The organism is Micromonospora sp. SL4-19, from assembly GCF_047921475.1.
In the GTDB taxonomy this organism is placed as follows: Bacteria; Actinomycetota; Actinomycetes; order Mycobacteriales; family Micromonosporaceae; genus Micromonospora.
Genome location: NZ_JBLROB010000021.1, coordinates 57,672 through 103,407 on the forward strand (window position 1 = coordinate 57,672; position 45,736 = coordinate 103,407).

At 71.7% G+C, this 45,736-nt stretch carries 33 protein-coding genes and 1 pseudogene (1 of these 34 running past the window's edge); 15 read left to right on the top strand and 19 right to left on the bottom strand.

Translation table 11 applies throughout. The features are described 5' to 3' along the window. On the bottom strand, positions 1 to 2,324 hold the 5' portion of the coding sequence (locus tag ACNAVT_RS22355; protein ID WP_416299093.1) for a heavy metal translocating P-type ATPase. It extends 928 nt beyond the left edge of the window; the window shows 2,324 of its 3,252 coding nt (coding positions 1–2,324); the start codon lies at positions 2,322 to 2,324; its stop codon lies beyond the left edge, outside the window. A 217-nt stretch (positions 2,325 to 2,541) separates the two neighbouring features. On the opposite strand from ACNAVT_RS22355, the gene ACNAVT_RS22360 reads away from it, so the two are divergent. The 3 genes from ACNAVT_RS22360 to ACNAVT_RS22370 all read left to right on the top strand — a co-directional run bounded on the left by ACNAVT_RS22360 (position 2,542) and on the right by ACNAVT_RS22370 (position 7,053). Beyond that, a complete protein-coding gene (locus tag ACNAVT_RS22360) occupies positions 2,542 to 2,739 on the top strand; it encodes a heavy-metal-associated domain-containing protein (RefSeq protein WP_416299094.1) in 198 nt (65 codons plus the stop codon). Positions 2,740 to 2,761: 22 nt separating this feature from the next. Next, positions 2,762 to 3,841 carry a flavin-containing monooxygenase gene (locus tag ACNAVT_RS22365; RefSeq protein WP_416299095.1) on the top strand — a complete coding sequence of 360 codons (1,080 nt, stop codon included), beginning with the start codon at positions 2,762 to 2,764 and terminating at the stop codon, positions 3,839 to 3,841. A gap of 161 nt (positions 3,842 to 4,002) precedes the next feature. Further along, on the top strand, positions 4,003 to 7,053 hold the full coding sequence (locus tag ACNAVT_RS22370) for an AfsR/SARP family transcriptional regulator (protein ID WP_416299096.1): 3,051 nt from the start codon (positions 4,003 to 4,005) through the stop codon (positions 7,051 to 7,053). Here ACNAVT_RS22370 and ACNAVT_RS22375 read toward each other — a convergent pair. Beyond that, positions 7,050 to 7,307, bottom strand: a complete 258-nt coding sequence (locus ACNAVT_RS22375; protein WP_416299097.1) for a heavy-metal-associated domain-containing protein — start codon at positions 7,305 to 7,307, stop codon at positions 7,050 to 7,052. The genes ACNAVT_RS22370 and ACNAVT_RS22375 overlap by 4 nt on opposite strands. Before the next feature lie 138 nt (positions 7,308 to 7,445). On the opposite strand from ACNAVT_RS22375, the gene ACNAVT_RS22380 reads away from it, so the two are divergent. From ACNAVT_RS22380 to ACNAVT_RS22410, 7 genes are all read left to right on the top strand, one after another. Continuing rightward, positions 7,446 to 7,577 (top strand): hypothetical protein, encoded by a 132-nt coding sequence (locus tag ACNAVT_RS22380; protein ID WP_416299098.1) that lies wholly within the window; start codon positions 7,446 to 7,448, stop codon positions 7,575 to 7,577. Between the two features lie 36 nt (positions 7,578 to 7,613). Beyond that, positions 7,614 to 8,402 carry an ABC transporter ATP-binding protein gene (locus ACNAVT_RS22385; protein WP_416299099.1) on the top strand — a complete coding sequence of 263 codons (789 nt, stop codon included), beginning with the start codon at positions 7,614 to 7,616 and terminating at the stop codon, positions 8,400 to 8,402. A gap of 1 nt (position 8,403) precedes the next feature. Next, complete coding sequence (locus ACNAVT_RS22390; protein WP_416299100.1) at positions 8,404 to 10,932, top strand: FtsX-like permease family protein; 2,529 nt, start codon at positions 8,404 to 8,406, stop codon at positions 10,930 to 10,932. A gap of 62 nt (positions 10,933 to 10,994) precedes the next feature. Then, positions 10,995 to 11,495 (top strand): GNAT family N-acetyltransferase, encoded by a 501-nt coding sequence (locus ACNAVT_RS22395; RefSeq protein WP_416299101.1) that lies wholly within the window; start codon positions 10,995 to 10,997, stop codon positions 11,493 to 11,495. 116 nt (positions 11,496 to 11,611) lie between these two features. After that, positions 11,612 to 12,322 (top strand): permease-like cell division protein FtsX, encoded by a 711-nt coding sequence (locus ACNAVT_RS22400; protein WP_416299102.1) that lies wholly within the window; start codon positions 11,612 to 11,614, stop codon positions 12,320 to 12,322. Between the two features lie 218 nt (positions 12,323 to 12,540). After that, a complete protein-coding gene (locus ACNAVT_RS22405) occupies positions 12,541 to 12,741 on the top strand; it encodes a hypothetical protein (RefSeq protein WP_416299103.1) in 201 nt (66 codons plus the stop codon). A gap of 72 nt (positions 12,742 to 12,813) precedes the next feature. Further along, a complete protein-coding gene (locus ACNAVT_RS22410) occupies positions 12,814 to 13,125 on the top strand; it encodes a hypothetical protein (protein WP_416299104.1) in 312 nt (103 codons plus the stop codon). A gap of 275 nt (positions 13,126 to 13,400) precedes the next feature. On the opposite strand, the gene ACNAVT_RS22415 is transcribed toward ACNAVT_RS22410, so the two are convergent. From ACNAVT_RS22415 to ACNAVT_RS22450, 8 genes and pseudogenes are all read right to left on the bottom strand, one after another. Beyond that, on the bottom strand, positions 13,401 to 13,709 hold the full coding sequence (locus ACNAVT_RS22415; protein WP_416299105.1) for a hypothetical protein: 309 nt from the start codon (positions 13,707 to 13,709) through the stop codon (positions 13,401 to 13,403). Beyond that, positions 13,706 to 14,053 (bottom strand): annotated as a pseudogene (locus ACNAVT_RS22420) (hypothetical protein); the annotation flags it as partial. The pseudogene ACNAVT_RS22420 and the gene ACNAVT_RS22415, both read right to left, overlap by 4 nt. A 349-nt stretch (positions 14,054 to 14,402) precedes the next feature. Continuing rightward, positions 14,403 to 15,593 carry a helix-turn-helix domain-containing protein gene (locus ACNAVT_RS22425; protein WP_416299106.1) on the bottom strand — a complete coding sequence of 397 codons (1,191 nt, stop codon included), beginning with the start codon at positions 15,591 to 15,593 and terminating at the stop codon, positions 14,403 to 14,405. Positions 15,594 to 16,526: 933 nt separating this feature from the next. Beyond that, complete coding sequence (locus ACNAVT_RS22430; RefSeq protein WP_416299107.1) at positions 16,527 to 18,347, bottom strand: acyl-CoA dehydrogenase; 1,821 nt, start codon at positions 18,345 to 18,347, stop codon at positions 16,527 to 16,529. 193 nt (positions 18,348 to 18,540) lie between these two features. Beyond that, on the bottom strand, positions 18,541 to 20,361 hold the full coding sequence (locus ACNAVT_RS22435) for a CocE/NonD family hydrolase (RefSeq protein WP_416299108.1): 1,821 nt from the start codon (positions 20,359 to 20,361) through the stop codon (positions 18,541 to 18,543). Positions 20,362 to 20,462: 101 nt separating this feature from the next. Beyond that, entirely contained in the window at positions 20,463 to 21,635 is a 1,173-nt protein-coding gene (locus ACNAVT_RS22440) for an alanine--tRNA ligase-related protein (protein WP_416299109.1), read from the bottom strand. A gap of 332 nt (positions 21,636 to 21,967) precedes the next feature. After that, positions 21,968 to 23,107 carry a fatty acid desaturase family protein gene (locus ACNAVT_RS22445; RefSeq protein ID WP_416299110.1) on the bottom strand — a complete coding sequence of 380 codons (1,140 nt, stop codon included), beginning with the start codon at positions 23,105 to 23,107 and terminating at the stop codon, positions 21,968 to 21,970. A gap of 15 nt (positions 23,108 to 23,122) precedes the next feature. Beyond that, positions 23,123 to 24,214 carry a ferredoxin reductase gene (locus ACNAVT_RS22450; protein WP_416299111.1) on the bottom strand — a complete coding sequence of 364 codons (1,092 nt, stop codon included), beginning with the start codon at positions 24,212 to 24,214 and terminating at the stop codon, positions 23,123 to 23,125. An 83-nt stretch (positions 24,215 to 24,297) separates the two neighbouring features. Here ACNAVT_RS22450 and ACNAVT_RS22455 point away from each other — a divergent pair, with 83 nt between their 5' ends. The 3 genes from ACNAVT_RS22455 to ACNAVT_RS22465 all read left to right on the top strand — a co-directional run bounded on the left by ACNAVT_RS22455 (position 24,298) and on the right by ACNAVT_RS22465 (position 26,547). Next, entirely contained in the window at positions 24,298 to 25,530 is a 1,233-nt protein-coding gene (locus tag ACNAVT_RS22455) for a PucR family transcriptional regulator (protein ID WP_416299112.1), read from the top strand. 117 nt (positions 25,531 to 25,647) lie between these two features. Next, positions 25,648 to 26,091: a helix-turn-helix domain-containing protein gene (locus ACNAVT_RS22460; protein ID WP_416299113.1), complete on the top strand. Its 444-nt coding sequence runs from the start codon at positions 25,648 to 25,650 to the stop codon at positions 26,089 to 26,091. 24 nt (positions 26,092 to 26,115) lie between these two features. After that, positions 26,116 to 26,547 carry a VOC family protein gene (locus tag ACNAVT_RS22465; protein WP_416299114.1) on the top strand — a complete coding sequence of 144 codons (432 nt, stop codon included), beginning with the start codon at positions 26,116 to 26,118 and terminating at the stop codon, positions 26,545 to 26,547. 45 nt (positions 26,548 to 26,592) lie between these two features. On the opposite strand, the gene ACNAVT_RS22470 is transcribed toward ACNAVT_RS22465, so the two are convergent. From ACNAVT_RS22470 to ACNAVT_RS22485, 4 genes are all read right to left on the bottom strand, one after another. Further along, the gene (locus tag ACNAVT_RS22470; protein ID WP_416299115.1) at positions 26,593 to 27,192 is read right to left on the bottom strand and encodes a TlpA family protein disulfide reductase; all 600 of its coding nucleotides are present in this window, start codon (positions 27,190 to 27,192) and stop codon (positions 26,593 to 26,595) included. Then, complete coding sequence (locus ACNAVT_RS22475; RefSeq protein ID WP_416299116.1) at positions 27,189 to 27,620, bottom strand: hypothetical protein; 432 nt, start codon at positions 27,618 to 27,620, stop codon at positions 27,189 to 27,191. Before ACNAVT_RS22475 ends, ACNAVT_RS22470 begins: the two co-directional genes overlap by 4 nt. A gap of 76 nt (positions 27,621 to 27,696) precedes the next feature. Beyond that, positions 27,697 to 29,751 carry a M6 family metalloprotease domain-containing protein gene (locus tag ACNAVT_RS22480; protein ID WP_416299117.1) on the bottom strand — a complete coding sequence of 685 codons (2,055 nt, stop codon included), beginning with the start codon at positions 29,749 to 29,751 and terminating at the stop codon, positions 27,697 to 27,699. 217 nt (positions 29,752 to 29,968) lie between these two features. Next, complete coding sequence (locus tag ACNAVT_RS22485; protein WP_416299118.1) at positions 29,969 to 30,880, bottom strand: dihydrodipicolinate synthase family protein; 912 nt, start codon at positions 30,878 to 30,880, stop codon at positions 29,969 to 29,971. 293 nt (positions 30,881 to 31,173) lie between these two features. Here ACNAVT_RS22485 and ACNAVT_RS22490 point away from each other — a divergent pair, with 293 nt between their 5' ends. Beyond that, positions 31,174 to 32,400, top strand: coding sequence for a PucR family transcriptional regulator (locus ACNAVT_RS22490; protein ID WP_416299119.1), 1,227 nt, complete (start codon positions 31,174 to 31,176; stop codon positions 32,398 to 32,400). A gap of 75 nt (positions 32,401 to 32,475) precedes the next feature. Here ACNAVT_RS22490 and ACNAVT_RS22495 read toward each other — a convergent pair whose 3' ends face one another. Next, positions 32,476 to 34,395: a Xaa-Pro dipeptidyl-peptidase gene (locus ACNAVT_RS22495; RefSeq protein WP_416299120.1), complete on the bottom strand. Its 1,920-nt coding sequence runs from the start codon at positions 34,393 to 34,395 to the stop codon at positions 32,476 to 32,478. Positions 34,396 to 34,878: 483 nt separating this feature from the next. On the opposite strand from ACNAVT_RS22495, the gene ACNAVT_RS22500 reads away from it, so the two are divergent. Beyond that, a complete protein-coding gene (locus tag ACNAVT_RS22500; protein WP_416299121.1) occupies positions 34,879 to 37,305 on the top strand; it encodes a M14 family metallopeptidase in 2,427 nt (808 codons plus the stop codon). 162 nt (positions 37,306 to 37,467) lie between these two features. Here the strand turns inward: ACNAVT_RS22500 and ACNAVT_RS22505 are convergent, their stop codons facing one another. The 4 genes from ACNAVT_RS22505 to ACNAVT_RS22520 all read right to left on the bottom strand — a co-directional run. Continuing rightward, positions 37,468 to 41,529 (bottom strand): ThuA domain-containing protein, encoded by a 4,062-nt coding sequence (locus tag ACNAVT_RS22505; protein ID WP_416299122.1) that lies wholly within the window; start codon positions 41,527 to 41,529, stop codon positions 37,468 to 37,470. A gap of 188 nt (positions 41,530 to 41,717) precedes the next feature. Then, positions 41,718 to 42,914, bottom strand: coding sequence for a multicopper oxidase domain-containing protein (locus tag ACNAVT_RS22510; RefSeq protein ID WP_416299124.1), 1,197 nt, complete (start codon positions 42,912 to 42,914; stop codon positions 41,718 to 41,720). Then, on the bottom strand, positions 42,911 to 43,876 hold the full coding sequence (locus ACNAVT_RS22515; protein ID WP_416299126.1) for a sugar phosphate isomerase/epimerase family protein: 966 nt from the start codon (positions 43,874 to 43,876) through the stop codon (positions 42,911 to 42,913). The genes ACNAVT_RS22510 and ACNAVT_RS22515 overlap by 4 nt, the downstream gene beginning before the upstream one ends. A gap of 20 nt (positions 43,877 to 43,896) precedes the next feature. Continuing rightward, the coding region (locus ACNAVT_RS22520; protein WP_416299127.1) for an OmpL47-type beta-barrel domain-containing protein at positions 43,897 to 45,736 on the bottom strand (1,840 nt) is incomplete at its 5' end.

Consider the following 45,736-nt stretch of genomic DNA (forward strand, 5'->3'; position numbering starts at 1 on the left):
ATCCGGGCACCCAGCCGGGGCCGCAGTGCGGCGGCGGTCTCCGGCCGGCGGAAGCGACGCAGCCGCAGCGCGTTCGTGATCACGCTGACCGAGCTCATCGCCATCGCGGCGGCGGCCAGCGACGGGTCCAGCAGGATGTCCCAGGCCGGGTAGAGCACTCCGGCCGCCACCGGGATGAGCAGCACGTTGTAGCCGAACGCCCAGCCCAGTCCCTGCTTGATCGTGGTGACCGTACGCCGGGACAGCGCGATGGCCGAGACGATGCCGCGCAGATCCCCGCCGACCAGGGTGATGTCGGAGGCGGCGATCGCCACGTCGGTGCCGGTGCCGATGGCGATGCCCAGGTCCGCACGGGCCAGCGCCGGCGCGTCGTTGATGCCGTCACCGACCATCGCCACCACCGCGCCCCGCTCCTGCAGGGCGGCGACCCGGGCGGCCTTCTCCTCGGGCCGGACGTCGGCGATCACGTGCTCGATGCCGACCTCGCGGGCGACCACCTCGGCGGTGACCCGGTTGTCGCCGGTCAGCATCCACATCTCCAGGCCCAGCGCCCGCAGCTGGGCCACCGCCTCCACGGACTCGGGGCGCAGGGTGTCGGCCACGCCCACCACGCCGGCGAGCCGGCCGTCGAGGGCGACATGGACGGGGGTGCCACCGGCGGCGGCGACGGCGAGGACCTCCGTCGACAGGGCGCTGACGTCGACGTCGTGGCGGCGCATCAGCGCCAGGTTGCCGATGAGCACGCCCCGGCCGTCGACCCGCGCCTCGACGCCGTGCCCCGGCACCGCCTCGAAGGAGCCCGCCGCCGCGACGGTGAGGTCGCGGGCCCGGGCGTGCCGGATGATCGCCTCACCGAGCGGGTGCTCCGAACCCGTCTCGGCCGCCGCCGCGTACGCCAGCAGCTGGTCGGCGTCGATGCCCTCGACGGCGTGGATCACGGTGACGTCGGGACGGCCCCGGGTGAGCGTGCCGGTCTTGTCCAGCACCACCGCGGTGACCCGCCGGGCCTGCTCCAGCGCCTCGCCCCCGGAGATGAGGATGCCCAGTTCGGCGGCCTTGCCGGTGCCGACCATGATCGCGGTCGGGGTGGCCAGGCCGAGCGCACAGGGGCAGGCGATGATGAGCACCGCGATCGCGGTGCCGATGCCCAGGGTCAGCCGCCCGTCGTCGGGTCCGGCGACCGCCCAGACGGCGAAGGTGAGCAGGGCCAGCCCGATCACTGCCGGAACGAACCAGGCGGAGACCGTGTCGACCAGCCGCTGCATCGGCGCCTTGGCCCCCTGGGCCTCGCGGACCAGCCGGACGATCTGGGCGAGGGTGGTGTCCTGGCCCACCGCGGTGCCCCGGAGCACCACCGAGCCGGTCCGGTTGACCGTCGAACCGATCACGGTGTCCCCGACCGACTTCGACACCGGCATGCTCTCGCCGGTCAGCATGCTCTCGTCCACGGTGGAGGCGCCCTCGGTGACCGTTCCGTCCACCGGCACCTTCTCGCCGGGGCGGACCCGGACCAGGTCGCCGACGACGACCGACTCCACCGGCACCTCGAGCTCCACGCCGTCGCGCAGCACCCGGGCGGTCCGCGGGCGCAGGCCGAGCAACGCGCCGATCGCCGCGCCGGTCCGCCGTCGGGCCCGGGCCTCCATCCACCGCCCGGTCAGCACCAACGCGATGACCACCACGGAGATCTCGAAGTAGACGTGCAGCGGCAGGCCGAGCCGTTCGGCCGCCGCCGGCCAGAGCGTGACGAAGGCGCTGTAGGCGTACGCCACGGTGGTGCCCAGCGCCACCAGGGTGTGCATGTTGACGCCACCGTGCCGGGCCGCCGCCCAGGCAGCCCGGTAGAAGGGCCGGCCCGCCCCGAACTGCACCACGGTCGCGACCACCAGCAGCGCCGGCATCAGCCAGTCCATCGCGTCGATGGACAGCGGCAGGTACATCAGCACCATCATGCCCAGCCCGGTGGCCAGGGTGAGCTGCCAGATCCGCTTGAGCCGGGTCACCTCCCGCTCCTGTGCCCGGTCCCGCTCGGCGTCGGTGTCGGGCGCCCCAAGGGCCGGGGACTCCGGCGCGGCGGCCGGCCGGCGGGGCTCGTCGGCGTGGACGACGGCCGTGTACCCGGCGCGCTCGACCGCCGCGGTCAGCGCCGCAGGGCTCACCCGGGCCGGGTCGTAGACGACGGTCGCGACCTCGGTCGCCAGGTTGACCTCGGCCCGCTCGACGCCGTCGACCCGGCTGAGCGCCCGCTCCACCCGCCGGACGCAGGACGCACAGGTCATCCCGCCGATCTCCAGCGTGCCGGAGACGGCTGTCGGTGTCGTCATGGCACTGCTCCTCTCGTACCGGGCGTCGCAGGCGCCCTCGCTGGTCCCGCCCGCCGTCGCGGCCGGTGAGCCCAAGCTCCCGGCCCCCGCTGTCCGCCCGCTGTCCGCGACCAGTCGGCCCGTTCGGGCGTACGCGACAGGGCGCGGACAGCACCGGCCGGCACGGTTCGAGCTGCCGGGCCGCCACGGGGCGGCTCACCGGACGAAGGAGTGAACCGTGAACCAGCTCGTGCTCTCCGTGCCGAACATCAGCTGCGGCCGCTGCGTCGAGGCAATCCGGGAGGAGGTCGGGGTCGTCGCCGGCGTCCGCGCCGTGGAGGTGGATTTGGCGACCCGTACCGTCCGGGTCGACGGCGACGCCGACCGGGAGGCCGTCGTGGCCGCCATCGGCGAAGCCGGCCACCAGGTCGCCTGAGCGTGACGAGGGAGGCGGACCGATGGACCTGGACACCGTGATCATCGGCGGCGGACAGGCCGGGCTCGCGCTCGGCCAGTATCTGCGGCGCGCCGGGGTGGGATTCGAGATCCTCGACGCGCACGCCCGGGTGGGCGACGCCTGGCGGCAGCGCTGGGACTCGCTGACCCTGTTCACCCCGCGCCGCTTCGACGGGCTGCCGGGGCTGCCGTTCCCCGGCGACCCCGACGGCCACCCCGGCAAGGACGAGGTCGCCGACTACCTCGCCCGGTACGCCGCCCATTTCGACCTGCCGGTCCGGCTCGACTGCCGGGTCACCGCGGTCCGCCCCGCCGCCGCGGGTGGCTTCACGGTCGACACCTCGACCGGAACGCGGCACGCCCGGCGAGTGGTGATCGCCGCCGGCGCCTTCCACACGCCGCGGGTTCCGGACGTGGCCCGCAAGCTCGCACCACGGGTCGCGCAGCTGCACAGCAGCCGGTACCGCAACCCCGACCGGCTGCCGGGGCGCGACGTTCTGGTCGTCGGCGGCGGGAACACCGGTGTGCAGATCGCCGCCGAGCTCGCCGACCACGGCCGCCGGGTGGTGCTCGCCGCGCCGGCGCTCGGCCCGGTGCTGCCGCAACGCTGGTTGGGCCGGGACATCTTCTGGTGGTTCTCCCGGCTGGGCACCATGCGGCTCAGCAGCGAGAGCCGGCTGGGCGGCCGGATCGCGGCGCAGAACCCGGTCATCGGCTCTGACGTGGCCGGGCTGCTGCGCCGGGTCGACCGGGTCGGGCGGGTGGTGGACGCCGACGGCGACGAGGTGGTGCTGGCCGACGGGGGACGCCGACGGGTGGACGCGGTGGTCTGGGCCACCGGGTTCCGCCCGCACTATCCCTGGCTGGAGGTGCCGGTGCTGGACGCGTCCGGCGCGCCCGTGCAGCGGGAGGGCGTGACGGACTGGCCCGGCCTGTACTTTCTCGGCCTGCCGTGGCAGCGCGCCCGCGGCTCGGCGGTGCTGGGCTGGGTCGGCCGGGACGCCGAGGTGTTGGCCGCTCGGCTGGCCGAGGAACGGCGGCTGGCGGCGCCGGTCCGACCGGCGCCGGCCGTCCCGGCCTGAACCGGCTCCGAGGGGCGGACGACGCGCACCCCGCCCGGTCGGTGGGCAGCTCCCCCGTTCGGCGGGGCTGGCCGAGGCTGGTCGGGACATACCATGGGGCCCGCCCGGGCAGCCACCCGGCGATCGGAGCGGGCCCCAGGGCCGACGCGGACGGGAGTGCGATGAACCGGGACAGCGGGGCCACCACGACGGTGAGCTTCGGCGTGCTCGGCACCGTCGAACTCCAGGTGGCCGGCCGGCCCGCCACACCGCTCGCCCCGGCGGTTCGCGCGCTGCTCGCCCGGCTCGTCGTCGCCGCCGGGCGGGTGGTCTCCGCGGACGCGCTCACCGACGCGCTCTGGGGCGACCGCCCCCCGGCCGACGCCACGAACGCACTGCAACTGCGGGTGTCCAAGCTGCGCCGGGCACTGGCGACCGCCGGGGCCGGCGGCGACCTGCTGGTCACCCGCGCCCCCGGCTACCAGCTCGCCATCGCTGGGGAGGCGGTGGACGCATACCGCTTCGAACGGCTGCTGGAACGGGCCCGCACCGCGACCACCGGCGACGGACCCGCGGCGGCGCTGGCGTGCTTCGACGAGGCGCTCGGGCTGTGGCGCGGACCGGCCCTGGCCGACGTCGGCGAGGCCGGGTGGGCCCTGGCCGAGACGGCCCGCCTGGAGGAACTACGACTGGGCGCGGTGGAGGACCGGCTCGAACTGCTGCTGGCGGCCGGGCGGCAGGCCGAGGTGGTCGCCGACCTGGAACGCCTGGTCGCCGCCCACCCGCTGCGCGAGCGGCTGCACCGGCTGCTGATGCTGGCGCTCTACCGCGCCGGGCGGCAGGCGGAGGCGATCACCGCGTACCACGCGCTGCGGCACCGCCTCGCCGAGGAACTGGGCATCGACCCGGCCCCCGAACTGCAGGCGCTCGCCGAGGCGATCCTGCGGCAGCAGGTGCCCTCCCCACCGACGGCGACCGCCGCGCAACCGGCGGAGGCGATGCGGACCCCGCCGCCCGTACCTGGTCCCGCCGACCGAGGCGACCGGGCACCAGCCGGGCCGGTGCCCCCCGCGCGGACCCCCGCCACCCGGGCACCGCAGGGTAGCGATCTGCCCCGCCGGCTCTCCTCGGTTATCGGCCGCCAGGACGACGTGCACCGCGTGCTGGACCGGCTGCGGGAGGCGCGGGTGGTGACGCTGACCGGCCCGGGTGGGGTCGGCAAGACGACCCTCGCCCTGGAGGCGGTGCGCCACGTCGACGACGCCCTGGCCGACCGGGTGCACCTGGTCCGCCTGGCCGCCCTGCCCAGCGGGACCGACCTCCCCGAGGCGGTCGCCGGCCAGCTCGGCGTGGCCGCCGGCGGCCCGGGGCCGGCCGCGACCGCGGCGCTGGTCGCCTGGCTCGGCGCCGACCGGGCGCTTCTGGTGGTCGACAACTGCGAGCACGTCATCGACGAGGCGGCGGAACTGGTCGAGCAGCTCGTCGAGGCCTGCCCGGCGTTGACCGTGCTGACCACCAGCCGGGAGGCGCTGGCCGTGCCCGGTGAGACCCAGCTCGCGGTGGCGCCACTCGGCGTACCCGAGGGGGTGGCCGATGTCGCGCGACTCGGCGACAGCCCGGCGGTGGCCCTGTTCGTCGATCGCGCGCGGGCGGTACGCCCCGGGTTCGTCCTCGACGGGGCGACCGCGCCGGTGGTGGCGGACATCTGCCGCCAGCTCGACGGCATGCCGCTGGCCATCGAGCTGGCGGCCGCGCGGGTGAAGGCGTTGCCGCCGGTGGAGATCGCGGCCCGGCTGCACGACCGCTTCGCGCTGCTGACGGCCGGGACGCGGACCAGTGAGGCCCGGCACCGGACGCTGCGGGCCACCCTCGACTGGAGCCACGACCTGCTGTCCGAGGCCGAGCGGCGGCTGCTGCGCCGGCTGGCGGTGTTCCGGGGTGGCTGGGACCTGGCCGCCACCGAGCAGGTCTGCGCGTTCGACGGCCTGGCCGCGGACGAGGTCCTCGACCTGCTCTTCCGCCTGGTCGACCGCTCGCTCGTGGTGCCGGACCCGACCACCGGGCGGTTCCGGCTGCTGGTCACGATCCGGGAGTACGCCGCCGCCCGGCTCGCCGAGGCCGGTGAGTCGGAGACGGCCCGTGACCGGCACCTCGCCCACTTCACGGAGCTCGCCGAGCGGTACGGCCCGCATGTGCTGTCCGAGGCGGGCGCCTGGGACCGCATGACGGAGGAGCACGACAACTTCCGCGCCGCCGTCGACCGGTGCCTGGAACGGGCGGACGGGGTCGACGCGGGCCTGCGGCTCTCGGACGCCCTCTTCAGGTTCTGGAACTACGGGCCCCGTTACGAGGGGATCCGCGCACTGACCGCACTACTCGCCGCCGGCGGGGTCGCACCGGCCGCACGGGCCGCCGCCCTGCAGCGGATCGGCCAGCTCGGCGTCTACTACCCCACGGCACAGACCCGGGCCGCCGGGCGGGAGAGCCTGCAGGAGTTCGAACGCCTGGGCGACCCGGTCAACACCGCGATCTCGCGGCTCATCGTCGCCTGGGAGGGCCAGTACGACGGCGACGCGGACCGGTACCGGGCGATGATCGCCCAGGCCGGCCGCGAGATGGGCGACACCGACGACCCCTGGTGGAACGGGACGGTCTGCTACGTCGAAGCCCTGCTGGACCTGCGCACGGGGGCCTTCCCACGGTCCGCCGAGCAGTGGCGGCGCAGCCTCGACCACACCCGACAGGCCGGGGACCGCCTCATGCCGGCCGCGATCCTGGCCCACCTCGGCATCGCGCTGCGCGAAGCCGGCCGGCCCGACGAGGCGATCGCCACCCTGGAGGAGGCGGCGGGCGAGGCCCGGCGCAACCCCTCCCCGCACGCGCTGGCCTTCACCCTCGTACAGCTCGCGCACACCCGGCTGGATCGGGGTGAGGTCGAGGGCGTGCCGGCGATGCTCGCCGAGGCGGACGCCACCGCCCGCCGCAGCGGCAACCCGCGCTGCCAGGCCTGGTCGGCGTGGGGCCGGGCCCGGATCGCGTACGCCGACGGCGACGCGGTCACCGCGGCGGACGAGTGCCGCCGGGCCGTGGAGCTGCTGGAGGAGCGGGAGTTCCCGTGGGCCCGGCGCCGGCTCTGGGCGCTGGCCGCCGACGCGGCGGCCGCCGCCGGCCGGGGGCAGGAGGCCGATGCGGCCCGGCAGGCGGCGGCGGGCCTGGAGGCGGCCGGGCGCTAACCGAGGCGGCGGCACGTCGGGCCGGCCGGACAGACCGCCAGGCCAGCCCGACGCAGCACGGCCGGATCCACCTCCCCGCCCACGCGCAGCACACCGGCGTCGGCGTCGAACTCCAGCGACACCACCCCGGGCAGGTCGCTCACCCGCCGGCTGACCGTGCGTACGCACCGCCGGCAGATCCCGGGCGGCAGGGCCACCGTCACCACCCGCGTCGATTCCGCGGCGCGTGCCGTCGGGTCGTTCCGTTCCACCATGCCCGCCAGCCTGGCCGGTTCCGCTGGCGGCGCGCTGTCCATCCGCTGTCCGGTCCGGCCGGCCCGACGGCCAGCATCCGGACAGCACGGCCGGCGAATCTCCTCGTGTCACAGATCCGTACTGACCGAGGAGTCGACATGAACCACCTGCTCACCGCCGAGCTGATCGAGATGGAGCGCGCCGAGCTGGTACGCCGGCTGCGCCGGGACCGGCACGCCGCCACCGTGCGGGCGACCCGCTCCGGGCGGCACCGCCGGACCGCCCGCTGATCCCGCCTCCCCGACTCACCTCCCAGGAGATCCCTGATGACCACCAGCACCGCCCTGAAGCCGACCCACTCGACTCCGACCACGGTCGCCGTGCAGGCCCGGGACGTCGTGCGGACCTACGGTCGCGGCGACGCCGCCGTCCGCGCCCTGGATGGCGCCACGGTGTCCATCCCGGCCGGCCGGTTCACCGCGATCATGGGTCCGTCCGGTTCCGGCAAGTCGACGCTCATGCACGCACTGGCCGGCCTGGACACCGTCGACGCCGGGCAGATCCTGCTCGGCGGGACGGACCTCGGCCAGCTGAGCGAGCGGCAGCGCACCCTGCTGCGCCGGGACCGGATCGGCTTCGTCTTCCAGGCCTTCAACCTGGTGCCGACCCTGACCGCGCGGGAGAACATCGTCCTGCCGCTCACCCTGGCCGGTCGCCGACCCGACCCCGAGCTACTGTCCCACCTGGTCGCCACCCTTGGTCTGGCGGACCGGTTGCGGCACCGACCGGCCGAACTCTCCGGCGGGCAGCAGCAGCGGGTCGCGGTGGCCCGAGCCCTGATCACCCGTCCCGAGATCGTCTTCGCCGACGAGCCGACCGGCAACCTCGACTCGCAGGCGGCCGAGGCGCTGCTCGGCTTCCTGCGGCGGGCCGTCGACGACCTCGGACAGTCCATCGTGATGGTCACCCACGACCCGCACGCCGCCGCGTACGCCGATCGGGTGGTGTTCCTCGCCGACGGCCGGATCGACGGCGAACTCGACGAGCCGACCGCCCCGGCCATCCTGTCCCGCATGGCGCGGCTGACCGCGCCCGCAGCCACCGGAGCGAACTGACATGTGGCACCTGACCCTGCGTACCACCCTCGCCCGCCGTGCCCGGCTGGCGCTGACCCTGCTCGCGGTCGTCCTCGGCGTCACCTTCGCCACCGGCGGCCTGGTCCTCACCGACACCTCCGGCCGGCTGCTGGACGACCAGTTCCGCACCGCGACCGCGGGCGTCGACCTCACCGTGCGGGACGCCGTCGCCTTCGACTCCGCGATGGGCGTCGAGGTCGCCCGGGACCCGCTGCCGGCCGACCTGTCGGCGCGGATCGCCGCGGTGTCCGGGGTGGCCGACGCCCGGCCGCTGGTCCGCGGCCAGGGCCTGCTGGAGGTGGACGGCAAGGCCGTCGTGCCGAGCGGCGCCTCCCTGCTGGCCTCCTGGGCGCCCGGCCCGGTGGGCTCGTTCACGATCCGCAGCGGCCGGCCCCCGGCCGCCGACGACGAGGTGGTCCTCGACGAGGACACCGCGCGCGGTCAACACGTCCGGCTCGGCGACACCGTCACCGTCCGGGCGACCGACAGCGCCCGGCTCCGGGTGGTCGGACTGGCCGGGTTCGGTGACCGGGGTGGTCTGCCGAACAGCACGGTCGCCCTGGTGACCCTCCCGTCGGCGCAGCGCCTGCTCCAGCTCGGCTCCAGCATCTCCGAGGTGGCGGTCGTCGCCGCACCCGGTGTCGCCCCCGAGGAACTGCGCGGCCGGATCACCGCCGCCGTCGGCGCCGACTACGAGGTCGCCGCGAGCCGGGACATCGCGGCGGCCGGCGCGGCGGCCGCCCGCGACCAGCTGAGCTGGCTCCAGCTGGTGCTGCTCGCCCTGGCCGGCGCCGCCCTGCTGGTCGGCGCGTTCCTGATCGCCAACACCTTCTCCATCGTCGTCACCCAGCGGACCCGGGAGCTCGCCCTGCTCCGGGCCGCCGGCGCGACGGGCGGGCAGGTGCTGCGCTCGGTGCTCGGCGAGGCGCTGCTGGTCGGGCTCACCGCCTCGGCGGCCGGCCTCGTCCTGGGCGTCGCCGCCGCCACCGGCATCCGGAACCTGGCTGGGGCGTTCGGCCTACCGCTGCCGGAGGGCGGGCTGGTGCTGACCGGCCGTACCGTGCTGGTGGCCTTCGCCGTCGGCGTCCTGGTCACCGTCGGCTCGGCGGTCGGGCCGGCCCGGCGCGCGGCCGCGGTGGCGCCGGTGGCGGCGCTGCGCCAGGCGTCCGCCGCCCGCACCGGACGGATCCGGGTGGTCGCCGGCGCGCTGGCCGCCGCCGCGGGTCTGGCCGCGGCCGCGGCGGTGCTCGCCGCGGACGCTCCGGTCCCGCTGCTCGGCGCTGCCGCGCTGGGTGCCGTCGGCGGCCTCGCGCTGCTCGGGCCGGCGATCACCCCCGCCCTGGTACGCCTCGTCGGCCGGCCGCTGGCCACCGTCGGCGTGACCGGACGGCTGGCCACCGACTCGGCGGCCCGCACCCCTCGACGGACCGCGGCGACCGCCCTGGCGCTGGCCCTCGGCCTTGCCCTGATCAGCTTCATGGCCGTCCTCGGCACCTCGGTCAAGAGCTCGGTCCGGCAGTCCTACGCCGAGGTGATCACCGCCGACCACCTCGTGGAGAGCGCCCGCAACGAGATGCTCGGTGGCCTCTCCCCCGCCGTGTACGACCGGGTCAGCCGGCTGCCCGAGGTCGCGGTCGCGTCCCGGCTGCACTACGGCCACTGGCGGGACGGGGCGGCTACCCAGGCACTCACCGCCGTGGACCCGGCGACGCTGCCCCGCGTGACGTCCCTGCACTTCACCGCCGGCAACCTGCAGGCGGTGGCCGGCGGAGGGGTCGTGCTGGCCGAGCACGTGGCCCGCGACCGTGGCCTGGGCGTCGGCGACGAGCTGGCCATGACGTTCTCCCGGACGGGCACCTGCAAGCTTCCCGTCGTCGGCCTGCTGCGCGACGGCGACGCCCGGGCGCTGTCCACCGACTACATCATCTCGCTGGACACCTTCGCCCGGCTCTACAGCGAGGAGATGGACGCGAGCGTGTTGATCCGGACCGCGGACGGTACGGACCGGGCCGCCCTGGAGCGGGCGGTCAACACGGCCCTGGCCGACACTCCGACCGCGCAGCTTCGCGACCAGGCCGCCGCGGTCGCCGGCCGGACCATGATGATCGACCAGGTGCTCGGCCTGGTGACGGTGCTGCTGATGCTGGCCGTGCTGATCGCCCTGCTGGGCATCACCAACACCCTTGCCCTGTCGATCACCGAGCGCACCGCCGAGATCGGCCTGCTCCGGGCGGTGGGGATGACCCGCCGGCAGCTGGGCTGGATGATCCGGGCCGAGGCGGTCCTGGTGGCCGCGCTGGCCAGCGTCCTGGGGATCGTGCTGGGGGTCGGCTTCGCCGCCGCCACCGTCCGGGCGCTGGGCCGGGACGCCCCGACCGTGCTGTCGGTGCCGGCCGGCCGGCTGCTGGTCGTGCTGGCCGTCGCCCTCGTCGCCGGTCTGCTCGCCGGTCTGCTGCCCGCCCGCCGCGCCGCCCGGCTGGACGTCCTCGCCGCCATCGGCACGCCCTGACCCGTCACCCCCGGGTGGTGCCGGCCTCCCGCCGGCGCCACCCGTCCTGTAAGGAGTAGACCATGACTGACACCGTTACCATCCGGCCGGCCGGCCCGGCCGACGCCGGCACCGTCGACACCCTGGTCCGGGAGATCGCCGCCCACGAGGGCGACGCCGTGCACGTCACCGTCACCGTGGACGGGTGGCGCAGCCTGCTCGGCCGCAGCGACGTCATCGTCCTGCTCGCCGAGCGGGCCGGGGAGCCGCTCGGCTACGTCACCGCGCTCCGCCGCCTTCACCTGTGGTCCGGGCGCGACATCCTCGCGCTGGACGACCTCTGGGTCCGGGCGTCCGCCCGGGACGCCGGCGTGGGGCGGACGCTGATGCTCGCGCTGGCCCGTACCGCGGCCGACGACGGGCTCGTCATCCGCTGGGAGGTCAAGCCGGACAACGCCGCGGCGCAGCGGTTCTACCGGCGGCTCGGCGCGGGACTGTTCACCAAGGTGATCGCCGGCTGGCGCCCCGAGAGCTACCTGCCGCTGCTGGCGCCGGAGACCGAGCCGGCGCCTACGGCGGTGTAAGGCTGAAACCCGCGAGCGGTGCCCCAGGGTTGCGGGGCACCGCTCGCGTACGGTCACGTCAGTTCACGTTGGCGGTGGCGGCCGGATGTCCGCGATCACCTATACGATCTGGCCTCATGCGTCGTATCGGGCCGGTATTGGTTCTCGTGCTTTTGGTGGCCCTGTCCGCCTGCACCTCGGAGCCGAAGGAGAGTGGGCACACCACGTTGACGTTGACCGTGCTGCTCGACAAGGACGTGACGGCCGAGCAGAAGCGCGCGGCGGAACAGCGGCTGCGGTCGATGCCGAGCGTCGAGGGCGTCGCCTTTGAAACCCGCAAGCAAGCGTACGAGCGCCAGAAGGAACTGTTGAAGGACGCCCCGGACCTGCTGGCGAAGGTGAAGCCGGAGTATCTGCCGGAGTCGTTCCGCGCGACCGTCACCGACGTCTCGGTGGCCGAGGCGGTCTCTCTCGTGATGGGTACGGCCGATGGCGTCGAGTGGGCTGCACTCAAGATCGCGGAGAGCAAGCCCCTGCCGTCGCGGATGGGGGTGATCCTCCGGCTGCAGCCAACGGTGACAGACGTGGAGCGAGCCGCCGCAGAAAAGGCTGTCCGCGCGTTGCCGGGCACCGAGTCGGTTACGGTCGAAGGCAGCGACGCCGCGTACGAGCGCCTACGCAAACAATGCCGGGGCAAGGGCGAGCTGGCCACGCTGCTCGAACCGCACATGGCCCGCGCGTCCGTGCGGTTTCAGTTTACGCTGAAGGAAAAGGCACCCGACCTGCCCACTCTTGACAAACTCGACGGCGTCGACGCCCTGCAGATGGTGCCAGTGGCGATGCTGTAAGAATTCGGTGATCTGGCGGACATCGCCCTCGCAAGCTGACGGCCAGCGCCCGCCTTGCGTCAGCCGACGCATTGAGGACGATGGCGACGGGCTCACCGGGCGGGCTGTGGTGGTGAGTTGAACGACCCCCGGTACGACCTCCATCGCACCAGCGTGCACAATCACCGTCATTCGCCGCGAACACCGACCCACAGCTGCTGGACGGCGGGATCGTCAAGGTGGTCGGCAAGTTCACCAGCCCCAGGTGGGAGCGGGAGGTGCTGTGCCCGAGCAGCTTCCGGTTCGTCGACGTCGAGGCGCTCGACGCGTTCCTGTCCGAGGCGGGGTTAGCTGTCGTCGAGCGGTACGGACGCAGGGATCGGTCTCCGTTCACCGAGCAACTGCCCGAGATCATCACAATCGCAACGTGGACCAGATGAGAAAACTCTAGGATGAGGCGATAACCCCACCGCTTGGCCTGCGAACAGTCCTCACGGTAAGGATGAGTGGTCATGGACTCGGATCCACAGGTTAAAACTGTCAGCCCCGAGGAACGGAAAGTGCAGGAGAGACTTCTACAGACTCTCGAAAAGGTGAGCACGATCACGATGGCGCTGAACCATGTTGAGCATCTGTTGAATCCCGATAATCCATACACTCCAGCGATGAACACGCCATCAGTGAGGGCGTTGTTGAACGAGGTAGGTCCCGGCAGAAATGCCGACGAGCACCGAGACGCCATGCTCAACCTTCAGGTCAAACTGACTGCCGCCGACAAGGAGTACAAGGCGGCGCTGAAAGAGGCGGAAAAGTTTTCGGGATGATTGACCGGGCCGCCCCGGGCAGAGGCGGCCGGAGGCCCACGCCGACGAACAGCAACGCCACCCAGGTAGCAGTGACGGGCACCAGAACCGGCGCGATGTCGAGTTCGGCGGGCAGGATCAGGCCCACCGCAGCCAGGTTCTCGAGGGCCCCGATGGCCTGAGGGCGCCGGGGCTGAAGTCAAGGATCCATTGCGCGGCGTGGCCGCCTACGGACCGCGCCCAATGAACGACAGTTACCCAGGTCACAGTATGGCGCGGTGGTGCCGCCGGGCACTTCATCGGGTCTGTGGAGGCTCGTTCCAGTCGGGATTGGCTGGCACGGTTTCTGCACGCCCCTGCTCTACTGCTGGCTTCGACCGCTCGGCCTCCCTGGTCCAGCCGAGAAAGCGTCGGTGCAACACGCCGGCCGGCGTGCAGGGCATGTCCTCGGTGGCCTGGACAAGGTGGGAGCCGAGGTAGAGGGTCAGCGACACCGGAGCATCCACATACTCCGCCCGCAGCTCCTGCTTCCGCGTCGGGCACGGCCAGGGCAGGTCGCAGCCACCACAGCTCCAGATCGGCATGACCGGGCCGTGGGTGGTCACCCAACACCACCCAGGAACCGGGCGGTGATCGTCCGGGCCTGCCGGCTGGTCGCCCACTCCACCTGCCAGCACGGGTACGGAGTCAGCCGCGACCACCACGCGCGGCAGCCGACGCACATTCCGCCGAGCCCACGGACGTGCACGGCGAGGATCACCTGCTCCTGGTCGTCGCTCACCTGGTCTCCCCCTGCGGCCAGTGGCCACGGCTGATTGGAATCCGGTGGCGGGCGCGGCAGGGCAGGTCGGCTCCGCAGCGACAGACCCGCCGCCACTTCCGCCAGGACCAGACCGGCCGGTGGCGCCGGGCGAGGGTCAGCGCAACGACGAGCAGGTACTCCTCGTACGCGACCCGTCGGATGCGTGAAGCCGGAAGGTCATCACACCTGGCGCTGCTGGTGGAGCGGCGCCACCGCCGGTCCGGCACCGCCCGCTTGATCTCCTCGACCGGTAGCCGCTCCGCCTCAGCCAGGGCGAGGAGCCGCCGCTTCGCCGCCTCCCGCTCAGCCGCCTGGATCTGCTCGCCCACGCTCTGCCTGGCGGCGTCGTTCCGACCGCCCATCCCTACCTCCGCTGGTAGGGGCGCAACGGTCAGCCTGTGAGAGAACGTGGCTCCGCCGCACCCGGCCAAGGGAGGCGAGTGCCTCACCCGAACCGGACACTAGGGAGGGTCGGTGATGGTGTAATTACCGCTGGTTATGACGCCAGGTTGATGCCCAACCGGCCGGCCAGCAACCGTAGTTCGTTCGGGACGGCTCGCCGCTTCGCCCGCTGCGCCATCGCAACGACGGCGTCCTGAGCAAGGGGGTTCAGCGCGAACGGCACCGGCGCGGCCTGCTCCGCCCGCACGAACGCGGCGAGCGCTTCAGCGTCCCTGCGTTCGGACTCGGCCAACGCACGACCGAGGTCGAGCCAGTACGACATCTGGCGATTCGATGCCGCGAGCACCTGCGGCCGCACCGTCCGGGACAGCTCGATCACCCGGCCCGACTCACCCAGCTCCGCCGCGATAGCCATCTCCCAGAGCCCCACGTTCGTCGGCCCGAACCCGCAGCCGTTGAACCCGGCACCGTCCGGCGGATCCCCGAGGGTCGCCGCCTCACGGGCCGCCTCGGAGAGATGGTCGCGGGCGACATCGGGTCGACCGCTCACCGTCGAGGTCAGCGCGGCCGCAAGGTGCAGCTGACCGAGCATCTGCCGCACCCGCTCGTCTGCGGCGGCGGCCTGAAGCTCAGCCAGTGACCGGTCGGCGGCCCTGGCTGCCAGTGGCGCGGCCTCGATCGGCAGGCTCTGCGCGTACGCAAAGCGGGATGCCCCCAGCCACGCCGGCTCCTCGACGTCCTCGGCGGCGGCCACCGCGACCCGGGCGGCGTTGAGCGCCAGGTGCCGGTATCCAAGATGCCGCAGGCACGTCGAAGCCTGGTACGCCACCCGCGCGAGCACGGTCCCCCCAACCGCGGCGGCCTCCAGCAGCAGACCAGGAAGCAACCGGGCCATCGCCGGGTAGTTGGAGCTGTTGCGGAGCAGGTCGCTGCGGGCGATGTCTGCGGCCAGCTCATCCCCGGTACGGGTCAACGGTCTGCGCTCGCCGTCCTCGATCTCGATGAGAGCGGACCAGATCGCCGGCACGCACTCGGCGGCGCGCTCTCGGGCCGGGTCGCCGGGTTCCGTGCCCTGACCGAGCAGGTCGGCCACCGTGACCTGCAGTGCTGCGGCGATGGCCACCAGCGTGGAGCGACGGTCGATGGTCTTCCGGCCAGACTCGACCTGCGAGATGTACGACTGGCTGACGCCCGCGAGCCCAGCGAGGACCGCTTGGCTCATCCCGCTACGGCGCATCCTCCAGTACCGGATCCGGGCACCGATCGTGTCGGTCTTCCTAGCCATACCTTCGCCTGCTTCCCAGGTGGAGAACTGGGACAGCGAAGCCAGTGAACACCCTGGCAGCCGCCACTCGGACGGTACACCGCGGACCCCCTCGGCCGCGTCACGCACGGCGCCGGAACATCATTCCCCTGCCGTCGCGACTCGCGCAGATCACCTGGCGTTGAACTTGTTACTGGCCCATCAGCACGGACGACATAGTTCGTGCATGCTGGCCCTGAGCTGCGCGAACGCCTGGCATCGGCGGCTGATGGTGGTCACCGCTGGTCCGCCTATGACGCCCTGGCGACGGCTTGAACCTGATCCTCGTCGACCCCTTAGCTCCGAGAGATCGGCAATGCGGTCTCGTTCGGCTCGCACCGCTCATCGACGGTCTGATGGTGCTCGCCATGGTTCCGCTTGGTGTCGTCGGTTGCTGTACATCGCTGCTGTACGTGGGGGTCGTTAGTCGGCCGCCTTGCATAGATCGGCACTGTCACAGGTTGCCACTGAGAGGCATCGCCTAACATGCGGGCGTGTGCCGGTACTCCGAGACCACTTACAAGGTCCACTACGTGTGCGTGCCGTGCCGTCGTAGTCACAAGTACGCCTGGGACGGCGCGAAGCACCCATGCACGTCGTGTCGACAGCCGATGGTCTTTGCTGGGCACGACTTCGCGGCGCCCCGTCGGCGGAACGACTCCGGGTGGGCTGCGGTTGCGGCAGTTCTCGGGGCCGGGCTGCGCTACGAGGGTTTCGAGACGTGCGGCTGCTCGCGGCAGCCGAAGTTCCGACCACGAACGAGCGCCCAAGTCCGAATGCGGCGCCGGGTCGCCAGCCGCCTTGGGTTGTCGGAGGCTGAGGCACTGGCTGCCCGGGAGCCCCACGACCTTGGTTGAACACACCGAGGCACCGCGGTAGGCGACTGGGTCGAGTGCCGGGCTGGGGCAGCGACGGTCAGAACCAGGTCTCCCGGGTGTCCAGGGTGGTCCTGTCCAGGCTGTCGAGCAGATCGAACTGCGGACCCGTACGGGGCAGCTCGTAGCGGAAGAAGTACCGTGCGGCCTGCCGCTTTCCCGCCAGGAAGTCCGCATCGGGGCCGTCCGGGCTGCCCAGCGCCTCGACCGCGAGCAGCTGCTCCAGCCACATCCACGCGATCACCACGTGCCCGACCGCCTCGAGGTAGAGGCTGGCGTTGGCCAGGGCCAGCTCCGGGTCGCCGGTGTCCCAGAGCCGGCGGGTGACCCTGCCGACCCGGTCGACCGCCGCACCGAGCTCGACGGCGAGCACCGCCGCCTCCCCCTCGGCCTTCCAGGCCCGGCTCACCGTGGTCCGAACGGTCTCCAGCAGCAGCTCCAGCCCAGCTCCCCCACGCATGGTGACCTTCCGGCCGAGCAGGTCCAGCGCCTGGATGCCGTGGGTGCCCTCATGGATCGGGTTGAGCCGGTTGTCCCGCCAGTGCTGCTCGACGTCGTAGTCGCGGGTGTAGCCGGACCCGCCGTGCACCTGGATGGCCAGGTCGTTGGCGGCCAGGCACCACTGCGACGGCCAGCTCTTGGCGATCGGGGTGAGCAGGTCCAGCAGCAGGTGGGCCCGGGCACGGTCGGCCTCGGTGGGGGCGGTCTTCTCCTCGTCGAGCAGGCGGCCACAGTAGAGGATCAGGGCGAGCGCGCCCTCCACGTAGCTCTTCTGCGCCAGCAGCATCCGCCGGACGTCGGCGTGCGCCACGATCGGCACCTGCGGCACGGTCGGGTCCTTGTCGGCGACCGGCCGCCCCTGGGGGCGCTGGCGGGCGTACGCGACCGATTTGAGGTAGCCGGTGTAGCCGAGCGCGGTCGCGCCGGCGCCGACGCCGATCCGCGCCTCGTTCATCAGGTGGAACATCTGCGCCAGCCCCTGGTGCGGCTCGCCCACCAGATAGCCGACCGCCCCGGGCCGCCCGTACGGCCGGTGCACCCCCTCGCCGAAGTTGAGCAGGGTGTTCGTGGTGCCCCGGTAGCCCATCTTGTGGTTGAGGCCGACCAGCACCACGTCGTTGCGCGGGCCGAGCGTGCCGCCGGCGTCGAGCAGCACCTTCGGCACGATGAACAGCGAGATGCCCTTCACCCCGGGCGGGCCGCCGGGGATCCGGGCCAGCACCAGGTGGACGATGTTCTCGGCCAGCCCGTGCTCCCCGCCGGAGATCCACATCTTGGTCCCGACGAGCCGGTACGTCCCGTCGTCCTGCGGCTCGGCCCGAGTGGTGAGGTCGGCCAGGGAGCTGCCGGCCTGCGGCTCGGACAGGCACATGGTGCCGAAGAACCGCCCCTCGACCATCGGGCGGACCCAGGTGTCGATCTGCTCGGCGCTGCCGTGGGCGAGCAGCAGGTTGGCGTTGCCGAGCGTGAGGAACGGGTACGCCGCGGTGCTCACGTTGGCGGCCTGGAACCAGGCGAAGCAGGCGGCGGCGACCGCGTGCGGCAGCTGCATGCCGCCGATCGAGGTGTCCATGGTGGCGGCCAGCAGCCCGGTCTGGGCGAACGCATCCAGAGCGGCCTTGACCTGCGGGATGGTGTGCACCCGACGCCCGTCGAAGGTGGGCTCGGCGGCGTCGGCGGCCTTGTTGTGGGTGGCGAACTGTTCGGCGGCGACCCGGGCGGAGAGGTCGAGCACCGCGTCGAAGGTTTCCCGCGAGTGCTCGGCGTAGCGGGGCCGCTCGGTCAGCCGGGCCACGTCCAGCCAGTCGTACAGCAGGAACGCCAGGTCGCGACGGGACAGCAGGATGGACGACGACGACACGCTTGCTCCTTCCGTCGTACCGTCGTCAGCCGCGGCGCAGCACAGCGACGGCCTCTCGGAGGTCATCCTGGCTGATCGGCGCGGCCGGCGCACCTGTCGCCGCCTCCCGCTTGGCGCTCACGGCGGCAACGGGCTGCCTGGCACCCCGCTGAGCGGTGTGCCAGGCAGCCGTCGGGTCATCCCTTTGAAACGGTCATCCGTTCTTGGCGAGGCCCAGCGGGAAGCTGGGCTCGCCGACATTGGTGAGCGTGGTGGTGTTCGCCCTCAGGTACGTGTCCAGGTACGGCGAGCGGTCACCCTGGGTCGGCGAGTCGAACTGCGGGTCCTGCACCTCCAGCGCGAGGTACGCATCGGTGACCGTGATCGCCTCACCGGAGGGTACGGCCCGCCAGCCGGTCGAGCCGACGGTTCCGATCTGGACGCCCAACTGGTGCCCTGGCGGGAAGGTCCAGTCCGTCGCCTTCAGGGCGAACGAGGTCGATCCGCTGTGGTCCAACACGGCGGCGTTCTCGTTGAACATCGTCGCCTTGCCGTCCGGCGCGACGTCCCACAGCCGTACCCAGACGTTGCCCTGGCCCCTGGTCATCAGCCTGATCTCCGGGCTGCCCGTGATCCGCACCTGCTCGGAGGCGGGCGTGGACCAGCTCCAGTAGCTGTTGCTGGGCGGGTCTGCGGCGAGCAGACTCGCCTGGTCAGTCGTCAGCGAGTCGGCCTCCGGCGCGTACTCGATGTCCCAGCCGTCGGCCTGCGGCGCCATCATCGACAGGGTCCTCGGCGTCCGGCTGCCGTTGTCGACGTACTGCCCGGGCGACAGCCGCACCTTGTATGCCTTGGTGGCCATCGGCCAGGTCGACTGGGCCCGCCAGTTGCCGAGGCTGTCCTCGAGGGAGAAGGCCGGGTCGATCACCGACGGTTCGATGCCGCGCAGGTACTGGTCGTAGAACCGCAGCACCTCGTCGAACCAGCCCGCACGGCCCATCTTGAGCTGGCCCCGGGCGTTGGTCTCGTTACCCCGAACGTGTTCCCACTGGCCGATCCAGCCGCGCTGCGGACCCTGGTGGTTGGCCAGGTACTTCTGCATCTGCTCGGGCTTGGTGTTGTCCTCGATGAAGCCCGACGTGACGAACAGCGGCGTCTGGGACCCGGCGGCCCGGGAGGCGAAATCACGGGCACGCCAGAAGTCCGACTTCGGGTCGGGGTTCTGGGTGTTGGTGAGGTTGTCAGTCTCGCACTCGGGGTGAGCCTTCTCGTACGCCGCGTTCGCCTTGTAGTGGTCGCTGTCATCGCCCAGCGGCGCCATCGTCGCGATCGAGTAGTAGCTCCGCGGGGTGCTGAGCGCGTTGGACCGCGGCACCCCGTTGCTGAACAGGTAGTTGTACCTGTTCCACGTCGGTTCCTGGGAAACGATCGCCCGCAGCGGCTTGAGCCTGAGGGTGTTGGCCGCCAGCCCGGTGTTGGCGTCGTACGACTTGCCGTACATGCCCACCTTGCCGGTCGACCAGGGCTGGCTCGCGACCCACTCGACGGCCGACTTGATGTCGGCCTGCTCCCCCGGGCCGAGGAAGTCCAGGCACCCGGTGCTGCCGCCGAAGCCACGCAGGTCGACCATCACGAAGGTGTATCCACGCTCCATGAGCCGCGCGCCGTCGATGAAGTCCTGAAAGCGCGCCGACGGCCCGACCTGCTTGAACCCCGCGGGCGCGGTTTCCCCCGCGTGCGAGAAGTACGGGCCCACCGACAGGATCACCGGCGTCTTCGCATCCGCCGGCAGGTGTGCCGGGCGTAGCACGTCGGCGTGCAGCTCGACACCGTCCGTGGACGGGAAGTACTCCTCCGTCCACGCGGCACCCTCGGGAACCCGTGGGTTTTCCTCATGAGTGATCGGGGCGTCAGCTGCCGCAGACGCCGGAGCGGCCTGAGCCGCCGCGGGCAAGCTGCCCGCGGCGAGGCTCGTGATGATGGCCAGTGCACCGGCCGCCGCGACGGGCGACGCCACCCTCCTACGAAGGCTCATCCATCCTCCCCCTAGCTCCAGACGAGATCGTCCGGTCAGCCATCGAGGCTAATGATCTTTGCCGGCCCTGCACCCCCAGTTATCTTTCCGTGTCCTTCGGGTCAGCCCGCCTCGGCGAGCAGGCCGTCGACCAGGTCGCGGGGTAGCCCGTGGGTGTCGTGCAGCCAGTGGTAGTCGCGCTCGGTGAGCGGCCCGCGGCCACGGAGCCGGTCGACAACCGGGCGGCCCCGGCGCAGCAGCCCACGGAAGCGCCGCTCCTCGTCCAGCAGCACCGCGCGCAACGGCTCCACCTCCGGCCGCTGGCGGAAGCGGCGCAGCGTGTCCGCGTACGGGTCGACGGGCAGTTCGGCCAGGCCGCGGGTCGGGTCGTCCCGCCACAGCGCGGTGAGCGCCCGTCGGACGAGCCGGCGCAGCACGTAGCCGCGGCCGGTGTTGCCGGGGCGTACGCCGTCACCCAGCACGACCACCGCGGAGCGCAGGTGGTCCGCGACGATCCGCAGGTCCCTGCCGTCCAGCGGCCACCGGTCACGGACGGTGTCCACCCACGGTCGTAGCCCGTCGCCCTCGAAGACCGAACGACCGCCGCGCAGCACCATCTCGAGGCGTTCCAGCCCCATCCCGGTGTCGATGCTGGACATCGGTAGCGGGGTAAGCCGACCGTCGTCGTGCCGGTGGTGGCGCATCTGGACGTGGTTCCAGACCTCCATCCACCGCTCGTCGGTGCTCGGTGTGCCGCTGGGTGGCCCGTCCCCGGTCCACACGAAGATCTCCGAGTCGGGTCCACACGGGCCGGTCGGGCCGTTGGACCACCAGTTGTCCGCGCCGTTCGCCTCGACCGGTACGCCCAGCTCGGTCCACGTCGCCCGGGCCGTCTCGTCCGGGCCGACCTGGTCGTCGCCGCCGAAGACGGTCGCGTGCAGCCGTCCGCGGTCGATGCCGAAGCCCTCGGTGAGCAGGTCGTGGCCCCAGCGGAGGCTGGTCGCGATGTCGTAGTCGCCGAGCGACCAGGAGCCGAGCATGCCGAAGACCGTCAGGTGGGTGCGGTCGCCCACCTCGTCCAGATCGGTGGTACGTAGGCAACGTTGCCGGTTGACCAGCCGCCGGCCGCCCGGATGGGGGCGACCCAGCAGGTACGGGGTGAGCGGGTGCATGCCGGAGGTGGTGAAGAGCACCGGGTCGCCGGGCGGCGGAATCAGGGAACTCTCCGGCGCGTCCCGGTGGTCGCGGCGGTGGTAGTGGCCGAGGAACGTGTCGACGATCTGGTCGGGTGTCATGACGGGGCCTTCCGGGGTCGATGCGACCGGAAGGGTCCGCCGCGTGGGCGGTGGCGTGACACAACGACGCCGGCGGACCGTTTCCGGTCGCCGGCGAGAAGAGGGTCGGTCAGGCGGCGGCAACCGGCGAGCGGGAAGCTCGCGCGGCCGCGGCGGCGTTGCGCCTGATCTGCATCTCTCGACCATAGCCGGGCGACGACGCTGCGCCCACCGGATTTACGGTCCGTCGGGCGGCGCCACCGCTAGCGCCGGCCGACTCGTTGCCATGGTCCGCCGCGTACCGCCGAGGAGTTATCCCTCGCCCGCCCCTCGGCGACGGCGGACCGGTGCCGTCAGGCGCCCGCGGAGACCAGTGGCGCCGGCGCCGCCGGCTGCTGCCGGTCGGTGCGCCGGTTCGGCAGCGACAGCCGAATCACCTTCCACCAGGCGGAGGCCACCTGCTTGGGCATTGATCCGGTGGTGTACCGCAGCCCGTACCGGTCGAAGAGCGCCCGGACCTCGGGAGCGATCTCCCCATAGCGGTTGCTCGGCAGGTCGGGGAAGAGGTGGTGCTCGATCTGGTGCGACAGGTTGCCGGTCATGATGTGCAGCAGCCGGCTGCCGCTGATGTTGGCCGAGCCGAGCATCTGCCGCAGGTACCACTCGCCCTTGGTCTCGCCCTCGATCGAGGTCTTCTCGAAGGTCTCCACCCCGCTCGGGAAGTGGCCGCACATGATCACCGAGTGGCTCCACACGTTGCGGATCAGGTTCGCGGTGAAGGTGGCGGCCAGGGTGGTCAGGAACGACGGGCCGGACAGCAGCGGGTGCACGACGTAGTCCTTGAGCACCTGGCGGCGGATCTTGCGGCCGACGGCCCGGGCGCGGGCCCGGAACTCGGGCGTCTTGTGCCCGCCGTCGCGCAGGTTCTTCCCCAGCTCCAGGTCGTAGGCGGCGATGCCGTACTCGAAGAACAAGGCGTTGAGCAGGTTGTAGAAGGGCTGGCCCAGGTGGCCCCGGCTCCACGGCTGGTCCTCGTCGACCCGCATGATGCCGTAGCCGAGGTCGTTGTCCTTGCCGAGCACGTTGGTGTAGCGGTGGTGCAGCTCGTTGTGCGAGTGCTTCCACTGCTCGGCCGGGGTGACGTGGTCCCACTCCCAGGTGGTGGAGTGAATCTTGGGGTCACGCATCCAGTCCCACTGACCGTGCAGGACGTTGTGGCCGATCTCCATGTTCTCCAGGATCTTGGCCACCGCGAGGCCGGCGGTGCCGACGATCCAGGCCGGCGGGAACAGCGAGAACAGCAGCACGGCCCGGCTGCCCATCTCCAGCGTCCGCTGGGTCTTGACCACCCGCCGGATGTACCGGGCGTCCCGTTCACCTCGGTCGGCGATCACCCGGTCCCGGATGGCGTCCAGCTCCTTGCCGATGATCTCGATGTCCTCGGCGCTGAGGTGGGCGATCGGGTTGACGGCCTTCTTCTGGATCACGGTCACGTCCAGGGTCTCCTGTCAGAGGTCGATGTCGCAGGTACCGGCGGCCGCCGACACGCAGGTCTGGATGAGCACGCCGTCACCGGGCACGGCGGTGGTGACGTCGCCGTTGCGCAGGTCGCGGACCGCGCCCTGGCGCAGCGGCACCACGCAGCCGAAGCAGATCCCCATCCGGCAGCCCGACGGCATGAGCACCCCGGCGTTCTCGCCGGCGTCGAGGAGGGGGGTGGCCCCGTCGGCCTCGACGGTCACGCCGGCGCCGGTGAAGGTCACCGTGCCGCCCTCGCCCGGGTTGATCACGGTGGGCCGGAACCGCTCGGTGTGCAACCGGTCGGCCACGCCCCGGGACGCCCAGCGCTCCTCGACCGCGTCGAGCAGGCCGACCGGCCCGCAGGCCCAGGTCTGCCGCTCGGCGTGGTCGGGCACCAGGTCGTCCAGCTCGTGGACGCCGAGCAGGCCGTCGGTGTCGGTGTGCCGCTCGATCAGCCGCAGCGCCCCGGTCGCGGCGAGCGCCCGCAGCTCCGCGCCGAAGATGACGTCGTCCCGGGTGGGTGCGGAGTGCACCAGCACGACGTCGGCGCGGCCCGGGAGACCGGCGCGGAGCATCGCCATGACCGGGGTGACGCCGCTGCCGGCGGTGAGGAACAGGACCCGCTCGGGGGTGGCCTCCGGCAGCACGAAGTCGCCCTGCGCCTGGTCGAGCTGGACGATCGTGCCGGGCCGCACCCGGCGGACGAGGTGGTTGCTGACCTTGCCGTCCGGGATCGCCTTCACCGTGACGGTGATCAGGCCGCCCGCGCCGCCCGGCACCGAGGTGACCGAGTACGCCCGCCACTGGCGAACCCCGTCCACGTCCACGCCGAGGCGCACGTACTGCCCGGGCAGGTGGCCCCGCCAGCCGCGCCCCGGCTGGATGACCACGGTCGCCGCGTCCCGCGTCTCGGGGCGTACCTCGACGATCCGGCCGCGCAGCGCGGCGCCGGCGCGCAGCGGGGCGACCAGGTCGAGGTAGTCCGCCGGCAGCAGCGGGGTGGTGACCGTCTCGGCCAGCCGCAGCAACCTGTCCCGGAAGGAAACCTTCTGGGGGCGGTGGGGGGCAGTTGTGGTCATGTGACCAGGGTGGCTACGAGATCGCATAACATCTTGACCGGCAAAGGTGAATCGGCCGCAGGTTTTTGTTCGAGGAGAACAAGATGTCGGTGGAGTTCGGGGCGACGCGCGGCGCCGCCCACCTCGAACTGGACGAACGGGTCGCCTCCCGACTGCGCGACCTGCTCCCCGTGGTGGCCGAGCGGACGGTCAGCGCGATCACCGCCGAGGTGCCCGGCTACTCCGGAGCGCTCACCGGCTCCATGCGGGAGAAGATCGAGGCCGCGGTCCGGATCGCGCTGGGCACGTTCCTCCAGCTCATCGAGAGCGCCCGGGCCCAGTCCGCCGATCCGAGCACCCCGCTCACCCCCGCCCTGGAGGCCGCGTACGCCCTCGGCAGCGGGGAAGCCCGCTCGGGGCGGACCATGGACGCGCTGCTGGCCGCCTACCGGGTGGGGGCGCGGGTGGCGTGGCGGGAGGTCTCCACCACCACGGTACGCAGCGGACTGGGCGCCGAGACGGTGGCCGAGTTCGCCGAGCTGATGTTCGCGTACATCGACGAGCTGTCGGCGGCCAGCGCGGCCGGGCACGCCGACGAGCTGGCCAGCGTCGGGCGGGTCCGCCGCCGCAACCTGGAGCGCCTCACCCAGCAACTGCTCGCCGCGGAGCCGGAGGAGATCCTGCGCCGCAGCGCCGAGCGGGCGGACTGGCCGCCGCCCCAGACGCTCACCGTCGTGCTGCTGCCCCGCCGGAACCTGCACGCGGTGCTCGCCCTGCTCGCCCCGCACACCCTGGAGAGCGGTGAGGACCTGCCTGGGATGGACCCGGCCGAGGAGCTGGCCGTCCTGCTGGTGCCGGACATGCACGGGGGCCGGCGGCGCCAGCTCACCCGCCTGCTGCACGGTCACCGGGCGGTGCTCGGGCCGGCCCGGCCCTGGCACCGGGTCGCCACCTCTTACCAGCGGGCCACCCGGGCGCTGGCGCTCGGCCTCGGCGAGCCGGACGCCGGGCCCGTGGACACCGAGCGCCACCTCGCCGAACTGCTGCTCAGCATGGACCCGGAGGGGCTGGCCGACCTGCGCGCCCAGGCGCTGCGCCCGCTGGCGTCGCTACCCCCGGCCACCGCCCACCGGCTCGCCGAGACGCTGCGCTCCTGGCTGCTGCACCAGGGCCGCCGCGACGACGTGGCCGCCGACCTGTTCGTGCACCCACAGACCGTCCGCTACCGGATGGGCAAGCTGCGCGAGCTGTACGGCGACCAGCTCCACGACCCGGCCACCATCCTCGACCTCACCCTGGCGCTGGCCGTGCCGCCGACCCCGCCGGGGGCCGACTGAGCAGGGACGTCGTACCCGGTAGCCTCGCGCCGCCGCCCGCGCCCCGGCGTGCGCCGGCCGACGTTGTCGAGATGGAGGCCTGACGGCGGGGATGCCCGACCGCCTACCCTGGTCCTGGTGAGCGTCCCGCCCCGTCAGGCTCCCGCCGACCTGCTGGTCCACCTGCGCCGGGCCCGGGACCACATGGACCGGCACTACGCCGAGCCGCTGGACCTGGCGGCGGTCGCCGCGGTGGCCGGGGTCAGCAAATACCATTTCCAGCGGCTCTTCACCGTCACGTACGGTCTGTCCCCCGCCGCGCACCTGTCCCGGCGGCGGATCGAGCGGGCGCAGGACCTGCTGCGCGCCACCAACCTCACCGTCACCGAGGTCTGCCACGCCGTCGGGTTCGCCAGCCTCGGCTCGTTCAGCAGCCGATTCCGTGATCTCGTCGGGGACACGCCGAGCGAGTTCCAGCGCCGCTGGGCCGCGACCGGGGCGCCGCGCGTCCCGGGATGCTTCGTGCTGATGTGGGGGCTCGCCGAGCGACGCGGCTCCGCAAGCGAAGAGAAGTCCGGCTGACCAGCCATTTCCTAGTCTGGTCGCATGATTACCAACATCTCGATCATCAGCGTGCTGGTCAAGGACATCGACGTGGCCAAGGCGTTCTACCTCGACGTGCTCGGGTTCGTCGAGCACACCGACATCACCGTGGGCGACGGCGCCTACCGCTGGTGCACGATCACCCACCCGAACCAGCCGGAGCTGCAGGTGCAGCTGACCCTGCCCGGCCCGCCGTACTCGCCGGAGGTGGCCGCCACGCTGCGGCGCGCGCAGGACGAGGGCAGTCTGTTCGGCCTCGGGCTGGACGTGGACGACTGCCGCAAGACCCACGAGGAGCTGCGCTCCAAGGGCGTCGAGTTCATCCAGGAGCCGGCCGAGCGGCCGTACGGGGTGGAGGCGGTCGCCCGCGACAACTCCGGCAACTGGCTGGTCCTGGTGGAGCGCCGCGAGTTCGATCCCGCCGCGATGGGCTGATCCGCCGGTCCTGCCGGGCCGGGCGGACCAGCAGCCGAACGCCCGTTACGGGGCCAGCACGAGCTCGCGCAGCCGGTCGTCGAGGGTCGGCGCGTCGACGCCGCCCGGCCAGCCCCGCAGCAACGCCCCGCCCTTGGCGATCACCGCCACGGTCGGGGGTTCGCGGACCGCGTACGACCGCCAGATCGTGCCGTCGTCGTCGGCAACGATCGGATACTCCACCCGGTGCTCCCGCAGGTACCGCTGCAGATCGTCCGGCTTGTCCTGGGTGGCCACCCCGACGAACACGACCTTGTCCCGGTGGGTGCGGGCCAGCTCGCTCAGGGCGTCCTGGCGCTGCCCGCAGACCGTGCACCACGAGCTGAAGAAGACCAGCACGACCGGGCGGTCGGCCCACAGGTCGGCGAAGGCGACCCGGCTGCCGTCGGTGAGCCGGCCGGTGACGGCCGGTGCGGACAGCGCGCCGGACGGAGCCGGGCGCAGCGCGAGACCCGCCGGCACCGGGCCGGGCAGTGCAGTGGCCCCGCCGGCGACCGGATCCTTCCGCGCCGGCGCGTCGTCTCCGCCGGAGCAGGCGGCCGACGACAGCACGGCTCCCAACGCCAGCGCGACGGCGGCCAGGCGGACGGCGTATCCGCGGGTCATGACGGCACCACGGCGACCAGCGCCGGCCCTTCGCTGTTGTTCGGGGTGAGGTCGATCGCCGGGTGGCCGTCGACGACCAGCCGGTAGGCGTCCCGGGCGGCCAGGTTGACCGGTACGGCGAACTCGCAGTACGTGGGCACGCGCTCCACCTCCAGGTCCTCCTCGAAGGTTGCCACGGACGTGCCCGACGACAGCGAGCCCTCGGCGAGCGTCCGGCCGGCGCCGTCGATCACCTGGAACGGCGCGCGGTTGTGGAAGTGGGTGTAGGGGCCGGTGCCGGCGCAGTCGACGCCCTCCTGCCGGATGTTGATGTCCCGCACGAGCACCCGCACGGTCATCGCCGACCGGGCCTCCTCGGCCCCGCCGCACGCGGTCAGCGTGCCGACGAGCAACGACGGCAGCCACACCGCCGCCAGCAGGCGCCGCATCTGTCCTCCAGGTCGTCGGAGCGGAGCCCGGGGCGGTGGGGCACGTGGTCCCCACCGCCCCGGGCCGTTGCGTGGCTCAGCTGATCAGGGCCCGGGGTCGTTCGACCCGGCACTGGCTGGTCACGGTCTTGCTCGGGTCACTCACCGACGTGGCGGTGAGCGTCACCAGGGTGGTCGCGACCGCGTCGGCGCTGGCGCCGACCGAGACGTCGACCCCGGTGGTGGCGCCGAACTTGGCCGTGGCCAGCTCGTTCGGCAGCTCCACCTGCCAGCCCTTGCCGGGCACGGTCGCCGAGAGACGGTACACGTCGGACTGCAGGTACGCGCTGGCGTCCTCCGGGTGCTGCTGCTCGCCGGCCACGTACGTGCCCGTGTTGGTCAGGTCGAACGTGCAGAACGCGCCCTTGTTGGTCGGCTTGCCCCGGGTGATCAGGGAGCCCTTGGACAGGGCGACGCCGTGCTGGCTCGGGCCGGTGCCGTCGAGCGACTGGACCGCCACCGTGTACGACAGCACCCCGTTGCCGTCCCGGCGGAGGTTGAGCACGTAGAAGTGCAGCCGGTTGGCCTCGTCCACGTACTCGTACTCGCTGCCGGAGTTGGCGCCGGCGTGGAACAGCGCGTCGGACAGCTGCCGGTAGTCACCCATGGTGATCTTCTGCGGGGTGCCGTTCGGCTGGTAGAAGTCCACCATGTCGATGTCCTGCGGGTTGGCGTCGACCACCCACACGAACGGAGCGCTGTCGGCGTTCTTGGTCTTGCTGAGCAGCACGCCGCTGTCCGGGGTGAACGAGTCCGCGCCCATCCGGTCGACGACCTCGACGGTGTAGTTGTTGTAGTTGCCGCCGTCGCACAGCGGGTTGGTGCTGACGGTGCAGGCCGGCGAGAGGTCCCGGTTCATGGCGATGTTGAGGCCGGTCAGGCCGTCCCCGGCGTCCACCGCACGGGCGGTGACGTCGGCGACCACCAGGCCGGAGGTGGCGAGCCCTTCGCGGGACAGCCGCAGCACGTGCTCCTCACCGAGCAGCTTGATCTTCAGCTTGTCCCGCAGCACGTGCAGCGAACCCATCGAGCCGCCGTTGACCGGGGGGATCTGCCAGCGGGTGTGCGGCCCGCCCGGCCCGTTGAACGAGCCGCGCGACATCATGCTCCAGATGCCGGTGTACGCGCGGCGCAACGGGACGCCGTACGGGTTGTTGTAGTTGTCGCCGATGTTGAGCAGGTGGGTCAGCTCGTGGGCGTACGTGCCCATGCCCGAGCTCTCCGCCTGGGTCGACGAGCCACCGCCCGCGTTCGGCCAGATGGTGGCAGCCGCCTTCCAGGACGTCCAGTCGACGTACCGGGTCTTCGCCCAGTTCGGCATGTTCGGGTCCGGCGGACCCCACGCGTCCGGCACGTCCTCCTTGGTCTGGAACATCATCTGGCCGAACTCCTGCCAGGTCGAGGATTCGTCCTGGCCGGCGGAGAGGATGAAGACCAGCTCGTAGCTGTTGGCCACCGCGTCGCCGACGGCTGCGCGCCAGGCGCCCAGGCCGTCTGTGCGGATGTTCTTGTTGCACGTGTCGCCGGACGGACACATGCCCGGGTTCATGTCGTTGGTGATGCCGTACTGGTACGACTTCGACGGCATCTTGTACGGGCCGAACCCGGTGAGATCCACACCGAACCGGCCGTTGGAGTCCTGCATCCAGTACTCGTGCAGGGTGTGTCCGCGGTTCAGCTCGTTCGGCTTGTTCAGGAAGTCGCTGTAGAACTGCGGGACCTGCTCCCGCGGGACGTTCGCGGACGTCGCCTGGGGGTTGCCGAAGACCGAGGAGTGGGGCGCCCCGGTGACGACGAACGGCTGGTCCGGGTAGTCGAGCGTGACCAGCGCGATGTTGAAGTTGCGGACCGACCCGCGCACGGCGGGGTCGGCCCAGTTCTTGTTCGGCACCGGGACGAAGTCGTCCCAGGTCATCGTGTCCGGGTTCTGCCAGTTCTGTGGGTCGATCGCCTGGAACGGGGCTGGCCCGTCCGACGACACGCCCGGTGCGGCGGAGGCCGGCCCGGCGGAGCCGGTCGCGACCACCACGGTCGCGACCGCAGCGGCCAGCACCGAACGCCACACCGCACGCCTGGTGGGCAGAAGGTGCATCGAGTCACCTCTCAGATCGGGGGATCAGGGGTGGGGCGATCGGACGACGGCTCCGGGTTGCGGCGCGGCGTCAGACGCGCCGAGCCGGAGTTGTCGTAAACAGGTGCTCTCGCCGTCCCATGATCACGCCCGACCCTGAATCTAGGAGCCGGCACGCTCAGCGGTCACCATGCAGATGTCGGCAGGTGCATCAATGTCTTCCGACACGTGCAGGAGGTCACCGGGCGGCCCGGTGGGGCTGCCCGTCGGCGGCGGCCCGCACCGCCCGCCGTAGGTCTCGGCACACCCGCGCCTCCGTGTCGAACGCCAGCCCGCCGCGAGGCGGCCGGCACGGCCCGCCGTACCGGCCGCCCAGTCCCATCGCCAGCTTCACGGCCTGGACCACCTCGGGTCGGGAGTCCCAGCTGAACAGGGGGTGCAGCTGCGCGTACAGCGGCAGCGCCGCCGCCAGGTCGCGGGCGGCGCACAGCTGGTACAGGCGCAGGCAGGGCCGGGGCAGGGCGTTGGGGAAATGTCCGATCCACCCGGTCGCACCGGACACCGTCATCTCCAGCAGCACGTCGTCGGCCCCGACCAGCAGGTCGAGATGGGGGCACAGGTCGCGGACGCGGTGCAGCCGGCGTACGTCGCACTCCCGCACCGCGACGATGCCGTCGATCTCGGCAATGCGGGCGATCAGCTCAGGAGCCAAATCCACCACGGTCTCGACCGGATCGTCGGACACCACCACCGGCAGCCCGACCGCGGCCACCTCGCGGTAGTGGGCGACGATCTCGGCGGCGGTGGCCGGGTACCCGACCGGCGGTGGTGCGAGCACCGCGACCGCACCCGCGGCCTGGGCCTGCTCGGCCCAGTGCCGGGACTGCCGGCTGCCGTACCCGCCGACGCCCGGGACCACCCGGCAGCCCGGCGGTGCCGCCTCGACTGCGGCGCGGACCACGTCGGCGCGTTCGCCGTCGGACAACGACCGGTACTCCCCCAGCGAGGCGCACGGCGTCACACCCTGGCAGCCCGCGTCGGCGAGCCACCGCACGTGCTCCTGGAGCCGGTCGTAGTCGACCGAAAGGTCGGTCCGGAACGGCGTGGGGATGGCGACGATGACGCCCTGCCAGGGCCTGGTTGCGGCCACGACGGTGTTCCCTTCTCGGACACCCCGTCCGCGGGTGTACCCGGCGCGACAGGACAACCCCGTCCTCACCCCTCGGCCGGCATCCGATCACGGTAGATGGGCCGCCGGTCGCGGTCTTCCGACAGATGCCGAAACCGGCCAGGGCTGACCGAGAACGGGTGTCTGGTGCCGGCACGGGGGATTGCGCGCGAGCCAACATCATCGGAAGGTAGGCCAACGGCCCGACCAGCAAGTGCCAGCCTGGGCCGAGCGGCGCCCTCGCGGGGACCGGGCTGGCGGGGGAGCGCATGGCCATGGAACTGCAACGCATCATCGACCGAGTCGCATCGCGGGTCAAACGGCCGGCGCTGATCGAGGACCGGCGCCAGCGGGTCGTCGTCTACAGCGAGCACACGGGGGTGATCGACGGGGTACGCCGGAGTTCGATCCTGCGCCGGCACACCACGCCCGAGGTGATCGCCTGGGCGCGGGAGATCGGGATCATGGAGGCCCGGCAGCCGGTGCGTACGCCGGCCCGTCCCGAGCTGGACCTGCTCCCCCGGGTGTGCGTGCCGATCCGGCACCAGGACCTGCTGCTGGGCTTCCTGTGGTTCATCGACGCGGTCGACGGGATGACCGACGAGGACATCTCGGTGGTGACCGAGGCGATGCCGGACCTGTCGCTGGCCCTTTACCGGGAGAACCTGCTCGGCGAGCTGACCTCGCAGCGGGAGGCGGAGGCGACCCGGTCGCTCCTCGTCGAATCCCCGGAGGCCCGACGCGAGGCCGTCCGGTCGCTGCTGACCGATGGCGTGATCGCCAGCGACGGCCAGGTCACCGCCCTGGTCGCCCACCTCGTTGCGGCACCGGACGAGGTGCTCGACGACGAGGCCCGGATCGCCCTGGAGCAGGCCCTCGTCGCCACCCGGCGCTGGGTCGGGTCGCGCGAGACGCTGCACCTGGTCCGGCACGACCACGGGCTGCTCATGCTCTGCGGGGGCCGGAACACCGGCCGGGCGGCGGCGGAGGACGCCGCCGCGCACCTCGATCAGGCGTTGCGCGGGGCCACCCGGGGACTGACGTCGGTGGCGCGGACGGTCCTCGGGGTCGGCGACGGCCGGCCCCGGCTGTACGACAGCGTCCTGTCCTATCAGGAGGCCTTCCAGGCGGCCCGGGTGGGTGTCCAACTGCCGGCCCTGGGCCCGATCGTCGCCTGGGCCGAGTTGGGCATCTATCGGCTGCTCTCCGGCGTCGACGCTCGGCATCTGGACGCCGTGCGGGTCCACCCCGGCCTGGGCCAGTTGCTCGGCGACGAGGCCCACCAGGTGCTGCTCGAGACCCTGGAGACCTACCTCGACCTGGCCGGCAACGCCCACGCCACCGCGGAACGCCTGCGGTTGCACCGCACGACGCTGTACTACCGCCTGCAGCGGGTGGAGCTGCTCGCGGAGGCCGATCTGAAGGACGGCAACGAGCGGCTCTGCCTGCACCTGGCCCTGAAGCTCGGCCGCCTGACCGGTCAGTACCAGCCCAGCCAGTAGGCCGCCTCGCGGCCCGGCCCGGACGGCCGGGCCGCGGGGCGGGACGCCGGTGCCTGGCGTCCCGCCCCGAGATCCCTACAGGCCGGCCGCCACCGCCGCCGTCCGACCGCCGACCACCGGCAGGGTGATCCGGCTACGGTCGAAGTGAACGGTGATGTTGGCCCGGTTCTGCTTGGCCCGGCTGCTGAAGCCGGAGTACGACCCGAGCAGGACCACCCCGATCTGGTTGCCGGCCTCGAAGACGTAGTCCTCGGGCAGCAGGTTCAGGTCGACCGCGTTCTTCTGCCCGGCCACCAGCGGCGTCGACACGGACAGCGAGTTGAGGTTGAGCCCGTCGATGATGCCCTTCGTCACCAGCTCCTGCGGGTTGGTGGCAATGTTCTTCTCCACCTTCTTGTAGCAGGCGTCCTCGGCGAAGCCACCCCAGTTGGCGGTCTCCCCCCAGCAGTCCTCCTCGGTCAGCGTCCGGACGCCGTCGCCGGCGGTGCTGAAGCGCTGGCGGGTGCCGTAGTCGACGAGCAGGCCGGCGAAGCTGGTGTCCTCGCCGTCGACGGTGGCGTTGATCCGCACGATCGGGGTGCCCGAGATGTGCAGGGGCGCCTTCAGCGGCGCGGAGAGGAACACCAGCCGGTTCGCGGTGTTCGCCGCCGGATCCGACGGGTGACGGATGGCGTTGGCCTGGGTCATCGTGGGCGTGTCCTGGAAGGTCGCCGACGCGTTGCCGGGACCGGACTGGACGGAGAGCGCACCCGCGCCACCGGCGGCGGCCGGCGCCCGGAGGAACACCTGGGTCGGCTTGGCGTCCGGCAGCGGCCAGGCGCGAGCGGTCTCCCAGACGTCCGGCAGCCGCTCGATGTCGACGGCCGGCTCCCGCATGATCCCGTTGTCGATGCCCTGCAGCCAGAAGTCGAACCAGCGGTGCAGCGTGTCGACCCACTTCGCGCGGCGGAAGTCGAACGGGTCGACGTGGCCGGTGCCGGTCATCCAGAGCTTGCGCTGCACACCGTGCTCGCCGAGCGCGTCCCACCACTTGCTGAAGTGGTCCGGGCGGACGTTGTCGTCGTTGATGCCGTGCACCACGAAGACACTGGCCTTCACGTTGCCGGCGTGCGGCACGTAGTCCCGCTCCGCCCAGAAGTCGTTGTAGTCCCCGGTGGTGTCATCGCCACCCACCCCGAGAGCGGTCCGCACCGGGGCGCAGTACGCCCGGCGGGCCGGGTTGGTGACCGTGTTGGCGAGACTGCCCGAGTAGTTGTTCGCCCGGGTGACCAGGCCGTTGCTGCGCGAGTAGTCGTACCAGCTGGAGATGGCCGAGATCGGCACGATGGTGGTCAGCCCGTCCACCCCGCTGGCCGCGGCGGCGTTGGCCAGCGTGCCGTCGTACGACTTGCCGATCATGCCGGTCTTGCCGTTGTGCCAGTCGGCGACGACCTCCCGGCCGGCGGCGTCGAACCCGCGCCGGCGCCCGTTGAGCCAGTCGATCGCCGTCGGAGCGCTGATGTTGTCGGCGCGGCCACCGGTGACCGGGCAGCCGGTCGAGTTGTTGGTGCCGATCATGTCGAGCAGAACGATCGCGTAACCGCGCGGCACGAAGTAGTTGTCATAGTAGAGCGGCCATTTGTCGTTCAGCCCGTCGCCGTCGACATCGCCTTTGCATTCGCTTTCGTTGCCCCGGCAAACCGTCGAGTAGTACGGACTGGCGTCCATCACCACCGGAACCTTGAGCCCGTTCTCGCTGGCCTTCGGTCGCATGATGTCCATGGCCACGACATCGAGCGCGCCGTCGCCGTCCGTGTCGACGTCGGAGGTGACGAAAATCCGTTCCCGGACCGCGTCGGCGTATCCGAACACCGGTTGGGTGACGCCATTCTCGATCACCAGTCCGGGCCGCTCGTCGGCGCCTGGCTGGGCCAGCGCGCCGGTCGCCGGCAGGCCGGTGACCGTGACCGCCAGGGCCACCATCGAGGCCCACCAGGCCAGTCTTCCTCTTCGCATCCGCGTGCTCCTTTTCCCACACCGGCCGTCAACCAGCAGGTCCAGCCCCTGGTCGGCATAGACATGGGTCACCGCTGCGACGGTCGCACCGAACCTACGAATCGACGCGCGGCCGGGTCTTCGGACACCTGTGGAAGATGCCCGCCGTCGGCTCCTACGCCTGTCGCACGGTCGCCGCGACCACCCGGGCGGCGGCCGGCGTGCGCTCCTGTGGCCTGCCGAACGGAATGTCGACTGAGGAGTCACCAATCATTGACAGAGCGCACCGGGTGAGGCCAGGATTGGCCGACCCACCGGCCAGCCATCCACCCAACCGATCACCGATGTGAATTCACGACACCGCGCTGCCGTTCGCCGCACCGGTGCTGGTCACAATTTCGTCAACCAACATCCGGTCGGTGTGCCGGGCGTCCGGAACGCGGGCGTCAATTCCGCCGACCGTCGAAGCCTGCACTTTCCTAACCGACAACAGAAAGGCAAACGATGCGAATGCTCAGCTCGGGTGACCGCCGCTGGCGGGCACCTGTGGTCGCGATTGCGGCCGCCTCCGCACTCCTCCTGGTCAGTCCGGCCTCCGCCGTCACCCCACCTGGCGACGGGGCCGGCGAGAGCATCGAGCTGAACCGCCTCCCCGACGAGGAGGCGAGCGTGGTGGAGGTCCTGCTCGCCGGCAGTGACGAGCTGGACGAGCTCGTCGCCACCGGCGTCGACCTCGACCACCACGTGTCGCGCACCGAGCAGGACATCGTCGTCCACGCGGTGGTCACCCCGACCGAGGAGGCGGCCCTGCGCGCCCGGGGCTACCGGATCGGCAACGTCCTCTTCCAGCCCGCGGACTCCGAGGACCGCGTCGCGGAGCGCGACGCGACCATCGCCTCGCACGTCGCGGAGAACCGGGCCTTCACCGCGTCCCTGGAGACCCCGGGCACCTCCGACGTCAAGATCATCCGCGCCGACTACTACACGTCGGGGACCAGCCAGATCCTGTCGGTCGAGGCGAAGTGGGCCCAGGGGCAGACCTCGACCAACACGCTCACCGTCGCCCGGGACAGCGGCCCCGGCACGGAGATCGGCTCGGGCGGCACCCAGACGATCTCCCGCTTCGTGGACGCCGGCGTCTACATGTACCACCGGGGCGCGTCGAACGTGACGACCCGCCCGGACCGGATCCGGATCACCAGCCCGACCGGTGGGGTTGCGGTCGCCCAGGTCAAGGAATGGCTGCCGATCCCGGCCGACAACCCGGAGGGCCCGGGCTACCAGAAGGACTTCGTCACCAGCTACCTGACTCCGACCGACCTGTACGCGCGGATCAAGCAGCTCGCCGCCGAGTTCCCGGAACTGGCCGAGATCGTCGAGCTGCCGTACAAGACGAACGGCTACCGCCGCAAGGCCCAGACGGTGCTCGGTAGCACGAACGCCAACCGGGTCGCGGTCGACTCGCTGGCGTGGGGGCACGAGGGCGGCAACGGCATCTCCGTCGAGCTGGCCAACCCGGGTGCCGCGAGCCGGCCGCTGGCGGTGACCGTGACGGGCAAGGACATCCGGGTCAGCCTGGCCACCAACGCCAGCGGCGCGGTGACCAGCACCGCCGCGCAGGTCGTCGCGGCGTTGAACGCCAACGCCGGGTCGCTCGTCAAGGCGTACACCTACCGTGGTGACGCCGGTGCCGGCGTCGTCGCGTCCGCCGCGCGGACGGTGCTCACCGACAACCTGAAGGCGCCGGCGAGCGTCTCCCGCGACCCCCACCCGGTGTACGCGATCAAGATCGGCAAGACCCGCGACGGGTCCAAGACGGGTGTCCTCGCCTACGCCCAGGAGCACGCCCGCGAGTGGGTGCCGCCGCTGGTCGCCGTCGAGACCGCCGAGCGGCTGCTGCGCAACTACGGCCACGACGGCCACACCAAGCAGCTGCTCAACAACCTGGAGATCTGGATCGCTCCGTCGGTCAACCCGGACGGCGGCCACTACTCGTTCTACGACTACAACTCGCAGCGCCGGAACATGACCAACCACTGCCCGTTGACCGGGTCGGCCGACGCCCTGGCCCGCAACTCGTGGGGCGTGGACAACAACCGCAACTACACCGAGTACAGCCTGTTCGACGGCTACTCGGGCGCGTCCAGCAGCTGCACCAGCGACACCTACGCCGGCCCGAGCGAGCTGTCCGAGCCGGAGGACAAGAACGTCGACTGGCTGGCCCAGCACAAGAACATCAAGTTCTCCATGAACCTGCACTCCTCCGGCAACTACTTCATGTGGTCGCCGGGCGCGTACGCCACCCCGGGCCGGATCTCGGCACCCCGGCCGACCCTCGCCCAGGAGTCGTTCTTCTGGGGCGCCTCGTCGCGGATCCTCACCGCGATCAAGCGGCAGCGCAACATGGCGGTGACGCCGGCACGGACCGGCCCGATCTCCGACGTGCTGTACTCGGCGGCCGGCAACTCCGGCGACATGCTCTGGTACAAGTACGGCATCTACGCCTGGAACTTCGAGGTCGGCACCTCGTTCCAGCCGGGCTGGGAAGAGGCGCACCAGGAGACGCTGGAGTTCTCCAACGGCCTCGTCGAGCTGATGCGGGTGGCCCGGGACTTCGACAAGGACACCCAACGGCCGAAGAGCGGCCTGTCGGTGACCCCCAGCTCGACGCCCGGCATGGTGGACGTGACGTTCACGGTGAGCGAACCGGCGGCGGTGTTCTACACCCTCGACGGCAGCGCACCGACCTACTCGTCCACGATGTACGCCTCCGCCGGCATCCGCGAGGGTGGGGAGACGCTGACCCTGCCCGCCGGGACCAAGATCAACTGGTTCTCGGTGGACGCGGCCGGCAACGTGGAGAACAACTACCGCGCTGACGGCACGGGCAAGAACTTCCTGAAGGGCACCGCCACGCTGCCCACCAGCTGACGGTAACCGACCCGGGTGCCGGGTACGGCGGCTCACGCCCCCGTACCCGGCACCCGGCCGTCTCCGGCGCTGATCCCGACGAGCGCGTCCGGCACCGTCCTCAGCTGACCGGGACGCGAGGGTGCCGGGCACGGGAGGCTCCCGTGCCCGGCACCGGTCGGACTACAGCTCGCGGACCCGAACGTCGCGGAACTCGATCAGGTCGTTCGTGCCGTGGTTCTGCAGGCCGACGAACCCGCTGAAGAACTGGCGCAGGTCAGTCGGCGGGTCCCCCGCCCGGGACGACGCCTTGCCCGGCGTGTTGTCGAACTCGTTGATCACCACGCCGTTGCGGATGATCGAGTAGTGCTGTCCGACCACCCGGACCTCGTAGTCGTTCCACTGGCCCTTCGGGGTGGCCCCCGCCTGGTCCAGGTTGTTCGGGTCGAAGTTGTAGATCGACCCGGTCTTCTGCACCTCGCCGGTGGGCCCGTCGTAGATCTGGATCTCATGGCCGCAGTAGATCGCCACCCAGGCCTGGGAGCTCCGGGCCGAGCCGACCGTGCCGCAACTGCCGGCCGGCCGCTGGTCCAGCGGGATCCGCGGGTCCGGGAACCGGGTGAAGACCCCGCTGTTGGCGTACGTGGTGCCGGCGGAGACGTCCCGGAACTTCAGCCGGAGCGAGAAGTCCGCGAACTCGTCCTTGGCATACCAGAGCATGCCGAGCCCACCCGAGCTGCGGATGGTCCCGTTACGCTGCAGGGTGAACGACCCGCTGGGCGCCTGCCGCCAATCGGCGAGCGACCCGGCGGTGCCGTCGAAGAGCGGCCGGTACCCGGCGACCTTGCCGATCTTCGACTGGGCGGCCGAGGTCTGCAGCTTCTGTGCCTCCTTGTTGTCCACGACGCCGCCGGAGCGCAGGTCGTTGACCACCTGGGCGACGTGGCTGACGAACTGACCGTGGTTCGACCAGTTCCGCTCGTCGTCGATCAGGTCGTTGATCGTGCAGCCGCCGCCGACCGCGTGGTTGGTCACGCCGGTGTCGGTGTCCAGCATCTGCACCGTCCTGCGGGTGTCCGGCGCCGCACAGCCCGTGGTGACGGTGATCTTCGCGGTGGACACCTGGCCGTCGGCGTACGTCACCTTGAGGGTGGCCTCGTAGGTGCCGTAGCCCGCGTAGGTGTGGGTCGGGTTGGCCTCGCGCGACGGCGCGCTGCCGTCACCGAAGTTCCACTCCCACGCCACGCCGCCGGCCCGGGCCGACGAGAAGGCGACCGTCTTCGGCTGGCTCGGTGTGACCACGCGCCCTGTCGCGTCGCTCGCCCGCGGCGTCGCCTCGCCACCGGTGTACGCGATCCGGATCAGCTTCTGGTTGGAGTGGAGGCTGAAGAAGCCACCGGCGTAGTCGAGCATGTACAGTGCGCCGTCCGGGCCGAACTTGGCGTCCATCCAGGACTGGAGCTGGGTGCCGCCGCTGCCGGAGCGGATGATCTGACGCAGGTCCTCGGCGAACGCCGGCGGGCGGTGATCGGCCACTCCGTTCGGGTCTACCGTTACGGCGATCCGATTGTTGGCGTTGGACTCGTCACCGATGAACCACTTGTTGTCCCAGTACGCCGGCCAGGCGATGCCGCTGTTGGTGTCGACCTTCGACCGGTGGTAGGTCGGGCCGTCCATGATGGCCTGACCGCCACCCTTGAGGTACGGCTGGGTGAAGGTCTCCTCGCCCACCACGTACGAGGGCAGCCCACTGCCGTCGGTCCGCTTCGGGTAGACCGGGCCACCGCCCTGCGGCGAGTACCAGATCATGTTGTCCCGGGCCGGCGGGATGTTGACCAGACCCGTGTTGCGCGGCGACTCGTTCTTCAGGTTGTCGCAGTCGTACCAGCCGGTCAGCACGTTCGCGTCGGTGTTGCTGCGGTCCCGGTAGGGCTGCCGGTTGCCCATGCAGTACGGCCAACCCTGGTTGCCCGCCGAGGTGATGATCGTGGCGGTCTCGTACTTCGCCGGTCCGAGCTGCGGGTCCGGCGCGCCCGCGTCCGGGCCGACCCAGGCGGCGGTCAGCCAGTGGTTGACCGGGTCCCAGGCGATCCGGGCGATGTTGCGCACGCCCATCACGTAGATCTCCGGGCGGGTCTTGCCGCCGCCCTCCTCCTTGCCGGTGAACAGGTTCCCGGCCGGGACGGTGTAAGTGCCGTCCGCCTCCGGGTGGATGCGGAGGATCTTGCCGTTGAGGTCGTTGGTGTTGCCCGAGGTACGCCGGGCGTCCTGGAACGAGGTGCCCTTGTATTCCTGGGTCCAGTTGTTGCCCGAGTAGCCGCTGGAGCCGCCGGAGGAGTTGCTGTCACCGGAGCCGATGTAGAGGTTGCCGCTCTCGTCGAACGTCATCCCGCCACCGGCGTGGCAGCAGCTGTGGATCTGGGTGTCCCAGCTCAGCAGGTCCTTGCGGGTGCCCTGGTCGATCGTCTGCTTCGCGGCGTCGTAGGTGAACCGGGAGACGGTCCGCTTGCCGATCCGCTTGTCCCGGTCGATCGACTCGTGCGGCATCCAGTAGGCGTAGACCCAGCCGTTCTCCGCGAACTTCGGGTCCAGGGTGATGCCGACCAGGCCCTCCTCGTTCTTCACCAGCTCGCTGCCGCTGCCCCGGTTGCCCATCACGGCGAGCGTGGTGAGCAGCTTGACCTGCTTGGTCTTCGGGTCCCACTGGTGGATGGTGCCGCAGCCCAGGCCGACCTTGGGGTCGTCCCAGCTGACGATCGGCCCGCTCGGGCAGGCAGCCTTGCCGATGTAGAAGACCGTTCCGTCGGGGGCGACGGTGAGGCCGTGCGGCTCACCGATCTGGTCGAGCTGGCCCGACTGGTTCGTGGTGGTGAGGCGCTCGATCCGGTAGTTCGCCGCGATGGTGGCCTGGCAGTCGCCGCGGACCAGGCCGGCCGACCACTTGATGGCCCCGGCCAGGTGGCCCTGGAACTGCTTGTCACTGGTCCAGCTCGCCTCGGTGCGGCCCATGCCGGTGTAGAACGACCGACCGCCCTCGTAGTCCTGGCACCAGGAGATCGGGTGGAAGGCCCCGTTGCCGCTCAGGCCCGGGTTGTACGTGACCTCCTCGACCTGTGCGACGGTGTGGACCTTGCCGATCGGGCTCGGGTCCCAGTTGATCCACTGGTCGGACCGGGTCCAGGTCAGCGACAGGTCCTTGTTGGCCGGGTGCTGCCGGTCGGTGAGGTCGACCGTGGCCTTCTGCACCGTGGTGTCCGGGGCCGGTCCGGCGTCCGGCCCGATCAGCCACAGCTCGGCGAGCTGCACCAGCGGCTCCCCGCTGTTCGCCGTGACGTTCAGCCGGTAGTGCTGGTAGGGCGTGGTGTTGGTGAAGCTGTACTGCTTGGTCTGGAAGCGCTGCGGGAAGGTCTCGTTGCTGCGGGTGTCCAGGTCGGTCCAGGTGGTGCCGTCCTGGGAACCCTGCAGGGTCCAGTTCTTCGGGTCCCGGCCCGGGAAGTCGTTGGCCGAGGTCAGTGCGTACCGGCTCACCACCACCGGCTTCGCCAGCTTCGCCGCCAGCCACCCGGTCGGCGAGAAGGTGAGCCACTTGGTGCCGGTCGAGCCGTCGATCGCCTTCGCCGCGGTCTCGTTCGGCGGGTTCTCCGCGCTCGCCGTGGCCGAGACCGGCTTCTCGGCGTTCGGCAGGCTGGTCGCCGGACGGCTGCCGATCAGGCCGGTGAACCAGGACGACTCCGGCTGGGCGCGCGCCGCGTCGTGGACGCCGACGAAACCGCCGCCACCCTTCACGTACGCCTGGAAGGCGGCCTCCTGGCTGTCGTTGAGGGTGACGCCGTTGGCGGAGAGGAACACCACCGCGCGGTAGCGAGCCAGGTTGCCGAAGGTGAACACGGCCGGGTCGGCCGAGTCGTCGACGCTGAAGCCCTGCTGCTCGCCCAACTCGCGGATGGTCGCGGTGGCTCGGGCGACCGGGTCGTCCTGCTTGTCCACCGGGCCGTGGAAGACCAACACCTTGGCCGCGGCGGCCTCGGCGGCGGCCGCCGCCGCGGGGGCGACGGCCTGGGCGGGTAGGGAGAGCACACCGAGCGCCAGGGCGGCGCTCGACACGAGGGCGCCGACGCGGCGGGGCCCGCCGGCACGACGCGGTACGGCCGGGTTGAGCGGTGTGGGTGTGATGGTGGATCCCGTCGAGTCGGCGCGGAGGCGTCCGACCCATCGGGAGAACCGGAAACGGCGTCTGTCAGCCATCTCGACTCCTCCTGGGTTGAGGGACTGGTTCTTCCGGGTCGTCCATCTGCCGGTGAGGTGAGGCGTTCACCGGAGCTCTGGGTGCGCTACCGCCGGCACCACCCGGATCGGGCGGTCGGTGCGGCGGCGGCGCTGGTGGTGGTCCGGTGGCTGCCGGTGCTGGGACGGGCCGGCAGCCACCGGACCGGTCATTGGTGCTGGTGCTGGCCGCTGTCGGTCGCGGACGCCGGGGCGGCGCCGGCGGCGGCGTGCTGGTGGTCCATGCCGGGCGGCATGTTCCCGTTCTCGTCGAGGACGTGCAGCATCGTCGACATCCCGGCGTCGGAGTGGAACTGCATGTGGCAGTGCAGCATCCAGTGCCCCGGTCCGACCGCATCGCCGGCCACCACCTGGACGCCGAAGGAGTCACCAGGGCCGAGCGTCTTGTTGTCGATGATCGGTATGGAGTCGACGAAGGGTTGTCCGTTGTTGCTGATCACCCCGGTGCGGGTGTCCGCCCAGGAGTGCCCATGCAGGTGGAAGGTGTGCATGTCATTGCCGATGCCGACCACGACGAACTCGACCCGCTCGCCCTTGCGGGCGACCAGGCAGCTCGGGCCGGGCTGCGGGTTCACCTCGGTGCAGGTGTCCGTGGCGGTGCCCCGGCGCAGGTTGATGCTCTGTCGGTCACCGAAGACCACCGTGTAGGTCCGGTCCGGCTTCGGGTCGCCGGGACGCCGGACGACCAGGCCGCCGAACAGGCCGGCGGAGAGCCCCTGGGTGCCGTGCGGGCCGCCCACCACGTGGTCGTGGTACCACCAGTAGCCGGCGGTGCCCTGCGCCCCGGTCTTGTTGTTGCGCGGCTGGGCGTACCAGGTGTAGGTGCGCGATCCGCCCGGCGGGACGTACGACCCGCTCTGCACCGTGCCGTCGGACTGCTGGGTGTACTTGACCCCGTGTACGTGCAGCGAGACGCCCAGCGGGTGGTTCGGGTCGGTCCGCAGCGCCGCCAGGGTCTCGGCGGACACCTGGTTGTGCAGGGTGATGGCCAGGCACTCCCCCTCCATCATCTCCATGAGTGGGCCCGGGTAGGAGGCCGTCTGCGGGGTGAGGCCGTATCCGATCCGGATCTGGGTGCCGTCCTTGGGCAGCTCCACCGCGTACAGCTGGATGCTGCGATCCGGCTTGCCGCAGCCGTCCGGCTTCTCGGCGAACATCCCGGTGCCGGCGGCGGCCAGCCCGCCGGCGCCGACCAGGGTGAGCAGCATGACCGCCGCGATGACCAGCATCCGCCGGGCTCCGGTACGCGGGCGCTCGGGCCGGGCCGGGCCGGAGGTTCCGGTCGCCGCCTCGGCCGTCGCCCCGGGCTCGGGCGCCGGGCCCTCCACCAGCCGCCAGGCGCTCATCGGTCACCCCGCAGCTCGACCAGGCGCTGATAGCTGCGCTCGGCGGCGCCCAGTGACCCCGGCGGGTTGGGCTGGGCACCCGGCGCGGAGTCCTGCTCCCACAGGAACTCGAAGCGGCCCCGGCCCTTGAGCTCGCCGAAGAACTCGGCGAACGGGATGACGCCGGCCCCGAACTCCACGTCCAGGTAGGAGTTGCCCTGCTGCGGGTTGGGCAGCGGCACACCGTCCTTGACGTGGAACAACGGGAAGCGGTGCGGGTGAGCGTTGACGTAGTCGACCGGGCGGTAGCCCGGGTACTTCCGCGCCCCGCCGTACGCCCACAGGATGTCCATCTCCAGGTACACGTACCGGGGGTCGGTCAGCTCCAGGAAGAGGTCGTACAGCCGCACGTCGGGACGGTCCGTCGCGAAGCTGAACTCGATGGTGTGGTTGTGCTGGTAGAGCTTGAGGCCGCGGGCCGTGGCTGCCTCGCCCCAGGCGTTGAACTCGGCGGCGGCCGCCTGGTAGCCGGCGATGGTCCGGTTGCCGGTGGGCGCCTCGGCGGTGCCGATCGCCGGCATGCCGAGGGTCTCGGCGACGTCCAGCTCCCACTCCAGGTTCCGGCGGAAGTCGTTGAGCCCGCGGTGGCTACCCGCCGCCTTCAGCCCGTTGTCGTCGAGCAGTTGCCGGATCTGCTCCGGGGTGATGGCACCCACCGAGCCCTGGGTGTAGCCGGCGAACTCCACCTCCCGGTAGCCGATGCGGGACAGCTCCTCGAAGACGGCCGCGAAGCCGACCTGGGCGATCTTGTCGCGGACACTGTAGAGCTGGATGCCCGGGTGTCCGCGCGGGATGAGGTGGCCCTGGCCGCCCTGGTCGGCGCCGGCCGGCAGCCCGCCGGCGAGGCTCGCCGCGCTGACCGCCACCGTGGAGCCGGCGAGGCCCCGCAGCAACGTGCGTCTGTCGATCCTGTTCCTTGCCATGGTGGTTCCCTTTCGCTCGTTCAGCAGCAGGAGTTCGGGCCGCCCGCCGCGCCGCCGGGGCAGCAGGGGGTCAGCGGGGCGATCCGGACGTTGCGGAAGCTGATGACGTCACCTGTGCCGTGGTTCTGCAGCCCGACGTATCCGGTGGCGTGCTGCCGGCCGGTGCCGCCCGGATCGTCCGCGCGGGGCGGGCTGAAAACGGCGTCGGCCCGGTTGACGTACTCGTTGATCAGCTTTCCGTTGCGGAAGACGGAGTAGTGCTGACCGACCACCCGGATCTCGTAGTCGTTCCAGGTGCCCTTGGGGGTGACCCCCGCGCCGGCCAGGTCGACCTGGTCGAAGCCGTACACGGAGCCGCTCTTGTACTGGTCACCGTCGGGCCGGTCGAGGATCTGCAGCTCGTGGCCGTACTTGATGGCGACCCACTCGGGGCGGGACTCCGCCGGGTGGCCGTGCACGTTCGGGAAGCGGACGAAGATGCCGCTGTTGGCCCGGCCGTCGCCCGGGGCGTCGTCGCGCCACTGCAACTTCAGGGAGAAATCACCGTACTGGGCGACCGGGTACCAGAGCATGCCGAGCCCGGGCACCGCCTTGCTGGTGATGGACCCGTCGGCGTTGCGGGCGAACCCGCCCGCGCCGACCTGCTGCCACTTGCCGAAGGACGCGGCCGTGTTGTCGAGGATCGGCTGGTAGCCGTTCTTCGTGTCCGGCTTGCCGACGGCGGAGCGGCCGGCCGCGCTGGCCAGCTTCCCGTGCTCCTGGTGGCTGAGGAGGCCCAGGTGGTGCAGGTGCTCGGCGACCGTGTTCACGTAGGAGACGAACTGGCCGTGGTTCGGCCAGGGGCGCTCGTCCTCGATGACGTTGTTGATGGTGCAGTCGCCCGCGACGACCCGGTTGGGCACGCCGCTGTCGACCGTGCCGAGCCAGACGGTGGGTCGGGTGTCCTTCACGCACTCCGGCTGCGGTCCGCTGGCGACCACCGTGAAGGTGACCGAGGCGGTGCCGGAGGTGTTGCCGGCCTTGTCGGTGGCCCGGTAGCTGACCGTGTGCTGGCCCGCCTGGTTGACCGTGACCGGCGCCGAGTACCTGGCGTATGCGCCGCCGTCGAGGGAGTATTCGACCCGGTCCACCCCCGAGCCGCTGTCGCTCGCGGAGAGGATGACCGTGGCGCTGCCCACGTACGCGCCGCTGTCGTCGAGCTGCCCGGAGACGGCGGCGGTGACGGTCGGCGGGGTGGTGTCCGGGGCGGGCGGGTCGACCACCGTGAACGACACCGACTGCGGCGTCGAGGTGTTGCCCGCCTTGTCGGTGGCCCGGTAGCTCACCGTGTGCTGGCCCACCTGGTTGACCGTGACCGGGGCGGAGTAGCCGGCGTACGGCTGCCCGTCGAGGGAGAACTCGACCCGGTCGACACCCGACTGGGTATCCGTGGCCGACAGCGTCACCGTGGCGCCGCCCACGTACGCGCCGTTCGCGTCCCGCTGTCCCGTCACCGTGGCCGTCACCGTGGGCGGCGTGGTGTCCGCCGGCGGCGTTTCCACGACCCGGAACGAGACCGACTGCGGCGTCGAGGTGTTACCCGCCTTGTCCGTGGCCCGGTAACTCACCGTGTGCTGACCCGGCTGGTTCACCGTCACCGGCGCCGAATACGTGGTGTAGGCACCGCCGTCGAGGGAGTACTCGACCCGGTCCACGCCGGACTGCGTGTCGGTGGCCGACAGCGTCACCGTGGCGCTGCCCACGTACGCGCCGTTCGCGTCCCGCTGGCCCGTCACCGCGGCCGTCACCGTCGGCGGCGTGGTGTCCGCCGGCGGCGTTTCCACGACCCGGAACGAGACCGACTGCGGCGACGACGTGTTG

Bases quoted from the DNA above. Each gene is read 5' to 3' on its own strand.
- ACNAVT_RS22365 (WP_416299095.1), top strand. From the start codon at position 2,762: ATGGACCTGGACACCGTGATCATCGGCGGCGGACAGGCCGGGCTCGCG.
- ACNAVT_RS22370 (WP_416299096.1), top strand. From the start codon at position 4,003: ATGAACCGGGACAGCGGGGCCACCACGACGGTGAGCTTCGGCGTGCTC.
- ACNAVT_RS22375 (WP_416299097.1), bottom strand. From the start codon at position 7,307: ATGGTGGAACGGAACGACCCGACGGCACGCGCCGCGGAATCGACGCGG.
- ACNAVT_RS22380 (WP_416299098.1), top strand. From the start codon at position 7,446: ATGAACCACCTGCTCACCGCCGAGCTGATCGAGATGGAGCGCGCCGAG.
- ACNAVT_RS22385 (WP_416299099.1), top strand. From the start codon at position 7,614: ATGACCACCAGCACCGCCCTGAAGCCGACCCACTCGACTCCGACCACG.
- ACNAVT_RS22390 (WP_416299100.1), top strand. From the start codon at position 8,404: ATGTGGCACCTGACCCTGCGTACCACCCTCGCCCGCCGTGCCCGGCTG.
- ACNAVT_RS22395 (WP_416299101.1), top strand. From the start codon at position 10,995: ATGACTGACACCGTTACCATCCGGCCGGCCGGCCCGGCCGACGCCGGC.
- ACNAVT_RS22400 (WP_416299102.1), top strand. From the start codon at position 11,612: ATGCGTCGTATCGGGCCGGTATTGGTTCTCGTGCTTTTGGTGGCCCTG.
- ACNAVT_RS22410 (WP_416299104.1), top strand. From the start codon at position 12,814: ATGGACTCGGATCCACAGGTTAAAACTGTCAGCCCCGAGGAACGGAAA.
- ACNAVT_RS22425 (WP_416299106.1), bottom strand. From the start codon at position 15,593: ATGGCTAGGAAGACCGACACGATCGGTGCCCGGATCCGGTACTGGAGG.
- ACNAVT_RS22435 (WP_416299108.1), bottom strand. From the start codon at position 20,361: ATGAGCCTTCGTAGGAGGGTGGCGTCGCCCGTCGCGGCGGCCGGTGCA.
- ACNAVT_RS22440 (WP_416299109.1), bottom strand. From the start codon at position 21,635: ATGACACCCGACCAGATCGTCGACACGTTCCTCGGCCACTACCACCGC.
- ACNAVT_RS22450 (WP_416299111.1), bottom strand. From the start codon at position 24,214: ATGACCACAACTGCCCCCCACCGCCCCCAGAAGGTTTCCTTCCGGGAC.
- ACNAVT_RS22455 (WP_416299112.1), top strand. From the start codon at position 24,298: ATGTCGGTGGAGTTCGGGGCGACGCGCGGCGCCGCCCACCTCGAACTG.
- ACNAVT_RS22465 (WP_416299114.1), top strand. From the start codon at position 26,116: ATGATTACCAACATCTCGATCATCAGCGTGCTGGTCAAGGACATCGAC.
- ACNAVT_RS22470 (WP_416299115.1), bottom strand. From the start codon at position 27,192: ATGACCCGCGGATACGCCGTCCGCCTGGCCGCCGTCGCGCTGGCGTTG.
- ACNAVT_RS22475 (WP_416299116.1), bottom strand. From the start codon at position 27,620: ATGCGGCGCCTGCTGGCGGCGGTGTGGCTGCCGTCGTTGCTCGTCGGC.
- ACNAVT_RS22480 (WP_416299117.1), bottom strand. From the start codon at position 29,751: ATGCACCTTCTGCCCACCAGGCGTGCGGTGTGGCGTTCGGTGCTGGCC.
- ACNAVT_RS22490 (WP_416299119.1), top strand. From the start codon at position 31,174: ATGGAACTGCAACGCATCATCGACCGAGTCGCATCGCGGGTCAAACGG.
- ACNAVT_RS22495 (WP_416299120.1), bottom strand. From the start codon at position 34,395: ATGCGAAGAGGAAGACTGGCCTGGTGGGCCTCGATGGTGGCCCTGGCG.
- ACNAVT_RS22500 (WP_416299121.1), top strand. From the start codon at position 34,879: ATGCGAATGCTCAGCTCGGGTGACCGCCGCTGGCGGGCACCTGTGGTC.
- ACNAVT_RS22505 (WP_416299122.1), bottom strand. From the start codon at position 41,529: ATGGCTGACAGACGCCGTTTCCGGTTCTCCCGATGGGTCGGACGCCTC.
- ACNAVT_RS22510 (WP_416299124.1), bottom strand. From the start codon at position 42,914: ATGAGCGCCTGGCGGCTGGTGGAGGGCCCGGCGCCCGAGCCCGGGGCG.
- ACNAVT_RS22515 (WP_416299126.1), bottom strand. From the start codon at position 43,876: ATGGCAAGGAACAGGATCGACAGACGCACGTTGCTGCGGGGCCTCGCC.